General features: G+C 48.7%; 58 protein-coding genes, 1 tRNA gene, 1 rRNA gene and 1 pseudogene (1 of these 61 running past the window's edge). 18 read left to right on the top strand and 43 right to left on the bottom strand.

The window, feature by feature from the left end; genetic code table 11:
* A protein-coding gene (locus ACFQ2I_RS20875; protein ID WP_377567717.1) for a S1C family serine protease crosses the window boundary here: on the bottom strand, positions 1-950 show its 5' portion. 412 nt of this gene lie to the left of the window's left edge; the window shows 950 of its 1,362 coding nt (coding positions 1-950); it begins with the start codon at positions 948-950; the stop codon falls past the left edge of the window.
* 304 nt (positions 951-1,254) lie between these two features.
* Here ACFQ2I_RS20875 and ACFQ2I_RS20870 point away from each other — a divergent pair, with 304 nt between their 5' ends.
* Positions 1,255-1,566 (top strand): hypothetical protein, encoded by a 312-nt coding sequence (locus ACFQ2I_RS20870; protein WP_377567715.1) that lies wholly within the window; start codon positions 1,255-1,257, stop codon positions 1,564-1,566.
* Here ACFQ2I_RS20870 and ACFQ2I_RS20865 read toward each other — a convergent pair.
* The 14 genes from ACFQ2I_RS20865 to ACFQ2I_RS20800 form a co-directional block, all read right to left on the bottom strand.
* The gene (locus ACFQ2I_RS20865; protein ID WP_377567713.1) at positions 1,535-2,341 is read right to left on the bottom strand and encodes an MBL fold metallo-hydrolase; all 807 of its coding nucleotides are present in this window, start codon (positions 2,339-2,341) and stop codon (positions 1,535-1,537) included. The genes ACFQ2I_RS20870 and ACFQ2I_RS20865 overlap by 32 nt on opposite strands.
* A gap of 33 nt (positions 2,342-2,374) precedes the next feature.
* Positions 2,375-3,163, bottom strand: a complete 789-nt coding sequence (yycI, locus tag ACFQ2I_RS20860; RefSeq protein WP_377567711.1) for a two-component system regulatory protein YycI — start codon at positions 3,161-3,163, stop codon at positions 2,375-2,377.
* A gap of 14 nt (positions 3,164-3,177) precedes the next feature.
* The gene (yycH, locus tag ACFQ2I_RS20855; protein WP_377567709.1) at positions 3,178-4,653 is read right to left on the bottom strand and encodes a two-component system activity regulator YycH; all 1,476 of its coding nucleotides are present in this window, start codon (positions 4,651-4,653) and stop codon (positions 3,178-3,180) included.
* Positions 4,650-6,497: a cell wall metabolism sensor histidine kinase WalK gene (gene walK, locus ACFQ2I_RS20850; RefSeq protein ID WP_377567707.1), complete on the bottom strand. Its 1,848-nt coding sequence runs from the start codon at positions 6,495-6,497 to the stop codon at positions 4,650-4,652. Before walK ends, yycH begins: the two co-directional genes overlap by 4 nt.
* Positions 6,494-7,240 (bottom strand): response regulator YycF, encoded by a 747-nt coding sequence (yycF, locus tag ACFQ2I_RS20845; RefSeq protein WP_377567705.1) that lies wholly within the window; start codon positions 7,238-7,240, stop codon positions 6,494-6,496. Before yycF ends, walK begins: the two co-directional genes overlap by 4 nt.
* Positions 7,241-7,360: 120 nt before the next feature.
* A complete protein-coding gene (locus ACFQ2I_RS20840) occupies positions 7,361-8,941 on the bottom strand; it encodes a peptidoglycan DD-metalloendopeptidase family protein (protein WP_377567703.1) in 1,581 nt (526 codons plus the stop codon).
* A 140-nt stretch (positions 8,942-9,081) separates the two neighbouring features.
* On the bottom strand, positions 9,082-9,744 hold the full coding sequence (locus tag ACFQ2I_RS20835) for a hypothetical protein (protein ID WP_377567701.1): 663 nt from the start codon (positions 9,742-9,744) through the stop codon (positions 9,082-9,084).
* 215 nt (positions 9,745-9,959) lie between these two features.
* The gene (locus ACFQ2I_RS20830) at positions 9,960-11,246 is read right to left on the bottom strand and encodes an adenylosuccinate synthase (RefSeq protein WP_377567699.1); all 1,287 of its coding nucleotides are present in this window, start codon (positions 11,244-11,246) and stop codon (positions 9,960-9,962) included.
* Between the two features lie 141 nt (positions 11,247-11,387).
* Positions 11,388-12,749, bottom strand: coding sequence for a replicative DNA helicase (dnaB, locus tag ACFQ2I_RS20825; RefSeq protein ID WP_377567697.1), 1,362 nt, complete (start codon positions 12,747-12,749; stop codon positions 11,388-11,390).
* A gap of 49 nt (positions 12,750-12,798) precedes the next feature.
* Complete coding sequence (gene rplI / locus ACFQ2I_RS20820; RefSeq protein WP_377567695.1) at positions 12,799-13,242, bottom strand: 50S ribosomal protein L9; 444 nt, start codon at positions 13,240-13,242, stop codon at positions 12,799-12,801.
* Positions 13,239-15,200, bottom strand: coding sequence for a DHH family phosphoesterase (locus ACFQ2I_RS20815; protein WP_377567693.1), 1,962 nt, complete (start codon positions 15,198-15,200; stop codon positions 13,239-13,241). The genes rplI and ACFQ2I_RS20815 overlap by 4 nt, the downstream gene beginning before the upstream one ends.
* A 19-nt stretch (positions 15,201-15,219) precedes the next feature.
* Positions 15,220-16,134: a DUF2232 domain-containing protein gene (locus ACFQ2I_RS20810; RefSeq protein ID WP_377567691.1), complete on the bottom strand. Its 915-nt coding sequence runs from the start codon at positions 16,132-16,134 to the stop codon at positions 15,220-15,222.
* A 123-nt stretch (positions 16,135-16,257) separates the two neighbouring features.
* A complete protein-coding gene (locus tag ACFQ2I_RS20805; RefSeq protein WP_377567689.1) occupies positions 16,258-16,668 on the bottom strand; it encodes a CBS domain-containing protein in 411 nt (136 codons plus the stop codon).
* 19 nt (positions 16,669-16,687) lie between these two features.
* A complete protein-coding gene (locus ACFQ2I_RS20800; RefSeq protein WP_377567687.1) occupies positions 16,688-17,716 on the bottom strand; it encodes an LCP family protein in 1,029 nt (342 codons plus the stop codon).
* Between the two features lie 194 nt (positions 17,717-17,910).
* Here ACFQ2I_RS20800 and ACFQ2I_RS20795 point away from each other — a divergent pair, with 194 nt between their 5' ends.
* A complete protein-coding gene (locus ACFQ2I_RS20795) occupies positions 17,911-18,267 on the top strand; it encodes a DUF4870 domain-containing protein (protein ID WP_377567685.1) in 357 nt (118 codons plus the stop codon).
* A gap of 120 nt (positions 18,268-18,387) precedes the next feature.
* On the opposite strand, the gene mnhG is transcribed toward ACFQ2I_RS20795, so the two are convergent.
* The 6 genes and pseudogenes from mnhG to ACFQ2I_RS20765 form a co-directional block, all read right to left on the bottom strand.
* Positions 18,388-18,768, bottom strand: coding sequence for a monovalent cation/H(+) antiporter subunit G (gene mnhG, locus ACFQ2I_RS20790; protein WP_377567683.1), 381 nt, complete (start codon positions 18,766-18,768; stop codon positions 18,388-18,390).
* Positions 18,752-19,033: a Na(+)/H(+) antiporter subunit F1 gene (locus tag ACFQ2I_RS20785; protein WP_377567681.1), complete on the bottom strand. Its 282-nt coding sequence runs from the start codon at positions 19,031-19,033 to the stop codon at positions 18,752-18,754. The genes mnhG and ACFQ2I_RS20785 overlap by 17 nt, the downstream gene beginning before the upstream one ends.
* A pseudogene (locus tag ACFQ2I_RS20780) lies at positions 19,030-19,362 on the bottom strand (Na+/H+ antiporter subunit E); the annotation flags it as partial. The pseudogene ACFQ2I_RS20780 and the gene ACFQ2I_RS20785, both read right to left, overlap by 4 nt.
* A gap of 2 nt (positions 19,363-19,364) precedes the next feature.
* Positions 19,365-20,852 carry a Na+/H+ antiporter subunit D gene (locus tag ACFQ2I_RS20775; RefSeq protein WP_377567679.1) on the bottom strand — a complete coding sequence of 496 codons (1,488 nt, stop codon included), beginning with the start codon at positions 20,850-20,852 and terminating at the stop codon, positions 19,365-19,367.
* Positions 20,845-21,183 carry a Na(+)/H(+) antiporter subunit C gene (locus ACFQ2I_RS20770; protein WP_262678777.1) on the bottom strand — a complete coding sequence of 113 codons (339 nt, stop codon included), beginning with the start codon at positions 21,181-21,183 and terminating at the stop codon, positions 20,845-20,847. The genes ACFQ2I_RS20775 and ACFQ2I_RS20770 overlap by 8 nt, the downstream gene beginning before the upstream one ends.
* Positions 21,184-21,185: 2 nt before the next feature.
* Positions 21,186-24,062: a Na+/H+ antiporter subunit A gene (locus tag ACFQ2I_RS20765; RefSeq protein ID WP_377567677.1), complete on the bottom strand. Its 2,877-nt coding sequence runs from the start codon at positions 24,060-24,062 to the stop codon at positions 21,186-21,188.
* A 289-nt stretch (positions 24,063-24,351) separates the two neighbouring features.
* Here ACFQ2I_RS20765 and ACFQ2I_RS20760 point away from each other — a divergent pair, with 289 nt between their 5' ends.
* The 4 genes from ACFQ2I_RS20760 to ACFQ2I_RS20745 all read left to right on the top strand — a co-directional run bounded on the left by ACFQ2I_RS20760 (position 24,352) and on the right by ACFQ2I_RS20745 (position 27,110).
* Positions 24,352-24,585, top strand: coding sequence for a hypothetical protein (locus ACFQ2I_RS20760; protein WP_377567675.1), 234 nt, complete (start codon positions 24,352-24,354; stop codon positions 24,583-24,585).
* A 118-nt stretch (positions 24,586-24,703) separates the two neighbouring features.
* Positions 24,704-25,369 carry a potassium channel family protein gene (locus ACFQ2I_RS20755; RefSeq protein ID WP_377567673.1) on the top strand — a complete coding sequence of 222 codons (666 nt, stop codon included), beginning with the start codon at positions 24,704-24,706 and terminating at the stop codon, positions 25,367-25,369.
* Between the two features lie 58 nt (positions 25,370-25,427).
* Positions 25,428-26,744, top strand: coding sequence for a TrkH family potassium uptake protein (locus ACFQ2I_RS20750; RefSeq protein ID WP_377567720.1), 1,317 nt, complete (start codon positions 25,428-25,430; stop codon positions 26,742-26,744).
* Positions 26,745-26,930: 186 nt separating this feature from the next.
* A complete protein-coding gene (locus tag ACFQ2I_RS20745) occupies positions 26,931-27,110 on the top strand; it encodes a hypothetical protein (protein WP_377567671.1) in 180 nt (59 codons plus the stop codon).
* Between the two features lie 49 nt (positions 27,111-27,159).
* Here ACFQ2I_RS20745 and ACFQ2I_RS20740 read toward each other — a convergent pair whose 3' ends face one another.
* From ACFQ2I_RS20740 to rpsF, 5 genes are all read right to left on the bottom strand, one after another.
* Complete coding sequence (locus ACFQ2I_RS20740) at positions 27,160-27,588, bottom strand: universal stress protein (protein WP_377567669.1); 429 nt, start codon at positions 27,586-27,588, stop codon at positions 27,160-27,162.
* A gap of 22 nt (positions 27,589-27,610) precedes the next feature.
* Positions 27,611-29,062, bottom strand: a complete 1,452-nt coding sequence (locus ACFQ2I_RS20735) for a SulP family inorganic anion transporter (RefSeq protein WP_377567667.1) — start codon at positions 29,060-29,062, stop codon at positions 27,611-27,613.
* Between the two features lie 228 nt (positions 29,063-29,290).
* Positions 29,291-29,590 (bottom strand): 30S ribosomal protein S18, encoded by a 300-nt coding sequence (gene rpsR, locus ACFQ2I_RS20730; RefSeq protein ID WP_262678769.1) that lies wholly within the window; start codon positions 29,588-29,590, stop codon positions 29,291-29,293.
* Between the two features lie 24 nt (positions 29,591-29,614).
* On the bottom strand, positions 29,615-30,154 hold the full coding sequence (ssb, locus tag ACFQ2I_RS20725) for a single-stranded DNA-binding protein (RefSeq protein WP_377567665.1): 540 nt from the start codon (positions 30,152-30,154) through the stop codon (positions 29,615-29,617).
* A gap of 39 nt (positions 30,155-30,193) precedes the next feature.
* Entirely contained in the window at positions 30,194-30,478 is a 285-nt protein-coding gene (gene rpsF / locus ACFQ2I_RS20720) for a 30S ribosomal protein S6 (protein ID WP_377567663.1), read from the bottom strand.
* 261 nt (positions 30,479-30,739) lie between these two features.
* Here rpsF and ACFQ2I_RS20715 point away from each other — a divergent pair, with 261 nt between their 5' ends.
* Positions 30,740-30,928 (top strand): YjzC family protein, encoded by a 189-nt coding sequence (locus tag ACFQ2I_RS20715; RefSeq protein ID WP_377567661.1) that lies wholly within the window; start codon positions 30,740-30,742, stop codon positions 30,926-30,928.
* A 606-nt stretch (positions 30,929-31,534) separates the two neighbouring features.
* Positions 31,535-32,011, top strand: coding sequence for a small multi-drug export protein (locus tag ACFQ2I_RS20710; RefSeq protein ID WP_377567659.1), 477 nt, complete (start codon positions 31,535-31,537; stop codon positions 32,009-32,011).
* A gap of 254 nt (positions 32,012-32,265) precedes the next feature.
* Here ACFQ2I_RS20710 and ACFQ2I_RS20705 read toward each other — a convergent pair.
* From ACFQ2I_RS20705 to ACFQ2I_RS20690, 4 genes are all read right to left on the bottom strand, one after another.
* Positions 32,266-32,354, bottom strand: a tRNA-Ser gene (locus ACFQ2I_RS20705).
* A 201-nt stretch (positions 32,355-32,555) separates the two neighbouring features.
* Positions 32,556-32,765 carry a DUF951 domain-containing protein gene (locus ACFQ2I_RS20700; protein ID WP_377567657.1) on the bottom strand — a complete coding sequence of 70 codons (210 nt, stop codon included), beginning with the start codon at positions 32,763-32,765 and terminating at the stop codon, positions 32,556-32,558.
* Positions 32,766-32,768: 3 nt separating this feature from the next.
* A complete protein-coding gene (locus tag ACFQ2I_RS20695) occupies positions 32,769-33,623 on the bottom strand; it encodes a mechanosensitive ion channel family protein (RefSeq protein WP_377567655.1) in 855 nt (284 codons plus the stop codon).
* 18 nt (positions 33,624-33,641) lie between these two features.
* Positions 33,642-33,875 carry a DUF3343 domain-containing protein gene (locus ACFQ2I_RS20690; protein WP_377567653.1) on the bottom strand — a complete coding sequence of 78 codons (234 nt, stop codon included), beginning with the start codon at positions 33,873-33,875 and terminating at the stop codon, positions 33,642-33,644.
* A gap of 110 nt (positions 33,876-33,985) precedes the next feature.
* Between ACFQ2I_RS20690 and yyaC the strand changes: the two genes are divergently transcribed.
* The gene (gene yyaC / locus ACFQ2I_RS20685) at positions 33,986-34,594 is read left to right on the top strand and encodes a spore protease YyaC (RefSeq protein ID WP_377567651.1); all 609 of its coding nucleotides are present in this window, start codon (positions 33,986-33,988) and stop codon (positions 34,592-34,594) included.
* Positions 34,595-34,613: 19 nt separating this feature from the next.
* Here the strand turns inward: yyaC and ACFQ2I_RS20680 are convergent, their stop codons facing one another.
* From ACFQ2I_RS20680 to rpmH, 12 genes are all read right to left on the bottom strand, one after another.
* Positions 34,614-35,096 (bottom strand): DUF4446 family protein, encoded by a 483-nt coding sequence (locus tag ACFQ2I_RS20680; protein ID WP_377567650.1) that lies wholly within the window; start codon positions 35,094-35,096, stop codon positions 34,614-34,616.
* A gap of 18 nt (positions 35,097-35,114) precedes the next feature.
* The gene (locus tag ACFQ2I_RS20675) at positions 35,115-36,281 is read right to left on the bottom strand and encodes an aminotransferase class V-fold PLP-dependent enzyme (protein WP_377567648.1); all 1,167 of its coding nucleotides are present in this window, start codon (positions 36,279-36,281) and stop codon (positions 35,115-35,117) included.
* Between the two features lie 91 nt (positions 36,282-36,372).
* Positions 36,373-37,224 carry a ParB/RepB/Spo0J family partition protein gene (locus ACFQ2I_RS20670; protein ID WP_377567646.1) on the bottom strand — a complete coding sequence of 284 codons (852 nt, stop codon included), beginning with the start codon at positions 37,222-37,224 and terminating at the stop codon, positions 36,373-36,375.
* Complete coding sequence (locus ACFQ2I_RS20665) at positions 37,205-37,978, bottom strand: ParA family protein (RefSeq protein WP_377567644.1); 774 nt, start codon at positions 37,976-37,978, stop codon at positions 37,205-37,207. The genes ACFQ2I_RS20670 and ACFQ2I_RS20665 overlap by 20 nt, the downstream gene beginning before the upstream one ends.
* A 344-nt stretch (positions 37,979-38,322) precedes the next feature.
* On the bottom strand, positions 38,323-39,141 hold the full coding sequence (gene noc, locus ACFQ2I_RS20660; protein ID WP_377567642.1) for a nucleoid occlusion protein: 819 nt from the start codon (positions 39,139-39,141) through the stop codon (positions 38,323-38,325).
* A 253-nt stretch (positions 39,142-39,394) separates the two neighbouring features.
* Entirely contained in the window at positions 39,395-40,117 is a 723-nt protein-coding gene (gene rsmG / locus ACFQ2I_RS20655) for a 16S rRNA (guanine(527)-N(7))-methyltransferase RsmG (protein WP_377567640.1), read from the bottom strand.
* Positions 40,117-42,006 carry a tRNA uridine-5-carboxymethylaminomethyl(34) synthesis enzyme MnmG gene (mnmG, locus tag ACFQ2I_RS20650; protein WP_377567638.1) on the bottom strand — a complete coding sequence of 630 codons (1,890 nt, stop codon included), beginning with the start codon at positions 42,004-42,006 and terminating at the stop codon, positions 40,117-40,119. The genes rsmG and mnmG overlap by 1 nt, the downstream gene beginning before the upstream one ends.
* 13 nt (positions 42,007-42,019) lie before the next feature.
* Entirely contained in the window at positions 42,020-43,399 is a 1,380-nt protein-coding gene (mnmE, locus tag ACFQ2I_RS20645) for a tRNA uridine-5-carboxymethylaminomethyl(34) synthesis GTPase MnmE (RefSeq protein ID WP_377567636.1), read from the bottom strand.
* A gap of 78 nt (positions 43,400-43,477) precedes the next feature.
* A complete protein-coding gene (jag, locus tag ACFQ2I_RS20640; protein WP_377567634.1) occupies positions 43,478-44,101 on the bottom strand; it encodes an RNA-binding cell elongation regulator Jag/EloR in 624 nt (207 codons plus the stop codon).
* A complete protein-coding gene (locus ACFQ2I_RS20635) occupies positions 44,098-44,877 on the bottom strand; it encodes a YidC/Oxa1 family membrane protein insertase (RefSeq protein ID WP_377567632.1) in 780 nt (259 codons plus the stop codon). The genes jag and ACFQ2I_RS20635 overlap by 4 nt, the downstream gene beginning before the upstream one ends.
* A gap of 87 nt (positions 44,878-44,964) precedes the next feature.
* Positions 44,965-45,342 (bottom strand): ribonuclease P protein component, encoded by a 378-nt coding sequence (rnpA, locus tag ACFQ2I_RS20630; RefSeq protein WP_377567630.1) that lies wholly within the window; start codon positions 45,340-45,342, stop codon positions 44,965-44,967.
* Positions 45,343-45,552: 210 nt separating this feature from the next.
* Entirely contained in the window at positions 45,553-45,687 is a 135-nt protein-coding gene (gene rpmH / locus ACFQ2I_RS20625) for a 50S ribosomal protein L34 (protein ID WP_168123258.1), read from the bottom strand.
* 590 nt (positions 45,688-46,277) lie between these two features.
* Here rpmH and dnaA point away from each other — a divergent pair.
* The 6 genes from dnaA (at position 46,278) to gyrB (ending at position 52,565) form a co-directional block, all read left to right on the top strand.
* Complete coding sequence (gene dnaA / locus ACFQ2I_RS20620; RefSeq protein ID WP_377567628.1) at positions 46,278-47,633, top strand: chromosomal replication initiator protein DnaA; 1,356 nt, start codon at positions 46,278-46,280, stop codon at positions 47,631-47,633.
* Between the two features lie 170 nt (positions 47,634-47,803).
* Positions 47,804-48,946 carry a DNA polymerase III subunit beta gene (gene dnaN / locus ACFQ2I_RS20615; RefSeq protein WP_377567626.1) on the top strand — a complete coding sequence of 381 codons (1,143 nt, stop codon included), beginning with the start codon at positions 47,804-47,806 and terminating at the stop codon, positions 48,944-48,946.
* Between the two features lie 40 nt (positions 48,947-48,986).
* Positions 48,987-49,202 carry a S4 domain-containing protein YaaA gene (yaaA, locus tag ACFQ2I_RS20610; RefSeq protein WP_377567624.1) on the top strand — a complete coding sequence of 72 codons (216 nt, stop codon included), beginning with the start codon at positions 48,987-48,989 and terminating at the stop codon, positions 49,200-49,202.
* Positions 49,203-49,230: 28 nt separating this feature from the next.
* Positions 49,231-50,349: a DNA replication/repair protein RecF gene (recF, locus tag ACFQ2I_RS20605; RefSeq protein ID WP_377567622.1), complete on the top strand. Its 1,119-nt coding sequence runs from the start codon at positions 49,231-49,233 to the stop codon at positions 50,347-50,349.
* A gap of 16 nt (positions 50,350-50,365) precedes the next feature.
* Positions 50,366-50,617, top strand: a complete 252-nt coding sequence (gene remB / locus ACFQ2I_RS20600; protein WP_377567620.1) for an extracellular matrix regulator RemB — start codon at positions 50,366-50,368, stop codon at positions 50,615-50,617.
* Positions 50,618-50,654: 37 nt separating this feature from the next.
* Complete coding sequence (gene gyrB / locus ACFQ2I_RS20595) at positions 50,655-52,565, top strand: DNA topoisomerase (ATP-hydrolyzing) subunit B (protein WP_377567618.1); 1,911 nt, start codon at positions 50,655-50,657, stop codon at positions 52,563-52,565.
* 58 nt (positions 52,566-52,623) lie between these two features.
* Here gyrB and ACFQ2I_RS20590 read toward each other — a convergent pair whose 3' ends face one another.
* A complete protein-coding gene (locus ACFQ2I_RS20590) occupies positions 52,624-53,385 on the bottom strand; it encodes a YheC/YheD family protein (protein WP_377567616.1) in 762 nt (253 codons plus the stop codon).
* Positions 53,386-53,657: 272 nt separating this feature from the next.
* On the opposite strand from ACFQ2I_RS20590, the gene gyrA reads away from it, so the two are divergent.
* From gyrA to ACFQ2I_RS20575, 3 genes are all read left to right on the top strand, one after another.
* The gene (gene gyrA / locus ACFQ2I_RS20585; protein WP_377567614.1) at positions 53,658-56,144 is read left to right on the top strand and encodes a DNA gyrase subunit A; all 2,487 of its coding nucleotides are present in this window, start codon (positions 53,658-53,660) and stop codon (positions 56,142-56,144) included.
* Positions 56,145-56,196: 52 nt separating this feature from the next.
* Positions 56,197-57,255 carry an HD-GYP domain-containing protein gene (locus ACFQ2I_RS20580; protein WP_377567612.1) on the top strand — a complete coding sequence of 353 codons (1,059 nt, stop codon included), beginning with the start codon at positions 56,197-56,199 and terminating at the stop codon, positions 57,253-57,255.
* Positions 57,256-57,609: 354 nt separating this feature from the next.
* A 16S ribosomal RNA gene (locus ACFQ2I_RS20575) occupies positions 57,610-57,671 on the top strand; the annotation flags it as partial.

Genomic DNA, 57,671 nt, shown 5'->3' with positions numbered 1-57,671 from the left:
AGATAAGGGCGCGGCACATAGCCTTGATCGATCAGACTGTTAATAATAGGAATCGCATTGTTAATCGGGATCGCATACCCGATGCTCTCTACGCCGAAGTCGGCGATCTTCATACTGTTAATGCCGACGACCCGGCCGTCCAGATCGATCAGCGGTCCGCCGCTATTCCCTTCATTAATCGCCGCATCGACGCGTATCACTTCCTGCTCCCAGTCCATCATGCCGTTACCGTTCAACGATACCGGCACGACCTCCTTCGTAACGCTCACGACACCCAGTGTGGTCGACTTGCCCATGCCCAGCGGGTTGCCGATCGCAATGACGAATTCCGCCTCGCGCAGCTTGGAAGAATCGCCAATCTCCGCCACGGTGTCGACGCCCTTGCTGTCGATCTCCAGTACGGCAAGATCGGTAATGGGGTCTTCGCCGACGATATCCGCTTCACGAACCTCGCCGTTCATAATGACCGCCTTCACCTTCTCAGCGCCTGCCACAACATGATAATTGGTGACAATATACGCCTTGCCGTCCCTCTTCTCGATGATGACACCAGATCCTACTCCCGCTTCCCTCAGTACGCCTTCTTCCATATCGCCTTCGATCTTCTTGCTCCCGAGGCCAAGCGAGAATTTCTGCTCATTGATAATGCTGACGACAGCCGGCCTCACCTTCGCCGTTGCATGAATCGTCCATTCCGAAGGATCAGAGCCGATTGAAGCGCTCCCTGCGGGCACACTCGCCCGGTCTGCACCGCCGCCGAAGCCGAATATGAACCCGAACAACAGGCATGCGCCGACCGCGCTTACGAAGGAGGAGACGAGAGCGATCCGAATAGTGGACCACTCGCCAATCTGCCCCCACTTCGGCACGGCCTCTTCTTTCTTCTTGTACTTGCGAACCGTTCGTCTGGACACTCTGGTGGAGAAAAAATCATCATCGAACAGACTCATCTATTACCCGCTCCTCTCAATGCCATAGACATTAAGAATGTATTCGCTCATATAGGAATGTTTTCGGTATATATGACTACAATATGAATAGAGACCACGCCTATAAACAGAGTTTATGCAATCAATCATAATGCATTCCACACCCGCCCGCCAGTGTTATTTCACAATCTACCCAACCCAATTGTTGCATGGCGAATAGGAAGCGTCTAGAACTGCTCTAGACCACTCTACCAGGAAGGAACGAAAGCGGCAGCATGTGGAACGAAGACACGCCCTACCAAAAATTGAGAAGGAGTGACAAATGATGAACTTCATTCGCTTAGAAGGTTCCAATCATTCTAGCAATCCCGCTGACGCTTGTAGCACCGATAACCAGCAAGACTTCCCCAGAGCAACGAATATGGGCTCATCCCCCGCCTGGGAGCAGGTGCGCCTCGCCGCCAAGCTGGCCGATCTGAAGGAGGAACATTACCGCACCGTCTTGACCCTCAGCGCCATGCTGGAGCTGTTCGTCGACAAGGGACTGCTGACCCAAGAGGAGCTGGACCAGAAGTCCGCCACGCTCGACCGGCAGCTGGAAGAGCTTATTTCCGCATCACTTCATCCCATGGGGTAGCGCGGTCCGCATAAGTCTTCCGCAGCGGGAACTCCTCCTTCTTATAAAATATCCCGTTATTCTCCAAGATGGAATTGACCGTCAGCATCGCCAGATCCATCTGGTTATGATCAAGACTGAGATGGGCCAGATAGACACGCTTCGTCCGGTCCGTCATCAGCTCGATCAGCGCTTCGCCCGCTGCCACATTAGATAAATGGCCGACATCGCTCAGGATGCGGCGCTTAATATTCCACGGATAGCGTCCCATCCGCAGCATCTCCGTATCATGATTGGATTCCAGCACAAGCACATCGGAATCGATAATCTGTTGCTTCACCTTATCGCTTACATAGCCCAGATCTGTCGCCAGGCTCAGCTTCTCGCCATTCTCCTGGAAGCAGTAGCCGACAGGCTCCGCCGCATCATGCGAGATTGGGTAAGACTGCACTCGCAGCGCCCCGAACGCCAGCTCCTCCCCGCTCTCCATATACACCCGCTTCTCCTTCTCAATCTTGCCGACATGCCGCTCCATCGCTCCCCACGTCGCCTCATTGGCGTAGATGGGCAGTTCATACTTGCGAGCGAATGCTCCCAACCCCTTAATGTGATCGGAATGCTCGTGCGTCACAAGCAGCGCGTCGATATCATGACCGGATATGCCTTGCTCCTTCATCAGCTCGTCCAGCTTCTTGGCGCTTAGTCCCGCATCGATCAGCACCGTTCGCTCGCTGCCCTGTACAATGGTCGCATTCCCTGTAGATCCGCTTGCCAGAATGGTAAATCGAAGTCCCATAACCGCTTTGCCCTATCCTTTCTCCCCTAACATTTACTGATTCCCTTGCTTCAGCATCAATCCAGCGCCGCTATCCGTATCGTCGCCATCTTCCCCTTCTTGCTTGTCAGTCGCCACTTCACCGCTAATCGCATGGACATAATACACTTTGCCGTCTTCCAGCATAACCCGCCACGATGGCGCGGCCACCTGCTTCTCAGAATCGAAGATCTGGCCGTGATAGCCAAGCTGTATATCGGATATGACCGCTCCCGCTTCCAGATAGGTCTCGATCAGGCTGGCCACCACCTTGGCAGCCGGCAGCACCTTATTCTGCTCCCCGATACTGATCAACTCCACACGCTGCTGACGGTAGCCCGTAATCTTCAGATTGCTGTTGTACAGCTCCAGCCTCACATTGAACATCGGACGTCCCTCATATACCCGGTACATGACGAATACGCCATCCCGATTGCTATGTAGATCATAGCCGTACTCTTCGAGTTCGGGCACCTGATCGCCAAGCGACTTCATCAATTCCGACTTGGTGAATATATCGGCGCTGTCCACCGGTTCAAGCAGCTCTATCGGCTCTTCCCCCTGTGCATCGTCTTCATGAAGCAGATAGGTCAGATCCCCGAGCTTCGGGGTTTCGGACGGCAGATTGGCCGTTAGCGATATTCGCTTCTGCTGCATGAGCTGCAGCTTATCCTGCGGCAGCTCCGCTGTGTTCATATTGGCGTCCAGCTGCGTTCGAATGTCTAGCCAGAGCTGGTAGCCGAGCAGTATATTCAGCATCAGGAACGAAATAATAAGCACACTTTTCGCTCTGCTCCAATCCATCCATCTTCACCCCCTTACTCTGCAACTTCAAGCCGCTCTTCATCCTGATCTTCTTCAAGACCGCGGCCTTGCCTCTGATCTACACTCTGATCATTGTCCGACTCGGAACGATTCGCAGCTGCGCCTTCCTGACTTGCTCCTTCCGAAGACGCCTCGATGTCCCGTGCAGCAGCACCTTCTTGCGGCGGCTTGAATCCCGCCGGCAGCGCTTCGGACAATACCGTCTCCGTTCCGTCCCTATGTCTTGCCACCCATACCGGTGTCAAGCTCATACGCTGATCTTCCAGCGGCCTGGCTTTCAACGCGGGATAGACAGAAGCAACCTCATTGACGCGCTCATACCGCTTCAAGCGATCCTCCAGCTGATCTCCGCCTTGCAGCCATCTCTCCTTCCTGGACTCCGAACGCGAGGACAACGTAATGAGCGAACGCTCATATTCCGTCACGACGCCCTTCTGCAAAACAAGCCGCATATAGCCATATTGGAAGTAAGGATCGCCCACGACGGGATATTGCTCGATATATTGGCGGAATTGCACATACTTCTGCTCCTGGGCAGGCTGCAGGCCCATCAGGCGATGAGAGCCGTCCCAGCCGCCATGCTGATTAATGAAGTCGATGGATGCGTAGACATTCTCGCTTAACTCCACATCGCTGCTCTTCGTCGCCGCCGGATTCGTATAACTGATCCATGTCCCATTCTGCTTCACCTGCAAGCCGCGCTTGCCGTCGGTAATAATCTGCGAGCCGCCGCGATCCTCCCAGGCAATGGTCGTGCCGGGATCGAAGAGACTGCGCTGGATCTGCTGCGGGGAATACGTCTCGTACGGCATAATCACTTCCGTAGCCTGCAGGAATGTCTCGGGAATATAGAGACCATCCTTCGTTATCCGGTAAGCCGGCATGTATTCGCCGAAGCCGACATAATCCTGCACATCCCGAATCGTCAGATCCGCTCTTATCGATTCATAGACGGTCAAGCCGTCATTGCTGAAGAAGAATGTGCGCACCTCTTCGGTCGCTGTCGTCTTGAATATCCAGATGCGATCGATCCGCTCGTTCAGGAACAGGGGGTCGCCTTCCACCTTCAACAGCTTCTGCAGCAGCTCGATGGAGATGCCGCCGTCGAACCGCAGCTCAACGCCAATCTCTTTCTCCCGAATATATTCCCAATCCATCAGACTGGCAGGGCTGCGCTGGAAGCCCTTGAATTCTCGCCCCGCAATGCGCTGCTTCAGAATCATATCGTAGAACTGCATGCCGGGATAGATGACCGTATGCTTGTTGTCCCCTCTATGCAGAATCAATTCATTGGGGAATATCATCTCTTCCACACTGGCCGGCTTGCCCAGCGGTTCGGCATGAACGTAGTCCTGATCGCTTCTCACCGTTGCTCCGAGCCCCGGCATCCGATAAGCCAGGAAGTAACTTTGCAGCAGACTCAAGGCAACCAGTACGACAAGCAGCGCCGTCTTCATTCTCTCCATCATGCCGACTCCCCCCCTTCTTGTAGCAGCGGAAGTGTGAACGTAACGGTCGTTCCCTCGTTAAGTTCCGATTGGAGAGAGATCGTGCCGCCGTGCGCCTTGACGATTTCCCGGGCAATGGACAAGCCAAGCCCGGTACCGCCCATATTGCGCGATCTTGCCTTATCCACTCGATAGAAGCGGTCGAATATACGGGCCAGATCCTTCTTCGGAATGCCGATCCCGGTATCCTTCACACTAATCTCCAGTTCCGTTCCGTCCGTCGACTTACTCGCTGTCAGCTTGATCGTACCGCCATCCAGCGTATACTTGATCGCATTGGACAGCAGATTGTCCAGCACCTGATCAATCTGATCGCGATCCACCCATGCCGTCTTCAAGCCCGGCTCCACACGCACCGACGCTTTAATGGACTTCTGTCGCAGCTGGAAGGAGAACCGATCAGCCACTTCGTCCAGCATATCGTGTATGGGCGCGGACCTCCGCCTGAGCGGAGCGCCGTTGGAATCGAATCTCGACAGATGCAGCAGATCGGTCACGAGCCTGATCATACGCTCCGTCTCATTACTAATGACGCCGACGAAGCGTTCAGACAGCTCGCGCTCCTCCAGCGCTCCGTCATTCAATGCCTCCGCATAGCTCTTGATCGTCGTCAGCGGCGTACGGAGCTCATGGGATACATTGGCGACGAATTGACGGCGCGACTGCTCCAGCTTCTCTTGCTCGGTGACATCCTGCAGCACGACGATCGTGCCCGTAATCCCACGGTCTCTACGATGAATCGGCGTGAATGTCACCTTCAACAGACTTTCGCTCACTTCGCCGGCATCTTGCTCCTGCAGTTCCTTGGTGAACAGTGTCGTCTGAACGCGGCCTTGCTCCAATTGCTCCAGCTTCTCGGCCGGAAGGCTCAGCACATCGTACAGCTCCTTGCCCTGTAGCCGCTCCGCATCCAGCAGCTCCAGCGCCCGCCGGTTCCAGATCATAATGACACCGTGTTCATCGGCGGCGATGACGCCATCGCTCATATTGGACAGTACCGACACCAGCTTCTCGTTCTCCTCCTCATTGGCGGAGAGCGCCTCCTTCAGCCGAATCGTCATGACGTTGAACGCCATGCTGAGCCGTCCGATCTCATCCTCTCCCAGTACCGGCGCCTTCAGATCGAATCTTCCGTCGGCGACTGCCTCTGCTTGTCTGGTCAGTCCTTGAATCGGCACGGTAATGGTATGGGCAAGCAGAATACCCAGCACGCCCGTCAAGCCAAGCGCAATCAAGGTGCCGGAGAAGAAGATCTGGTTTACCCGGTTGACCGTTTCATACAGCTCTGTCATCGACGCCACGACATAGACCGCTCCCACGATCTTCTCATTGTGGGTAACGGGAAGCGCGATCGACTTCTTACGCGTATTGTCCTCGTCGATGAATTCTTCCTCATTGTCCGGGATATTCTGCAGAGCGCGGCTGACAGCCAGTGACTTGTTCTTCTGTCCGATACGCGACTGATGCACCTGCAGCGATGTCGCGACAAGCCTGCCGTTCGCATCCAGCACCTGCACTTCAGCACCGCTAATACTGAACAGATTGCGCACGACCAGATTGAGATCCTCTGTCGTATTGTCCGGGGAATCGCCGTCTGTCTCCATATTGGGCGAGAGGCTGGGAGCTGCGAATTTGGACAAGATGTCCGCTTGCTCCTTCAAGTTCGTCGTGAAGCTGGTAATGAGCGAGTTCTTCACTGTGCTGATGAAATAGACGCCGATTAACTGCATCGCGACGAGTATGAGCAGAAGGTAGATAATGACGAGCTTCACCTGAATTGTGCGGAAGAAGCTGCGCCGCCTCATCCGTAGCCGAAGCCTCCCGACTTGGGATTGCGCATCAAGTAGCCCAGCCCGCGTCTTGTCATAATATACTCCGGCCTGCTGGGATCATCCTCAATCTTCTCGCGCAGCCTTCGAATCGTCACATCCACCGTCCGCACATCGCCGAAGTATTCGAAGCCCCACACGGCCTGCAGCAGATGCTCTCGTGTCATGACCTTGCCGCTATTACGGGCCATATAATGCACCAGTTCGAATTCGCGATGGGTCAGATCCAGCGGCTCTCCATTCTTGTAGACGACATACATATCCGTATCAATGAACAGATTGAACAGCTTAAGCCCTTGCTGCTCCTCTTCCGGCTCCTGTTGAACGCCTGTCGCCTCCGCCGCCTGCTCCGCTTTCTTCTGGCGGCGGAGATGAGCCTTCACCCGGGCGAGCAATTCTCTGGTGCTGAATGGCTTCGTCACATAATCGTCCGCTCCCAGCTCTAGGCCGAGCACCTTATCAATTTCCGTATCTTTGGCCGTCAACATAATAATGGGCATATTGAGCTTCGTCCGCACTTCACGGCATACATCCATGCCGTCTTTCACGGGAAGCATCAGATCCAGCAGCATGAGATCAGGCTCTTCTTCCATTGCGAGACGCACCGCTTCTCCACCGTCGAAGGCGCATATGACCTGGTATCCTTCCTTCTCCAGATTGAACTTCAATATATCCGCTATCGGCTGTTCGTCGTCGACCACAAGTATTTTTCCGTGCATCGTTACACACCGCCTGTCGCTTGTCCTATTTACTGTACCTATTTTAACATACGTCCGCCTCGGCTTCACATTGAAAAAAGCACCGCTGAGGTATGAGCCTCAAACGATGCTTGTCCATCCTTATAAATACTTCAATGGATTTTGAATAACGCCGTTTTTATGAATTTCAAAATGTAAATGAGTACCTGTTGAATTGCCTGTATTGCCCATAATGCCGATAGAGTCGCCTTTTTCCACTTTGTCGCCCTTACTCACCTTTAATGAACTCAAATGACCGTATACGGTTTTGAAGCCATTCTTATGGTTGATAATAATGGCAATGCCCAGCCCTTGCTTCCTGCCTGCAAATTCAACTACGCCGGAATCGGCGGCCATAATCGTCTTGTTGCCAATCATGTCTATGCCGTTATGCATACGGCCCCAACGCTTGCCGAACTTGCTCGTAATTCGGTAGCCGGATACCGGCATCGCGAAGCGTCCTGTGCCTTCGCCCAGCACGACCATCGTGCCCTTCTCTACGACCGCTGCGACAGGCTCCTGAAGAACAACCTTATCGACCAGCTCCTCCGATACAACATAACCGTTCTGCTTCTCGATCAGATAAGTGAGGCTCTGCTTGCCGTCGACGCCTTCCTTAATCGTCTTGCTCTCTCCTACGCGCATTTTGTCGTTCTTGACAATCTCTACCGGCGCAGTGATCGCCTCGTGCTCGATCACTCTCTCCACCGTTCTGACCGTCACCTCCGGCTGGATGACTGTAAGATCCAGCTCGTCGCCGACCGTAATGCGGTCGCCTTCGATCCATGGATTGTTCTCATAGATCACTTGCGGGGAGATATCGAACTTCTGAGCGATGCAGCCGACGCAATCGCCGGATTGCACAACGTACTTCGTCGGCTTGGTGCTGCCATTCACAATCAGCTTATAGATATCATCCGCACTGGAAATCTTGGCGGGATCAATATCCACCTCGTCGATCGCCACATCTTCAACGAAGCCCACTTCGGTCACTTGCACACCTGGCGCCTCTTCCTTCGCAGCCGCATCCTCTGCCACATTACTGGAAGACTGGAGAGATAATGTCTTGACCGTTTTAAGCTCCTTCTGCTCATTGACCAGACCCGGCGCATACTTGCTCTGTACCCGCGCCAGAATATTGTCGGCCGTCTCCTGATCATTCACAATGCCGATTACTTTACCGTCCACCTTCACTTCAACGCCTACAGCATGGGATGTGAAGCGCTGCTCAAGTGCGGTCAGCGTGGAAGCCGTCTCCGGCACTCCCTTGAACACTCGCTCATCCTCATATGTAATTGCTCCGGTATCCAGCACCATCCGCTTGCCCGGATGAGCCTGCGTCAGCTCTTCCGTCTCCAGCGCGACCAGCTTCTCTACCTCTTCCGGATTCCCTACCGTTCCTACCTTCTCGCCGTTCATATACACATGATAAATATCGACAGTATTGCGTTCTACGTATGCGTTATATTGCTGTGTGCCGACAAGGCCGGCAGTCGTGAGCAAGATAAGCGCCCCGCCTATGGCAAGGGTCTTCTTTCTCCGCCATACGGGAAGCATCGCAGCCTCCTCGGAAGGATCTTGCTCGGTCTTACCATTAGAGTCTTGCTCGCGCATAGGACGAAAGTACCGAACCGTCTGGTCCCATATTTTCTTCATATGACGCATGGCCTTGAAACTGGTCATGGTAGTCTCCTTTTCACGATTCTATTAATTAGTGTAGTATTCATAACATAAAAAAAGACGAATACCCCTCTCGGATCATCCGTCTCTTACTTTAACACATGCTTTACAATAGGAGCAACTCATTCACGCCATTAGCAAAATTAATATTTTTTCAGAATCCCCATCATTTCATCGTATTCCTCCTGATCGAGATGCTGAGCCATCAGCTGCTGAATGGATAAAAGCTCTTCCTCCGATAAGCCTTCTTCGACATATTTCGATATCTTTTGCCATGTTTCTTGCGGTAATTTGGTTGATAATATGTCCAGTAGTCGAACTTTATCTTCTTCGCTCATAGTGTTTTTTACACGATCTAGTTCTTCCGTCGTAAGCGCTGCTTCAATTCCTTCTAGGTCTGAATGCCCGCTATCATCGAGTTCCCCGCTCTCTGCCACGCTTCCCTGATGAACCTCTTCCAACCCCTCTTCCGCATGGCTTCCGGAACCTCCGCCTATATCCGTAAGAGGCGCCTTCGCCCATTCATCCAGTTGTTCGTCAAACGCGCTCGCAGCATCGTCTGTTCGTTCCTCTGTCCCCTTCTCCGACTCGTCAACCGCCTGTGCCGTCAGCAGAGGCTCCGATCCCCATAGGTCCCCCCACACTCCGGACATCGCCATAGGCGGCATATCCAACGGTATGTTGTATTGCTTCAGCGCCGTCTCTACGTAACTAGTGACGATATAACCCGTCGTCCAGATCGACAGGAAGCTGATCAGTAGCCCTGCAGCCACAATCTTGCCAAGCCAAGCCACACCTCTCAACATACTCTTCCTCCTTCTTCTCGCATAAAGCGGCTTAGAATTCTCCTTCCTATCATTATGGTCAACGAAGCAGACTTGCATTCATACGGGGTGGATAAGAGACTTGCGACTCCTTCTGGCTATCGGTTGATAGATCATGATGTCATGCAAAGTGCAAAATCGATGGCAACAAAAAAGCAGCGTCGGAGCGATGCTCTCCTGCGCTGCTTGCCTAGATCTTATTGATAAATCGCACGGACCTGATTCGTCTGCTCGCGGTTGCGTCCTACGGAGAAGATCGAGATCGGAATGCCGGTCAGCTCCGATACGCGGTTCACATAGTTGAGCGCGCTCTGCGGCAGATCCTCCAGCTTCTTCACGTTGGACAGATCCTCGGACCAGCCCGGCCACTCCTCGTACACCGCTTCGCATTCCGAGACGGCCTTCAGGCTCGCAGGATAGTGATAGATCACTTCTCCGCGGTATTTGTACCCTGTGCAGATCTTGACTGTCTCCAGACCGGACAAGACGTCCAGCGAATTCAGGGACAGGCCGGTAATGCCGCTGACGCGGCGTGCATGGCGCACGACGACTGTGTCGAACCAACCGACGCGACGCGGACGACCTGTTACAGTGCCATATTCGTGTCCCTTATCACGGATAAGCTGTCCAATCGCATTGTCTTGCTCCGTCGGGAACGGCCCGTCGCCTACGCGTGTCGTATATGCCTTCGCTACGCCGATAACCTCTTGAATGCGGGAAGGACCGACGCCGGAACCGATGCAGACGCCGCCTGCTGACGGATTGGAAGAAGTCACGTACGGATAAGTGCCTTGATCAATGTCAAGCATGACGCCTTGCGCGCCTTCGAACAGCACTTTCTTGCCTTCGTCGATAGCATCGTTCAGTACGACGGACGTATCCGTCACATAAGAACGAAGCGTCTCCGCGAATTCCAGGTAGCTGCTGATGATCTGGTCCGCATTCAGCGGTTCGCCGCCGTATACTTGCTGAATCAGCTGGTTTTTCTCCGCGATAATCGCCCGTGCGCGCGACTCGAATTCCGCAGCGTCCATCAGGTCAGCGATGCGTATACCATTGCGCGACGCTTTGTCCATATAGCACGGGCCGATGCCTTTGCGGGTTGTGCCGATCTTGTTGTCGCCCTTGCGGTCTTCTTCCAGCGCGTCCAGCACCAGATGATACGGCATAATGACATGCGCGCGGTCGCTGATGACCAGATTGTCAGTAGAGAAGCCATTCTCATGGATGTAATTGATCTCGTTAATGAGCGCCTCCGGATTAATGACCATGCCATTGCCGATGACGCATACTTTATTATCGTTGAATATTCCTGAAGGAATCATCGTAAGCTTATATTTCTTGTTATCAATGAGGATGGTGTGTCCCGCGTTGTTACCCCCTTGGTAACGGGCAATGACATCGGCTCCCTCCGCCAGGAAGTCCGTAATTTTCCCTTTGCCTTCGTCTCCCCATTGCGTACCGACAACAACTACCGTAGACATGTGTACATACCCCCGTGCGATGTAGAAGCACACCGTAAATTACTGCCTCTTCGACAGCACTTTTAGTGTAGCAGTCCATGATTTATAAGTCAAACGAAAAACGAACAATTGCGGATACTTCTTAGCAATTGTTCGGATATATCAAGATGCCTGTGATGGATCCCCATGCGAACGGTCCAAACTGACGAATTTATTGAAGTTTTTCAAAAACACAAGCTCTACAGTTCCGACTGGACCATTCCGCTGCTTCGCAATAATAATCTCGATGATGTTCTTCTTCTCCGACTCCTTATCGTAGTAGTCGTCGCGATAGAGGAAGGAGACGATATCGGCGTCCTGCTCGATAGAGCCGGATTCCCGAAGATCGGACATCATCGGTCGCTTGTCCTGACGTTGCTCGACGCCGCGGCTCAGCTGGGACAGGGCAATGACCGGCACTTCCAGTTCACGGGCAATCTGCTTCAGCGTACGGGAGATCTCCGATACTTCCTGCTGACGGTTCTCGCCTGCTTTGCCCCGGCCTTGAATCAATTGCAGGTAATCGATTAGAATCATGCCGAGGCCGCGTTCCTTCTTCAGACGGCGGCACTTGGCGCGGATGTCCGCTACCGTAATACCCGGGGTATCGTCAATATAGATCTGTGCTTCTGACAACGCGCCGATCGCCATCGTCAGCTTCTCCCAATCGTCGCCTTCCAGCTGGCCCGTTCTCATCCGAGTGGCATCCACGTTCGATTCCGCGCAGATCATCCGCTGAACGAGCTGCGCGGCGGACATCTCCAGACTGAAGATCGCCACTGTCTCCCCTGCCCGGACCCCGACATTCTGTGCGATATTGAGCGCGAATGCCGTCTTCCCGACGGAAGGACGGGCGGCGACGATAATCAAGTCGCTGCGCTGGAAGCCTGCCGTCATCTTATCCAGATCGACGAAGCCGGAAGGTATCCCTGTCGTGCCTCCCCGATTGGTGTAGAGGAACTCGACCTTCTCGAACACTTCCATCAGCACGTCTCGAATCGAGATAAATCCGCTGCTGCTTCGCCTGTTGGCGATCTCCAATATTCGCTTCTCCGCATCGCCGAGCAGCACGCTGACGTCCTCGGAGTTAGCATACCCATCCGACACGATATTAGTAGCGGTGCGAATCAATCTCCGCAGCATGGACTTCTCTTCTACAATCTGCGCATAGTAATCCACGTTAGCAGCTGTAGGCACGGCATTAGCCAGCTTCGCCATGTAGCTGACACCGCCAATCTCCTCCAGCAGCCCCTGATCCTGCAAGTGAGCTGTAAGAGTAACCAGATCAATCGGTTGATTATCCTCTCCAAGCTCAATCATGGCCTCGAAGATACGCTGGTGAGCGCTGCTATAGAAGTCCTCGCTTTTCACCCGTTCCATAGCTGTAATTAGTGCTTCCGGCTGCAATAGCACAGCGCCGATGACCGCTTGCTCGGCTTCTATATTTTGAGGCGGAACCCGATCGAACGTCAGCTCCGTATCCATCTGTCAGCATCTCCTTCCGTTATCTTCAAGCCACTATTATTGAGGTCGTCTACTCTTCTGCCGTTTGTACGCTTAGAGTCGCTTTTACATCTGTATGCAGCTTCACTTGTACTTTCGTTACGCCCAATGTGCGGATTGGCTCTTCGAGCTCGATTTTTCTCTTATCAATCTTAATGCCTTGCGCAGCCAGCGCCTCGGCGATCTGCTTGCTTGTAATCGCTCCGAACAAGCGGCCGCCTTCTCCGGACTTCGCTTTCACGACGACCGTCATCTCTTCCATACGCTTGCCCAGCGCCTCGGCATCCTCTTTCTCCTTGACTTTGCGCTTCTCTTCCGATTTATTCTGCGCATCCAGCGTCTTCAGATTGCCATCCGATGCCAGCTTCACCAGACCCTTCGGCAGCAAGAAATTGCGCACATAGCCCTCGGACAAATCTTTAATTTGCCCTTTCTTCCCTTGACCCTTCACGTCCTGCAAAAAAATGACCTTCATTCGAATAACCCCTCTTCCGATTCAATTTGCGCCAATATCGCCTTCAACTTCTCAGCTGTATCTTCTACTGTGCCTTCCAATTGCACGGCTGCATTCGTCAGATGTCCGCCGCCGCCCATGCGTTCCATGACCACCTGTACATTCATATGGCCAAGCGATCGTGCGCTGACGGCAATAAGGCCGTCCTGTCTCTCCCCGATGACGAATGATGCCAGAATCCCCTGCATATTCAGCAGCGCGTCTGCCGATTGAGCGATTAGCAGCTGTGAGTTGCGGCGACCCGGCTCTACGACCGCGATCGCTATATGATCGTAATACAACTCCGCATGCTTGATAATCTCCGCTTTGCTCACATAGCCAGCCAGGTTCTCCTGCAGCATGCGCTGGATCAGCATCGTATCCGCCCCATTCCGTCGCAAGAACGAGGCAGCTTCGAACGTACGCGCACCGGTGCGCAAGGAGAAGCTCTTCGTATCCACCGTAATGCCTGCGAGCAAGCATGTCGCTTCCCTGACATCCAGCGATATCCGGTCATGAATATACTGCAGCAGCTCCGTCACGAGCTCGCAAGTGGATGAAGCATAAGGCTCCATGTAGATCAGCATCGCTTGATTGATGAATTCCTCGCCGCGTCGATGATGATCGATGACGACGATGCGCTCCGTCCCGGTGATGAGCTTCGGCTCCTTCAGCAAGGAGGCCTTGTGCGTATCGACGACGACAGCGAGCGTCTGCGGCACGGTGAGCGCCAGCGCCTGCTCCGGTGTAATGAACCGCTGCGACAGCTTCTCATCCTCTCGGATCATCTCCATCATCTTCTCGATGGATGGATTGACGCCTTCTATCATAATGTAAGCTTCCTTGCCGAACAGCTGCGCCGCCTTCAGCACCCCGATTGCCGCTCCGACGGCATCCATATCGGGAATCTTATGTCCCATAATGATGACATTATGGCTCTCGCGAATAAGATCGCGCAGCGCATGCGCGACGACGCGCGCCCGCACACGGGTCCGCTTCTCTACCGCATTGCTCTTGCCGCCGTAGAAGGTCTGCCGCTTGCCTACCTTGACCGCTGCCTGATCGCCTCCGCGTCCCAGCGCAATATCGAGGCTGCGGTGCGCCCAGCTGCCCAGTTCGATAATATGATCCGCTCCGGCGGCGAAGCCGATGCTGAGCGTGACGGCAATCCTGCCATCAGCCGTCAGTTCCCTTACTTCGTCGAGAATGACGAATCTGGATTGCTCCAGCACTCTTAGCGTCTTCTGGTCGGTAATAAGCATGAAGCGGTCGGACGTCAATCGTTTCAGATAGATCTCGTACTTGCCCGCCCATTCCGTAATAGCCGCCGTCACCTTGGATAGCAAGGAGCTGCGCTGCTGGTCGTCCAGACCTTGTGTTACTTCCTCCAGATTATCGATCATGACCACGCCGAGAGATAGCTTCTCGTCCTCGTACTTATGTCCCAGCTGCCATAGTTCGGTAATATTCCGTACATACAGAATACGCTCTTTCGGCTTGAAAATCAGCTGGTACATATGGGAACCAATCGCGGCCTCCATCGTCCCTTCCTGCTCCTTCACTTGCTGCATCGTCGGGAACAGCTCCGCCAGCTGCATACCGACGAGAGATTCCCGCTCCATAATGTCAGCAATATAAGGATTGTGCCATTCGATCGCATGTTCCTCGTTATAAAGAATGATGCCGAAGGGCAATTCATGGATGATGCTGCCGCCACTCTTCTTGACACGGTAGGACAAGTTCCCCAGATGTTGATATAGCTCCTTGCGGAAGGACCGCTCCGCTATGAAGGTATAGACGGCTACCGCGATCGTCAAGAGGAACCCCGCCAGCGCAAGCAGCCACTCGTAAGGAATGAACGCTATCGACAATAGCAACAGGCCGGCAATTGCCGCTAGCTGATGCTTACCGTGCCATCTCTTAATCAGAAACTTTGGCATAATACAATTCGCTCCCGTGCTATTGTTTAGTGAACGATTTCCTTATCATCGGAAAAGCCGTATCCAATACGCCAATCAAGCTTAACGGCGGGATCAGCAGCACAGGGATCGCAATGACAATCGGAACCGCCTTGCTCCAGCCTCGCTGATGCGCGATGAAGAAAAAGAAGCCGATCGCCTGAATGGCGAATACATAGCTCAGCAGCGGCACCAGATTCATCAATGCGATAGCCAGGAAGGAGTCGCCGCCTCGCGGCATAACCAGCTCCACCATATAAGCAATCAGATAATACACGACCAGCAGACGCGGAAGCTTCCATTCCTTCGCCTCCGGGAATGCCGGCACTTCAAGCCCGCTGCCGATCACTGCTCTGCGAGCAATGTAATGTGTAATGACAGCGTACAGGAACGACATGACGATGAACGTGAGCGGAATCATGTTGATAATTGTCGCAACGAGCAATTCCGACATCTCCTCATCCCATCCCGTAATGCCGCTCTGCGCCATCACATCGTTGAAGGTAGCAGCAATCGTCTCCTTCATCGCAGTCAGCAAGGAGAAGTCCAATACCATCTCCAATAAGAGAAGCTCCATCATCAGGAGGCTAAGTATGACAATGGTCACAATACGCAGCACTTTGGCGGCGGGCACGGCTTGTCGATACATATGTCCCATGAAGATGCCTGGCACCATGAAGAACAGTCCCAGCAGCAGTACGAAAGACGGCCCCAGCAGCAATGCGGCAATGAGCCATATGGGAAGTATGTGCACAACGAATGACGCCTTGGGCAGCGTCGCATATAGAACAGCGTAAGGCACCATCATCAGCAGCATGGCAGGCAAGTTCAAGCCCGGCACAGCCAACAGCAACAGCAGTCCCAACGCCGCACCGCTCCATAGCACTGGTTTCAAGCCCGATTTCAATCCATTCATCTCTTGCATCCTCCAATATTTCTTCACCACGCGACTACAAGACATTCACCCTTCATTATAACATAAAGTTCTCAGCGTGCTCCATGCCGCTAGTTGAAAAAAAGAAGACTGCCCCTGGGATCGTTAAATCTTCTGGGACAGTCCTTTCTCACAATAATCGATAATTTCGCTTCGGCGCACGATACCGATAAAATGATTGCGGTCATCCACTACGGGAACAAAATTCTGAACCTTCGCCAGCGAGATCAAATCATCCATATTGGCATCAATATTGACGGTGCGGTTATTCAAGCGCAGCGGTACATCCCCTATTCTGACCTTGTTCGTTCCTTCGAAGGTCAGGTCAGGCCGGCTCTTCATAAACCATAACAGGTCGCCTTCCGTAATGGTGCCCACATATTCGCCTTCATGATTGATAATCGGCACGGCCGTATAGCGATGATATTCCATGCGTTCCAGTGCTTGCCTGAGTGTCGCGTCATGTGGCAGGCATACCACTTCCCCCTTGGGCAGGAGGAAAAATGCGATGTTCATATTTGCCAATCACTCCGTTCTAATTACCTTGCGGCTGGGCGATCATACCTCTGTCCAACTCCTCGTCGCTCGCATATTTCGGCGGAAGGATCAATTGGGAAGACGGCACGTTCGGGTTCAGCCAATTCTGTATCATAGCTTGCACGTCGCCCAGATCTTCTTCGTCAGCGAAGTAATACCATGCTCCGCCGTTCTTCAAGCGGGATCCCTTGCCTTTCAGAGTATGGCTGTACATCTGAAGCTGCTCGGAGGACAGCATCTGCTGCGCTAGATCAACCAGCTTGCCTGGCGGTATGTCCGTGCTGAAGTTATCGCCCATGATATCGATCAGTGACGGAATCTTGCTCCACTGCTTCAACTTCATAGCCTTCTCTATAATAGCATGGAGGAACTGCTGATGTCGCTCCGTTCTGTTCATATCGCTATCCTCGCGGTAACGAACATAGTTCAAGGCGTCGACGCCATTGTACAGATCTTGCCCTCCTTTAATGACGAAGTATTCATGACCGGGATCGTCGTTCACAATGTCTTCGTCAATGGGCAACGCAATTCCTCCAATGGCTTCAATTACATCGCGGAAGCCCTCGAAATTAATAGAGGCGTAATAATCGATCGGCGCATCGAACAACTTCTCCGCCGTGTCGATCGTCATACCTGCTCCTCCGAATGCGTAAGCATGATTAATTTTATCCTTCCTCTCTTTCCCGACAATATCTACATACAGATCTCGGGGAATTGACAAGAGCAGCATATGGCCGTCCTGAGGTCTGACCACGGTATACAGCAAGGAGTCCGACCTGCCGATCTCGTTGCCGCGCTGGTCGATGCCAAGCAGCAGGATAGAGAACGGATCTTGCTTCTTCTTGCTTACAACTGTCGGCTCCCGGCCTTCAAGCGGCTTATAGGTTTCCTGCAGCTTGCCCTCCACATGACCTTGCAGGAACCAATCGAACCCCATCATCACTAGCGCGCCTCGGTTCATATAAGCTGTCGTTCCTAGTATGAACACGAGCGCTATTATTATATAGAAGCGTTTCTTTCTCCACATTCGCAAGACCTTCCTTCTATTCGTCTACAACTTGTCCAGTATGCCCCAGCTTCTATCATAGACGAAAGCAAGCAGCATCAGGTTACAGAGCGGTGACAAATAATGTTGACATTTGTGGAAATAAAAGAGGTATACCTGTCTACTCTATGGAATAATAATGAAGTAGCCAGTACGACATAGAAAGGAAGAGATATATGATGGAACCGACTCCGGTCAATCCAGAACCTTCATCAACGGGACTAGACCCCAAAGTAGCAGGTTTGCTCTGTTATTTACTCGGCTTTATTACAGGCATTATTTTTCTGGTCGTAGAGAAGCAGAGCCGATTCGTGAAATTCCATGCTCTGCAATCGATTGCCGTCTCCGTCATCCTGATTGCGCTTAATCTGGTTCTAAGCTTTATTCCCTTTATCGGCGCATTATTCGCCCTCATTCTCACGCCAATCGGCTTCATTCTGTGGATCGCGCTTATGCTGCTTGCGTTGCAAGGCAAGCAGTTCAAGCTGCCGGTCATCGGCAATTGGGTCGAAGAACAAGCGCGTAAGTTTTAATCAGCGACTGGAATAGAGGAAGCCCCTAGCCTAAGCGGACAGCTTAGATTTAGGGGCTTTCTCGTTTATTGCATTTCGATAAGTTCGGCGATTTGCGGGAAGACGCGGTTCGTTAACTGTTCATGCTTTGCTGCTTCTCTTCCGCTCTTCCTTGAGCGCTTCCTTGTAATCATCCCTTACACTCCCCTTCCAGAGCGAAGTGCCGGAGCGATATGCGGCGCGGCCGTTCAGATGGCCTGCCACCGGCGACGTAATAAAGACGAACACAATGCCGAGCAGCAGCTTTACGCTGACATGATCCTTGACTATCCAGAAGTATAGGAATGCTCCCGCCAGAATAAGAAGCACGCCCATCGTCGCACTCTTCGTCGCGGCATGTGAGCGAAGATAAACGTCAGGCAATCGAATCAGCCCGAAGGCGCTCAGTGCGCATATAAGAGCACCTAGCAGGACAAGCAAGCCTATGATGATCTCAAGTACGCTGTTACTCGTCTCCGGCATCGATGACGACTCCCCTCTCCATATATCTTGCGAATGCTGTCGTTCCGATAAAGGTCAGTACGCCTATGACCAGTATGATGTCGAAATAAGCTTCCGTACCGAGCAGTATACTGATAACGGCGATGATGGACAGCAGCAGGATCCCGATCGTATCCAGCGCCGCAATACGGTCCGGAATGGAAGGACCGAGCAATAATCGGATCAAGCAGCCCAGCACCGCAAGCGAAAGTATGACCAGACTGGCGACAATCAACGTGGACATCATGCTCGTGTCACCTCCATAATGGCACGCTCGAACGAGCCTTTTATTTGAGCTATAAGCTCGTCTGCATCATCAATATCGATCGCATGGATATAGAGCGTGTTCCCGTCACGCGACACATCCAGCGTCAAGGTGCCGGGCGTGAGACAGATGAGACAGGACAGCAGCGTAATCTCCCAGTTCGACCTCAGCTCTGTCTCCATAGCGAAGATGCCAGGCGAGATGTTCAGCTTGGGTCGAACGATCTTTAGCATAACGTCGAAGCTGGACAAGAACAGCTCCTTCAGGAACAGCAGCAGCAGCTTGATCGAAGCCCATATCATTCGTATATATCTCATCTCATCCCCTCCTTAAGCACAGCGTCAATATATAGGGATGGATTAATCAGCGTGTCACCAGCCACCGAGACGAAATCATAGAGCCATTCCGCGCACAGCCCTATCGTAATGACGATGACGAGCAGGCCAGCAGCCGGAATAAGCATGGCGCGCTGCTGCTTCCCGCTCATCACCGGCACCTGCCGCTCCTCTCCCCAAAACGCCGACATGAAGACGCGCATTAGGGAATACAGGACGATGAAACTGGATGCAAGCGATAATGCGGCCAGCCAGAACTGCTCATTCTGCAACCCTCCGCGCAATATCATCATCTTGCCGGGGAAGCCGCTCAGCGGCGGAATGCCCGCGATCGCCAGAGCAGTAACGAAGAACATCCATCCCAGATAAGGATATGTCTTGATCAAGCCGCCCATCCCGTTCAGCTTAGTCGTCCTTGCGGCTGCAATGACGATGCCGCCCAGGATGAAGAGCAGCGCCTTGGCGAGCATGTCGTGTACGAGGTACAGCACGGCTCCGTCCAGGGAGTCCTTGTTGGCTGCGGTCAGGCCGAAGGCGATGAAGCCGATGCTGATCACCACATTGTAGTTCAGAATGCGCGGAATATCCTTGTAGGCAAGTGCGCCGAAGGCGCCAAGCGCCATCGTCGCACCGGCCATCCATCCCATCCATTCATGCGTAATGGAAGGCTCGTGATAGAAGATGAGCGTGAAGGTCCGCAGCAGCGCATACAGTCCCACCTTGGTCAGCAGTGCGCCGAACAGCGCCGTAATCGCCGCAGGTGGCGCACTGTAGGAACCCGGTAGCCAGAAGAACAGGAACAGACCCGCCTTCAAGGAGAAGACGATCATGAACAGAATGGCGATGACGTTCAGCACGCCGTCTTGTCCCGCTTCCGCTACGCGCTGGGATAGGTCCGCCATATTCAAGGTGCCGACCACACCGTATAGATACGCGATCGCCGCTACGAACAGCGCGGACGACAGAATATTAATCAAAATATATTTCAATGACTCCCTAAGCTGAATCTTCGTTCCTCCAAGTACAATGAGCGCATAGGAGGAGATCAGCATCACTTCGAAGCAGACGAACAGATTGAATATATCGCCTGTCAGGAACGATCCGCTAACTCCGACCAGTAGGAACTGGAGGAGCGGATAGAAGTAGTGGCGCTCCCGCTCTTCGCCAATGCTGCTGAAAGAATAGAACAGACAGAAGGAACCGATAATCGCCGTCACCAATACAAGCAAAGCAGCGAGCATGTCAGCGACGAAGGTAATGCCATAAGGGGGTACCCATCCACTCATATACAGCGTCTGTATGCCGTCGGTCTTCACCTGATACAGAATATACCCGGCCGCCGCGACGTTAGCCGCGCTGCCGATCGCGCTGATCCAGCGCTGCAGCGGAATGGATCGCTGCAGAAAGATGAGCAGCACCGCTGTACATAGCGGGATGAGCAGCGGAAATATAAGTAAGTTATTCATCGTCCTTCCCCCTTAGCTGCTCCATATCGTCGGTTCCAAGCTTCTGATAAGCCTTGTAGGCAAGGACGAAGAAGAATGAGGTCACCCCGAAGCTGATAACAATAGAAGTTAAGATGAGCGCTTGCGGCAGCGGATCGACATACGACTCCGCCTTCTCACCGAGAAGCGGCGCAGAACCCGTCTTGAGCCGCGACATCGTCAGCAGCAGCAGATGAACGCCGTGCGTCAGGAACGAAGTGCCCAGAATAATGCGCAAGATGCTCTTAGACAAAATGAGGTAGACACCTACCGTGAATAATACGCCGATCGCCAAGGACATATACAGTTCCATCGCTACGTATCCCTCCCGATCGTGAAGATAATCGTCATGGTGACGCCAATAACGGTCAAATAGACGCCAAGATCAAACAATAACGCGGTCGCCAGCTCCAATTCGCCCAATAGCGGAATTTGGAAGTAATCGAACGTATGGCTAAGGAACGGCACATCGAACAGGAACGATCCCATCCCTGTAAGCAACGCTATCAGGATGCCGAGGGCAGTCAGCTTACGGAAGTCCATCGGGATAATACGATGAACCGACTTCATGCCGTAAGACATCGCCATAAGGATGAATGCGGCTGACGCCATAAGCGCTCCGATAAATCCGCCGCCGGGATGATGGTGGCCATTATAGAACAAGTACAGCGAGAATAAGAGAATAATGACGATCGCCAGCTTCGAGACCTTCCTCAGAATGACGTCATTGCTCTTCAAACCGTAAATATCGTACTTGAATTCGCTCTCCCTGGCAGGCAGCTTGCTGATTTCCTCGTCGCCCTTCAGTTTCAGCTTGATCATCGCATAGATGCCGTAAGAAGCGATACCAAGAACGACGATTTCCAGCAAGGTATCGAAGCCGCGGAAGTCGACCAATATGACGTTTACGACATTTTTACCTCCAGCCAGCTTATAACTATTTTCCAGGAAATAATGCGAGATCGATTCGAACGACCGACTGCTGCTCGCGCTTAAGGCGATCAGCGTCATGATAACGCCGACGCTCACTGCAATAATAAAATTCCACAGACGGAAGCGAAGCTTCACTATCTCCTTCTTCAGCTTCGGAAGATGGTAGAAGCACAGCAGGAACAGTGCCACGGATACCGTCTCTACAATCATCTGAGTTAAAGCCAGATCCGGTGCGCGGAAGATGACAAAGAACAAGGTAACCATATAACCCGCTACGCCTGTCAGAATAATCGCCATCAGCCGCGTCGTGGCGAACGGAACAGCAAGCGTGGACAAGATAAGCGCAATAATGATCATCGCTTCATAGAACGAAGTGTCCGCGAAGCTTGACGTGTCGACCTGGAAGCTGCCCGTCGCATACATTGTGACGCTCAGCGAGACCACCATGAACAAGAAGATATAGATCAGGTAATGACGAATTGCTCCGGTCATATACAGATTGGTAAGCATGCTGGAGCCTCTGTCCAACATGCCTATTCCTTTGTCGTAAGTGCGATTCAACGATACTCTATTGAATAGCGGGGCATGCAAGACCGATGCCCTGCGGTGCATCAGGAACAATGTCGTGCCAAGGGCAACCACGCCTATCGTCATGAACAGCTCCATCGTCCAGCCATGCCACATCTCGATCTTCACCTTGAACTGTTGTCCCGGCTCTAATAGAGCGGGGTGGACAGCGGCCATAGCCGGCTCGATCAAGGAGTAGGACAAGATGCCCGGGAACAGGCCGAATACAACAGCCAGCGCTACCAAGACGACCGGAGACAGCAGCATGCCGAGCGGTGCTTCATGCGGCTTCTTCTCCAGCTTCTCGAATTGGGGCTTGCCTGTGAACGTACGGAATACAAGCACCATACTGTATACGAAAGTAAAGATGCTTGCCGTCCATGCGATAACCGGGAACAATATGCCCCATGTATCCATCGAGAGCAGATTCATCTCTGTGATGTTCAAGACGGCAGTAAAGAACATCTCCTTGCTCAGGAAGCCGTTGAACGGCGGCAGTCCCGCCATGGAGAAGGAACCGATCACCGCAATCGTGAACGTAATCGGCATGACGGCCATCAGTCCGCCCAGCTTGCGGATATCGCGCGTGCCTGTCTCATGGTCGACAATGCCGACCACCATGAACAAGGCTCCTTTGAATACTGCATGGTTGATCAAGTGGAATACGGCCGCCATCGTCGCCTTGGTGTAGAAGATGGCGTCTGCCGAGCCCGTATAGAAGGCTGCAGCCGAGCCTAGACCGAACAGGCTCATAATCATACCTAGTTGGCTAATTGTAGAGAAGGCCAACAGCGCCTTCAAGTCAATCTGCTTCATCGCCCGGAACGATCCGTAGATAAGCGTCGCGATGCCGAAGCCGGATACCAGCCACAGCCATAGCGCTTCACCGGCGAATATCGGGCTCATGCGAGCCACGAGATAGATGCCCGCCTTCACCATCGTCGCGGAATGCAAGTAAGCGCTGACCGGCGTCGGAGCTTCCATCGCATCCGGCAGCCAGATATGGAACGGGAATTGCGCCGACTTCGTGAACGCACCCGCCAGAACGAGCACCATAGCGGGAACGAACAGGTTATGATCCGACCACGTATGAATGCCTTCAATTAACTCCCGAATACTGAACGTTCCGGCCATCACATATAACAGGATGAAGCCAGCGAGCATCGCCAGACCGCCGGATACCGTAATGACCATCGACTTCAGAGCGCCATAGCGTGACTTCTCACGCTGGTGCCAGAAGGCGATCAACAGGAAGGAAGAGATGCTCGTAAGCTCCCAGAAGCCGTACAGCACCATTAGATTATCAGACAGGACGAGACCGAGCATCGCTCCCTTGAACAGCATCAAGTAGACATAGAAGTGCGGCAGCTTCTCCTTGTTCTTGTCCAGATAGAAGATGGAATACAACACGACGAGCGATCCGATCCCCGTAATTAGCAAGGCGAATAGCAAGCCAAGTCCATCCAAATAAACGTTAAACTCAACGCCTAACGAAGGCATCCACGGGAGCGATTCGAATATCTTCTCCCTGGATTGAATGGTGGGAATACGGCTGAGCATATACGAGAACAGTAGAACGGGAACCGGCAGCATGAACCAGCCTCCATGTACTCGCGGCATAAGCTTCTGCATAATCGGGCCTAATAGTGCGAAGAGAAAGGGCAGAATAATGACAACATGAAGATAAGACAATGTTCATCCTCCTAAATCATACTCAATAAGTTCCCCAACAGTATTTCCCAAATGGAAGGAAATAAAGCGTCATAGCCGCCAAAGCCGCTGCCTGACTTGCCACGGTATGACAAAAAAATGCAAAAAGGAGCCCTTGTTGGCAGGCTCCTCCGGTACTTCAAAATATATAGAAGACATGAAAACAAAACTATTATAGCTTTCTCCAGAGCGATTGTCAAAATGAAATTGATTGACCTGGAATGAAAAGAGGCACTATCGGGGATTACTCTTAATGAAGGAGTGATGACCTATGCTTCGCCAAAAAATAGCCCTATGCGCAGCTCTGTTTCTTCTTATCATTGTTGTCGGTGCGTTGCTTAATGATAAAATTCATCGACTGAATTATCATTTCTTTATGACGCCTCCCGTTCCCGAAGATCATTTCCGCATATATTCCTCGTTCGACCCTGAGCTGTCAGATAAAGAATATAGGCAATATATGCCGCGGGAATATGTGAAAATTATCGATACGGAACGTCCCTGATCGAAGTGCCGTATTAACCTTTGACAAATACGTATCTGTCTCCTATTATGTAACACGAGCATATGAATTCAAAGCTAGCTGCATGTTGGCATTTCATTCATGTATAGGAAGTGATACTGTGAAGAAACAGTTTATGGTCATTGGTCTTGGACGGTTCGGCTCTAGCTTGACGCGCACGCTTGTCGAGAACGGTCACGAGGTGCTCGCTATCGATAAGAATGAGCATCCCGTACAGGAGATGGCTTCCATCGCAACCCATGCGATTCAAGCCGATTGTACCGATGAAAGCGTGTTGCGCGAGCTTGGCGCGTCCAACTTCTCGCACGGCATTGTCTCCATCGGCGACGACTTGCAGGCTAGCATACTGACGACGCTATTATTGAAGGAAATGAATATTCCAAAGGTAACCGCCAAAGCTAGAAACGAAATGCACGGCAACGTGCTGAAAAAAATAGGAGCGGATCAAGTCATATATCCGGAACGGGATATGGGCGTACGGCTTGGCAATCAGCTGAGCTCCGACAATTTGATTGATTATATCGAGTTATCTCCCGACTACAATCTGGCCGAGATACTGGCTCCGCCGGCAATGAACGGTCGCTCGCTCATGCAGCTCAATATTCGGGCGAAATACGGCTGCACCATTATGGCCATCAAGAAGGGCGATGCGATCAATATCTCGCCGCTTGCTGACGATGTCATACATACAGGCGATATCTTGCTCATTATAGGCAGCAATGAGGACATTCGTCACCTGGAGAATGATTATGAGCGTACTAAGTAAGTACTTGTCCAAAGAAGCATCCCTGGCTGAGAGACTCTTATACTATTTCAAGCACCGTATGAGCCCGCCTCAGCTCATTATGCTCGTCTTCTTCATCCTTAGCTGGATCGGTGCAATACTGCTCAGCATGCCCTTCTCCTCCAGCGATGGCCAATCGATAGGACTTATTAACGCATTATTCACCTCTGTATCGGCCGTATGCGTGAATGGACTCGTCGTTGTGGATACCGGTGCAGCATTCTCGATGACGGGTCAGATTATCATTATGATCCTTATTCAGATCGGCGGTATCGGCTTCATGACGCTCGGTGTCATGGTTGCTATCGTGCTCGGCAAGAAGATCGGATTGAAGCAACGACTCATCATTCAACAAACGACCCAATCCACATCGGCGCAAGGCTTGGTTAAGCTCTCCTTGTACATGGTGCTGATTGTGTTCGCTTTTGAATCTGTCGCTACGATTATTCTCACTTGGCGATGGTCCGACGATATGGGTTTTGGACAAGCTGTGTACTATGGGCTGTTTCATTCCGTATCGGCTTTCAACAATGCGGGCTTCGCCCTCTGGTCTGACAGTCTCAGCAGCCATGTCGGAGATCCCATTGTGAACTTGACGGTCATTACTTTGTTTGTAGTGGGCGGACTGGGTTATATCGTCGTAGTCGATATATTCCGCAAGCGCTCCTGGAGGAAGCTCTCGCTTCATTCCAAGGTCGTCTTATTGGCATCGGCCATTCTGACCGTTATCGGCTTTCTGCTCATCTTCTTGCTGGAGAGCTGGAATTCAGCGACCTTCGGCGATCTGACGGTTGGGGAGCGAATCTATGCCTCCATCTTCCAGAGCCTGACGCCGCGCAGCGCCGGCTTCAACACGATCGATATCGGCAGCATGCTTACCGCCTCGCAATTTTTGATCATTATTCTCATGTTTATTGGCGCTGCGTCAGGCGGTACTGGTGGGGGGATTAAAACCAATACAGTCGTCGTGCTTGTTCTAGCTACGATCAATACCTTCAAGGGAGGCGGACAGATTCATGCCTTCGAACGTAAGATCGCCCAAGAAACGGTTATGCGCGCGTTAGCCGTCATCGTCACTTCTCTGACGGCCGTGCTTTGTGTTGCCTTGCTGCTGACCGTCACGGAAGATCTGTTGGAGGATCACTTCCTGGAGGTGCTGTTCGAAGCCACTTCCGCCTTCAGTACAACCGGGCTGTCAATGGGCTTGACCGGCGAGCTTTCTTCCATAGGCAAAGTAATCGTCACCGTTACGATGTTCCTTGGCAGATTAGGCCCGCTAACGCTTGCCTTCGCCCTTTCTCAACGCAAGCAAACGTCCAAAATCGGTTATCCCGAGGACAACATTCTGATCGGATAGAACAACTGCCATTGCTATGTTAGCCAAGCTTGCTATAGCCTTCGAAGAACCCTCTCTAGCTTCAGAGAGGGTTCTAAGGGGTTCTTCGAAAGCTTTCTCACACAATTGAATATTGTCAGAATATTTTGTATAATCAACCTATCCGAAATCGTTTGCATAACCATCAAACGACAGGAGGAATCCACCATGATCTTAGAATCGGACTACAGAAGAAGGGCTATGGCACAGTGGCAGCATACGAAGCAACACGAACTGGAGCAATTACGCACGGATATGGAAGATACGGCAAGACGTTGGTCATCCTTGCTGGAACGTATCAGAAAGACCGCCTATTATATCCTGCGTTTTGGTGACAGAAGCATCTAATACGGCAGAAGGCTCGTTAGTCCGAGAACTAGCGAGCCTTCCTTATTACCTATTTTTTCACAATCAACACAGGACAGTTCGCCTGATGAAGCACCTTGCGGCTCACACTGCCCATGATGACTTCGCTTACCGCATTCAGCCCTCTGCTTCCTATAATAATCATATCGGTATGATTGTTCTGGCTCCACTCTACGATCACATCTGCCGGATTGCCGAATGCAACCTTCAATTCATAAGGCACCCTTGCTTGCTGAAATAGCTTCTCCGTCTCTGCTATCGCCTTATGAGCATCAGCCTCCAGAATTGCCTTCATATTCAGACCGGCTTGCATAAGCTCCGAGCGGGAAGGCGCCTTGTCACTCACATGAATAATAGTCATCTCTGCCTCAGGCAGCTCCTTCATTAATCCGATAGCAGCCTCAGCTGCCCGTCCGGCATGTGCCGAACCGTCTGTTGCCAGCATTAAGCGCTTATACATCGAACCTCTCCTTATGAATGACTTAATGACCGGATGATGCCGATAGGCCGACACGATCAACGATCTTTTGGCTTTCTGCATTTAATCCCATCAGCACGACACGTTTATCCACTTGTTGATATTTCGATACAACCTTCGAGATCGCGGTTACCGCGGAGTGATCCCACACATGTGATGAAGAGAAATCGATGATTACCTCATTAGGATCATGCGCCGGATCGAATAAATCCGCGAAGTGGCTCATCGTTCCGAAGAACATTGGACCTTGAATGGCATATCGCTTCGCTCCGCTGTCAGTCATTGTAGCTACCGCTTTAATCTGAGCCATCTTCCAGCCGAAGATCAATGCGCTCATAATCACGCCGACCAATACGCCAAGCGCCAAGTTATGCGTGTAAATTACGATAGCAACTGTCGTGACCATTACAATAGTATCGGTAACCGGTATGCGTTTTACATCCATAATGGAGCGCCAGTCGAACGTCCCGACAGACACCATGATCATGACTCCAACTAATGCAGCCATCGGAATTTTCGTTACTACATCACCGAGCACCATAATCAAGAACAACAGAAATACCCCTGCAACCAGTGTGGACAACCGTCCGCGTCCGCCTGATTTCACATTAATAACGGATTGACCGATCATCGCACAGCCCGCCATTCCGCCGAAGAAGCCGGTAATGGTATTGGCAATTCCCTGCCCTCTTGCTTCCTTATTCTTATCACTCTTGGTGCCTGTCGCCTCATCCACAATGGTCGCCGTAAGCAGCGATTCCAGCAAACCGACGACAGCAAGCGCCAACGATGTTGGCAGTATAATCATCAGCGTGTCCCATGTGAATGGCACATTGGCAATATGGAATAGCGGAAGCTGTCGCGATATTTCCCCCATATCGCCTACAGTGTTCACCTGCAGTCCTCCGAATACGGTAACGCATGTGATCACAATAATGGCAACCAGTGCAGACGGCACCGCCTTCGTAATCCTGGGCAAGCCGTAAATAATGACAAGTGTTGCAGCGACGAGCGCATACATGAGCCACCCTTGCCCCTCGAACTGCACAAGCTGCGTCATGAATATAATGATAGCTAACGCATTGACGAAGCCAATGATAACGGAATGCGGTACGAACGTAATGAAGCGGCCCAGCTTCAACACGCCGATTATAATCTGAATAATGCCCGTTAATACCGTTGCGGCGAACAAATATTCAATGCCGTGATCTTTCACCAACGTCACCATGAGCACGGCCATTGCCCCTGTAGCCGCTGAGATCATACCAGGACGGCCTCCAACAATGGAGATGATGACAGCAATGCAGAATGAAGCGTATAGACCAACCATCGGGTCTACGCCTGCAATGATGGAGAAGGCAATCGCTTCAGGAATAAGCGCCAGAGCAACAGTTATTCCTGCCAGTATGTCCCCTCTTACATTAAACAACCAGTTGCTTTTCAATTTTTGCAGCAATAGATGAATTCCTCACTTTCGGTATTGAGTTGGTGACCTTTCACTCTCAGAAAGGTCGGGGCCGATGTGCAACAGGTTCTATTATACACAACTCTACTTTTTTTTCTATAGATTACAGACAATTTATTAAAGTAAAATGTTTGTATCGCATCCAATAAAAAATAGCTGGCGCACATAAAAAGAGAGCCATCCCAAAGGGATGACTCTCTTTGCACCTGCTCCTCGCGACTATTCAGTCGTGTAAGGAAGCAAAGCAACTTGACGGGAGCGCTTAATCGCAATTGTCAGCAGACGCTGATATTTTGCACTTGTGCCCGTTACACGGCGTGGCAAAATTTTACCGCGCTCGCTGATGAACTTCTTCAGCAAATCCGTGTCTTTATAGTCAATGTGAGTAATTTTGTTTACAGTGAAGAAACAAACTTTACGACGCTTGTTGCGTCCGCCTTTGCGAGTGAACTTGCGTTCTGGACGCTCAGGACGCTCAGAGCGCTCTGGACGAGCAGTTGTTTGTTGTTGTTCGCTCATGTGAACCCTTCCTTTCGTTAGAAATTAAAATGGCAAATCGTCTTCGGAAATGTCAATTGGGCGTCCATCATCCTTGAATGGATCATTGTTGTCGTTCCGCTGATTGTTGGAAGACCGGTTCCCGCTACCTCCGCCATAGCCGCTGCCGCTGTTATTGCTCATGCCACCACCGCTATTGCTGCCATATCCTCCGCCGCTATTGCCGCCATAGCTTCCACTCTCATCACGCGAAGATCCGCCCTCACGATTGGATTCCAAGAACCGGACATTGTCTGCTATAACTTCCGTTACATAGACACGCTTGCCTTCGTTGTTCTCGTAATTCCGCACTTGTATACGTCCTTCTACAGCCGTTAGACGGCCTTTACGCAAGTAGTTCGCACAGGTTTCAGCCAGCTGACGCCAAGTGACGACTGGAATAAAGTCAGCTTCACGTTCGCCCTGATTCGTCGTAAACGGACGGTCTACAGCGATCGTGAATTGGGTTACTGCAACTCCGGCAGGTGTATAGCGAAGCTCAGGATCTCTAGTCAGTCTGCCAATCAATATAACACGGTTCAACATTTGTTCGACCTCCCCATTGAACAATCCGAAATTTCAGGCTTAGGCTACGTCTCTGATAATCAACGAACGAATGACTTCGTCAGAAATCTTCATGATACGGTCAAGCTCATTCACAACTTCATTCGTTGCATTGAAATGAACCAGCACGTAATGACCTTCACGAAGCTTGTTGATCTCATACGCAAGGCGACGTTTGCCGATCACGTCAGTCTTTGTGACCTCTCCGCCATTAGAGATGATGCCATTGAATTTCTCAACGAGAGCTTGCAGGTTCTCTTGTTCAACATCCGGACGGATGATGTACATCACTTCATATTTGCGCATTTATTTCACCTCCTTTTGGACTAGCGGCCCCATTTGGAGCAAGGAGCGAGTTTTTACCCGCATCTGCTAATTATATCAATTCCGCTATTCAAAAACAAGTACCTATTTCTTTGCTCCATCTTTTCACTTCCGTTCATCTTCTTGTTAAAGGCGCTTGCACAATCTTCTATTCATGGTCTCTTACAGGCCTGTACATCCTATAAGAAGCGTGGTCAGGAACAGTTTGTTCCGATCAGGCGAATTTTGCTGCTGGAGGTGAAGATGATGGGCGAATTCACTACTTTTTCTCCCGGCGACCGTGCTCCCAACAATGGCACATATATCGAGACCGGAGTGAATGATTATCACATGGGCATTGAGAACCCCAGAAAAGTACGGCTAAACAGAGGAGAAAAATTCCCGGGCACGAGCAACCATGAACGAAAGTGGAAAAAGATGCCCAAAGATTAAATTGCGATTGTGTATAAGAACTTGAACAAAAGGCCATATTAAACTCGACGGTGCAAGAGAGGTGTGGTTCCGTTGGACCAAAAGGTGCATGGATCATTTGAGTAATACAAACACTGAAGTAATGAACGGAGGGACGTGCTAAAGACTACGTCTGAAACACACTCATTCTACCTGTCGTACAGCGTTAACCGTACATTCGGACTACGCAAGCGACAACCCGTATAGACGAATCCAGAGGCAGAGGCGCTTTCGCGCTCCTACAGATTCGTATATAATGAATGAAACTTCTTCTGATTCGCTAAAACTGAAGTGTCATGTCAATGACTCAGTTATACCATCAAACACCGTCAAGAAGAGGACTCTCTGGAGTTCTCTTCTTTTGCGTGAGCATATAATGGACGAGTTCCCCTTCGATACCTTGTTTTCCTTCCCCCCCTACCATGTCAATGGCAAATTTATTTCACTTCTTATTGACAGCTATTCACGCCGTGTATATACTGTGTATATAGATATAAACAGTATATACACATACACACCACTGTACTGTCGGGGCTTTGTACACCATTCTTATCACCAATAAATCAATGAGAAGGAGAAATGAATGATATGGATTTTTTACAAGATGTGAATGAAGGTTGGCAATATGTGCTTGTTTTTCTGTTAGGATCAATTCCTTGGGTTGAGATTGCCGCTATTATCCCCATCGCGATTATCGTAGCAGGTATGAATGCTGTATTGGTCGGTCTGCTTGCTTTACTTGGCAATTTGGCTACAGTATATCTCGTTATTCTTTACTTCGAGAAGTTCAGGCAATGGAGAGAACGTAAGAAAGGAACGGGAAATGACAAGTCAAAGCGAAGAGAACGTGCTGAAGCCGCTTGGAATAAATATGGTATGCCTGGTCTGGCTTTGCTAGGTCCCCTACTAATAGGGTCGCATATCGCTGCATTTGTCGGTATCCTGTTCGGCGCCAAGAAGAAAACTGCCGTCATTTGGATGACATTAAGCTTAATCGTCTGGACAACCGTAATAACGATCGCTTCTCACTATGGCATTAACGTGATCGACTTCATTCGTGGATAATAGAAAAGATGACCCTATAAGTTTTGCTCACCTCTTCTTCAATACGTATGACTGCTGATAAGTTCCATAACATCCGTCCATCACAACCAGGAATAGCTATGTTGGACGGATGCTGCTACATCTTCTCCTAGGTTTCATGAATTTGTTTCTTGAACTATAACAAAAAAACTCCTACGCTTTAATGACGTAGAAGAATCAATTTATTAGGTATATGGCAACCAATGGTACGATATATGATCAGGTTTATCGGGATACGGAGAAGGTGGGATTCGAACCCACGCACGCTTTGACACGCCTAACTGATTTCGAGTCAGTCCCCTTATGACCTCTTGGGTACTTCTCCGCATGTAAACAATAATATATCATATAGATGATCTACATGCAAGAGTTTTATGTGAAGCTAATTGCAATCTCCTCTTTTAATGCCATGACAAGCGATAATGACAACAATCCCCTATTGAAGTTGATCTGTTTATGATTTACGCTCACAGGACAAGTGATTTTCCTGGAATGTTTTCCATGTACATTACTTATGTTGCTTCATCTAATTACTATCCCCTTCTACTTTGGAATGAAGCACCTTCTTCATGTTTTTTTCGAATTTCGCCCTAGGAATAAGAACGCTATGCTGGCATCCGACGCATTTAATTCGAATGTCCATTCCCATGCGTATAATTTCCATCTCATTGAAGCCGCAGGGGTGCTGTTTCTTCATTTGCACGATATCGCCTAATTGAAATTGCTTTTTCTCCATCGTTTACGCCCCCTCGTATTTTCGCTGGTAAGTAATCATCTTCGGATATGGTATTTCAATACCGTGCTTATCTAATGCTTCCTTCACCGCTTTATTCATCGTTCTAGCCACAATGGCATGCGTATTCGGCATACATTCGCCCACAATGCGTATAGAGACAGATGATGCATTAAGCATTTGTATTCCCAACACCTCAGGACTCTTCACCAGATTTTCGTGTGTCAGTTCATCCATCGTCTCATTGACAACCGCTATTGCCTTTTCAATGTCAGCTTCATAAGCAATGGACACATCAACGACTGCAATTGAATTTTTCAATGAAAAGTTCGTAACTTCATTAATCATACCGTTGGGAATAATATGTACTTCCCCTGTCCAGCTCTGAAGCTTGGTTGTACGAAGCCCAATAACTTCAACAGTGCCTTTGAATTGTCCCGTCTGTATCACGTCACCTACAGCGAACTGGTCCTCTAGTATAATAAAGAAGCCTGTCAGGATGTCTTTCACGAGACTTTGCGCGCCAAATCCAATTGCAATGCCAACTACTCCCGCCCCCGCAAGCAATGGTCCAAGATCCAACCCAAGTTCTGAGAGCACCAGCATTCCGGCAATAAAGTAGATCACATACGAAATACCGTTGTTAAGCAGCCTTCCAACCGTTGTCATTCTACGCGTTTCGCCAGGTTTTTTCTTTTTTGTCTGCTCATCCACGATACGATTTATCGTCTTATGCATTAGCCAGATTGATATTCGCGCAATTACGAATATGAGGGCAATGCGAATGATCGGTTGTCCCAGCATATCCCACAAATTTATGTCCTGAAGCAAATCCATTGCTTTTTCATACCACGCTTTCATTGACACCCTCCTTTCTTTCTAAACATTACTATAGCTGCTTCCATCCCATTGAAATATCCCTCTGATTTCAACATTTTGCTCTAATATGATTTTCTTAACGAGGGTTAATTCTTCATCGGAGAATTGTATCGATAACGCACAACCAGCCGTTATTTCCTTCGGCGTAGGGCAAATATCGATCTCCACATCCGCATATTCCAGCAGCATCTCCGCCCGAAGAGCTTGCTGAGTTGAATCGAATGCAATGAGCATGGTCCTTATCCCCTTCTTATCCTTTATTCCTTGCAGGGAAGTATAAAATAGCTCTCCCATCCATATACTAGTAGCATATGAGCATTTCCAAAGCTATCGGAGGGGATTCTATGAAACTGCCATTTATGAAAGATTCACCTTTTAAAATGCCATACACATCACCCAACATTGGGAGTCAGCTCGTGAAACGGATTGTTTCCCTGCTTGAGAGCGTGTCTTCCCAGCGTCCGATCGTAATCGTTTGCATCGGCACGGACCGTTCCACTGGTGATTGTTTGGGTCCGCTCATTGGCACTTCTCTGAAGAAGCATAGAAGCCCTCATTTTCATGTATTCGGCACGTTAGCTGAACCTGTACACGCTATGAACCTTGATGACACCTTACAGCAGATCAACACGAAGTTCGATAAACCATTCCTGATTGGCATCGATGCTTGTCTAGGACAAGTAGCCAGTGTTGGTTGTATCCAAGCAGGTAATGGACCAGTACGTCCAGGCGCGGGAGTGAACAAGGATTTACCGCCTGTAGGCGATATTCACATCACAGGAATTGTGAACGTTGGCGGCTTCATGGAGTACTTCGTTCTTCAAAATACAAGGTTGCATTTGGTAATGTCTATGTCGGATATTATCTCCTTAAGCCTATTCACAGCAATCAACAATTTCCATCTATCACGCACTTCACGAGTAGAAACTGCTGCTTCGGACTTCACATCTTAGTATAGCTAATTTCCTCCCCTTACTTTGCTTCTTCGATGGCTTTATGCTCTTCTGGTGTAAGAGGATAAGAGGACTCGCCTTTGTTTACTGGCTTGGCATACACATAAGTATTCTCTCTGTTATGCAATCCAGAAAATACAACTCCATCCTTCTCCTCGTTGACAATCGCGATCGAGAAGCTAAGATCGCTGCCACCTTCTCCGAACGCATTATAACGATGTATACCGGTTTTACTTTTAAGCTGAGGCAGTGTACCCCTTATTTCATCTAGTTGTTTGGTTATTTCACTTACTCTTTCCCGCTCTCCATCCAGCTTACTCTTCAACTCCATAATAACACTCTCGAAGTTGGTTATCCCCGTATTCCCCATTACAGTTAAGTACTGTCGCCTTAATTTTTTCAGTCTTCGGCCTAACACAATCAATCCAATAGAAACTAAGATCATCATGCCTGCCAGCACGATTACAACGATATGCAGCGGTTCAATCCTATCACTGTTCATAACTTTCTCCTCATCCCTCTACACATCATGTTGCTCTACAAGTTCGTTTACGGCTGCAATTAATGCATCTATATCATCTTCCGTAGAGTTTACGCCTACACTTGCTCGAACAGCTCCTGTACTTTCTGTCCCTGCACACTGATGAGCTAGCGGCGTACAGTGATATCCGGAGCGCACCGCAATACCATAATTCCGATCCAGAATGAACGCCAGCTCCGAGGGATCCCTATTAGAAACTGTAAATGATGCAATTCCTGTACGCGGTCGATTCAACTGGGGTCCTAATAACCTAACCCCTTTTATATTGCCCAGCCCCTCCAGTAGTCGTTGTATAAGCGCCCACTCTTTAGTATGGATTTTTTCCACTGTCTCATTCAGAATATACTGCACACCTGCGCCAAGACCAGCCAATCCAGGCGTATTTTGCGTCCCAGCTTCATATCTGTCAGGCCTCACGAGAGGCTGCTGGAGAGCTTCTGACTGACTCCCGGTCCCACCGTGCAGAAGCGGTTCCAATTCCAGCTCAGACGCGATATACAAGCCCCCTGTGCCCTGTGGGCCCAGGAGACCTTTGTGTCCGGGAAACGCCAGCATATGAATACCCATAGCTTCTACATCGATTGGCAATATTCCGGCACTTTGCGCTGCGTCAACAAGCAATTTCACACCATGCTTTCTCGCTACATCTCCAATATCTGAGATAGGGAGTATCGTTCCAAGCAGATTGGAGCTGTGATTTACAACGATCAGCGTAGTATTAGGCTGAATGGCAGCCACTATTTCTTTTACATCTATATTCCCTTCTACATCGCCTTCTATATAAGTGACTTGAACCCCCCTACTTCGTTCCAGCTCATACAGAGGTCTTCTGACTGAATTATGTTCGACAGATGTCGCAATAACATGATCGCCTTGTTTCACCCATCCCTTTATTGCCATATTCAAAGCCATCGTCGTATTGCTTGTAAATGCAATATCATTTGGATTTTTCACATGAAATAACTTCGACAGCTTTTCTCTTGTATGAAATAACACTCTGCTCGCCCTTACCGCCATTTGATGACTTCCACGTCCCGGATTAGCTGCATCTTCTTGCATAACTTTCACTACAGCATTTATAACTTCTGGAGGTTTAGGCCATGACGTAGCTGCATGATCTAGATATATGGTGTTGTGATAATGCAAGGACATCCCTCCCCCTTCTTTAAACAAACAATGGCATATCTTAGTTTAATCCTTCATTAGAAAGATTACAACTATGACATGCCATCTACTTCTATGCTAGCTCCTGCAGCAATTCAAGTAGCCGCTCCAGGTCTTGTTTGTTATAATATTGAATTTCAATTTTCCCTTTATCTTTTTGCTGTTTAATTTTCACTGTCGTTTTAAATCTTTCTCTTAGCGCTTCTTCAATATGATCAATGTATGGGTCATTTTTTCTCTGTTTTGACTTCTTTGCACTTGGTTTTTCTTGTACATCAAGCTTCTTAACTGCTTCCTCCAGCTCTCTGACACTCCATTCTGCACTCACAGCCATGCCAGCCATCTCTTTTTGAATTTTCACATCCTTAATACCTGCCAAAGCTCTTGCATGCCCCATCGATAATGTTCCACGTGAAACATTATCCTTTATTTCCACTGGAAGAGTAAGTAATCTTACGAAATTAGCGATGTGTGATCTTGATTTCCCAACCTTGAGAGATAACTCTTCTTGTGTCAGTTGGAACTTATCCATCAGTGATTGATAAGCAACCGCTATTTCAATGGCATTTAAATCTTCGCGTTGTAAATTTTCAATAAGCGCAATTTCCATGACTTGTTGGTCACTAAAATTTCTGACTACAGCAGGAATTGTTTTGTTGCCACAATATTGGGATGCCCTGAAACGTCTCTCACCTGCTATTATTTCGTAACCACGTAGAACGGAACGCACAATAATTGGTTGAATAATACCATGCTGCTTAATCGATTCAGCCAATTCCTTAATTGAATTTTCATCGAATGATTTCCGAGGCTGATATGGGTTAGGTCTAAGCTCAGACAAGGATACATCTATTACCTTGTCATCATCGCTAACAGATAACGATGGTATAAGCGCATCCAGGCCTCTACCTAGCCGCTTGCTCATACATGATCACTTCCTTCGCAAGTTCAAGATATACTTCTGCCCCTTTAGATCTTGAATCATAAGTAATAATGGCCTGACCATGAGAAGGTGCTTCGCTTAATCTCACGTTACGCGGAATAATCGTCTGATATACTTTCTGTTGAAAGTATTTCTTTACTTCTTCAATGACTTGTATTCCGAGGTTTGTCCTTGCATCCAGCATTGTTAGCAGTACACCTTCAATTTGTAGAGATGTATTAAGATGCTTTTGGACAAGTCTTACCGTATTTAATAATTGACTGAGACCTTCAAGTGCATAGTACTCGCATTGAATAGGTATAATGACAGAATCAGCAGCTGTCAATGAATTAATGGTTAGAATTCCCAAGGAAGGCGGACAATCTATAAGAACATAATCAAAATCATCCTTCACTTGCTGTAACGATTTTTTAAGACGTAATTCCCTAGATATCGTAGGTACAAGTTCGATTTCAGCGCCTGCTAACTGAATTGTCGCCGGTATTACCGTTAATCCAGGTACGCTGGTTTCGAACATTGCTTCTCGTGGAGATACATCGTTTATTAATACATCATAAATACAATTGTTAACATCTGCTTTGTTTATGCCAAGCCCACTGGTTGTATTCCCCTGTGGATCAATATCAATTAATAGCACTTTCTTGCCTAGAGAGGCAAGACATGCTGCCAGATTGACAGACGTTGTCGTTTTCCCGACACCGCCTTTCTGATTGGCAATTGCAATAATTTTGGACAATTCTAACTCACCTCATGTGCGAAACTTTTAAAGAAACGGCTTTGCCGCCTTCGACATAAAGGCGGCAACCGTAGTGTTATCATCTATTATAGCAACATTATAATCTTAAATACGCGGTTATCATCATGAAAGTTTATTCATAAATTTACGTTTACAACATAGCAGTTTAGTCATATGCTCGCGTGGGAGTCAATTGGAATAGATTCGTTTTCCGCACTAAGAGGAGTGCTAGGCATTCCATACGTACGTACTTATTCTACTTTAGGTAGGTGTTTTATTTTTATCACACCAAGCCTGATGAGTGACCATTTTATGTTCAACATTCCCGACTGTTATACATGTGATTATCTTTTTGGAATTTGAATTATGATTTCATAATGGTCTTCATGGTCTTTCTCATTTGTTTTGATCGGCAACCCTGAACCTGATACCATATCAATCGATTGTCTGATTGTATTCAGAGCCAATCGAACATCTTTCGTGAAAGAGATTCGCTTGGCGCGTTTCATCTTGGTGGATTCCTTCAAAAATGCAATACGAGCTTCCGTTTGCTTGACATTTAGATCTTTTGTCACAATTTCTTCAAGCACTTTCAACTGCATTTCCTCTGAATCAAGCGACAGCAAAGCCCTAGCATGCCTCTCCGTAATTTTCCTTTCCATTAATGTTAGTTTAATGTCTTCCGGCAGCATTAGCAAGCGAAGTTTATTCGCAATCGTAGATTGACTTTTCCCAAGTCGTTGCGCCAGACTTTCCTGTGTCAACTGATGCAATTCGATAAGTTTTTGATAAGCTACAGCTTCTTCGATTGCAGTAAGTCCTTCACGTTGCAAGTTTTCAATTAATGCGATCGATGCGGTCTGTGCATCATTGAACTCGCGGACGATAGCCGGAATCGTGTCGTACCCCAGCTTTGTGACCGCACGCCATCGTCTTTCACCTGCTATTATTTCATACCTATCATTTCGCAGGCGTACAACAATAGGCTGAATAACGCCATGCGTTTTAATTGTCTGACATAGTTCCTCAATACGTTCGTCATCGAATACAGTACGAGGTTGGAATGGACTAGTGTCAATTTGGGAAACATCTATTTGACGAACTTCTTCATTCGTATTGCGCTGCTCGGTAAAGCCGAATAAACGTGAAATTTGTTCTTTCATAGTGTTCATAACCACCCGATCATATGATGAAAACTTTAGCAATTGACAATACAACGACATGCATACGATTGACACAAAGCATATGATCCTGCTTGATCTCGCACGCAACTATGTTCCGTTCCGTATCATCATGAACTAGTTTGGTTCATACAACTATGCTTGTACCGCTCTCTTTCTTTCAAATCAACATATTCGACTTTTATAAGTGAAAATCCTGCTTGACAAGATGAGATGTTTCACGTGGAACAAACAACTACATTAAAGGCAGTTTTAAGGGTGTTCCTGCTTTTCTAGGATACTTTTTAGGAGTGTTCGCTGTCTTCTGTATGACGGCAATATGTCGTTCTGATTCCTCGTTTGGAAGTTGCAATGCATGATGTCGTACGAGAGTCCCTTTCAACTCTTGTAAACTGTAGGCCGCTTCTCGGATTTCTTCATCCGAGTGTGCTCCCTTCATCGCTGCGAACAAACCACCAGGCTTAACAAATGGAAGACAAAATTCATTTAGTATGTTTAATCTAGCTACAGCTCTAGCTGTTACCAGATCGTATTGATCGCGATGCTCGGTTCGTCTGGCGATATCTTCCGCTCTACCGTGGATGCACTGAACATCACTCAATTGCAACTTACTAACAAGCTCTGTCAGAAATTTAATTCTCTTATTGAGCGAGTCTACAATAACAACTTCTAAATGCGGATAACAAATTTTCAATGGAATACTTGGGAATCCCGCTCCTGAACCGATATCGGCAATTCTTTCGACCTTGTGTAAATCTATAAAAAAGGATAAAGAAATGGAATCGTAGAAGTGCTTCTCGAAAACAGCATCTCTCTCCGTAATCCCGGTTAAGTTCATCACCGAATTCCATTCAACTAACGTTTCATAATAAATGACCAATTGACTCCATTGTTGAGGAGAGAGTTTTACTCCTCTCTCCCCCAGCTTTGCCTCAAACCACTGTTTTGTTTTGTCCATTACGATCCTCTTGCTGCGGTTACGCGATTATAGTGTTCCAAATAAACAAGCAGAATGGAAATGTCCGCAGGCGTGACGCCACCGATTCGTGATGCCTGACCGATAGATAGCGGTCGTATTTTCCCAAGCTTCTGTTTTGCTTCTGTGGCTAACCCCTTTACCTCATCATAAATTATATCGTCCGGAATTAGCTTCCTCTCCATCTTATTCAGCCGTTCAACTTGCAGTAGCTGCTTCTCGATATAACCGGCATATTTGACGCTGATCTCCACTTGTTCTTTCATTTCATCATTTAATCCATCTGGTATGTCAGCAATCGGCTCCAACATGGCATATGTGATCTCGGGTCTGCGTAACAGTGATAACACATCTGTTGTTTGTGTGATAACAGCAGAGCCGGCAGCCTCCAATATTGGGTTCACTTCTTCCGGCTTCACTTTTAAAGTGCGCAGACGTTCTCTTTCAGACTCCACCAAATCCTTTTTCTTAACAAACTTGGCGTAACGTGATTCAGAGATAAGGCCTATCTCATAACCGAGAGGAGTTAGTCTCAAATCCGCATTGTCATGTCGCAACAGCAAACGATATTCCGCACGTGAAGTGAGCAGACGATAGGGATCATTTGTTCCCTTTGTCACCAGATCATCGATCATAACGCCAATATAACCTTGTGAACGACCGATAATGATGGGTGCTTTCCCTTGTACTTTACGAGCTGCATTAATACCGGCAATAATCCCTTGGCCTCCGGCCTCCTCGTATCCGGATGTACCGTTGATTTGACCCGCTGTGAACAACCCATCAATCGCTTTTGTTTCCAGGGATGGCCAAAGCTGTGTGGGAATAACGGCATCATACTCGATCGCATAACCGTTCCGCATTATCTCTGCTTTTTCCAATCCAGGAATAGAACGCAATATGTTGAGCTGTACATCTTCTGGCATACTCGTCGATAGTCCTTGTACATAGTATTCAGATGTATGTTTGCCTTCCGGTTCCAGGAATATTTGATGCTTTGGCTTGTCAGCGAACCTTACAATCTTATCCTCAATGGAAGGACAATAACTTGGCCCTGTTCCTTCAATTACCCCAGAGAACATTGGCGCACGGTGAAGGTTGTCATTAATAATTTTGTGGGTCGTTTCAGAAGTATAGGTCAGCCAACAAGGCAGCTGCTCATTATCGGAGTATTCCGTTTCATAAGAGAAAAATTTGGGATTTTCATCTCCGGGCTGTATTTCCGTTTTGGAGAAATCTATCGTATCCCTATGCACACGTGGCGGCGTACCTGTCTTGAAGCGTACCAGCTCCAATCCGTTATCCTTCAGACTCTGTGCCAATTTCACCGAAGGTTGTTGATTATTTGGACCGCTCTCATAGATTAACTCGCCCATAATAATTTTGCCGCGCAGGTAAGTTCCTGTTGTCACAACAATCGCTTTAGCACGGTACTCAGCCCCGGTCTTCGATACAATGCCTACACATCGTCCATCTTCGACGATTAACTCTTCCGCCATCCCTTGACGAAGCGTCAAATGCTCTGTTTCCTCAATCGTCTTCTTCATATAGTGTTGGTACAGGAATTTATCCGCCTGTGCACGCAGCGCATGAACGGCAGGCCCTTTTCCCGTATTCAACATCCTCATTTGAATGAACGTTTTATCAATATTCCGTCCCATCTCACCGCCAAGCGCATCAATCTCACGGACGACATGGCCTTTCGCCGGCCCTCCAATAGAAGGATTGCATGGCATGAACGCCACCATATCCAGATTAATCGTAAGCAGCAGCGTTTCACAGCCCATTCGCGCAGCAGCCAACGCCGATTCACAACCGGCATGCCCCGCTCCGATGACGATAACATCAAATTCACCAGCTAAATATCCCATTATCCCTACCTCCTTACTTACCTAAACAAAACTGAGAAAAAATTTGATCGATCAATGAGTCTCCTGCTTCATCACCCAATATCTCGCCAAGAGATTCCCAAGCAAGTCTGGCATCAATCTGAATAACATCAATTGGGATGCCAGCATAGGTGGCTTGGATCGCGTCAAGCAGCGACTGCTTCGCACGCTTAAGCAGAGCGATATGCCTCGCATTGCTCACATAAGTCAAGTCTCCGCCCTCCAGCCCGCCGCTGAAGAACAGATCGGTAATCGTACGCTCAAGCTCTGTAAGCCCCTTCTGCTCAAGCATAGACATCTTAACGATCGCCTCTTCGGATACGTATCGTTTCACCTCATCCAGATCCAAAGCCGCAGGCAGATCCGTTTTGTTAATAATCATAATAACCGCCCGGTCGCAAATCTGCTCAAGTAGTTGTCGATCATCATCTTGCAGCGACTCATTATTATTGAGCACGTACAGAATTAAATCTGCTCCTTGCAATGCATCGCGCGAGCGTTCGACTCCAATCTTCTCCACAATATCACTTGTTTCACGAATCCCTGCCGTATCCATCAATCTGAGAGGTATGCCGTTCAGTGTAATAAACTCTTCGATGACATCTCTGGTTGTACCGGGAATATCGGTTACGATCGCTTTATTCTCTTGCGCAAGTATATTCATGAGCGAAGACTTGCCGACATTAGGCCGTCCAACGATTGCTGTAACAAGCCCCTCACGCAATATTCTTCCTTCATTAGCCGTTTTTAACAATCTTTCGATTTCTTCAATCGCAGACTGGCACTGATCGCGAATATAGGCGCTCGTCATCTCCTCCACATCGTGCTCCGGATAGTCTATATTAACCTCGATATGGGCAAGCAGTTCAATTACTGTCTGACGCAATGCTTTAATCTGGTTCGACAGTGTTCCTTCCGCCTGCTTACGTGCCACAGTGAATGCTCGATCTGACTTGGAACGAATCAAGTCGATAACCGCTTCCGCCTGCATCAGGTCGATGCGACCGTTCAAGAATGCCCGCTTCGTGAATTCGCCAGGTTCAGCGGCTCTTACATCGTTCAACTGAAGCACCTGATCAAGCACCTTCTTCACAGCGATGACACCACCGTGGGCATTAATCTCCACAACATCCTCAGCTGTGAATGAACGGGGACCCCTCATAAGAGTGACGATAACCTCTTCCACTGTCTCATTTGTTGCCAGATCTACAATATGACCATAATGAACCGTATGGGAATCAGCCTCAATCAAGCGCTTCCTCGCGCGGAAGATGCTGTCCACACCACTGATGGCATGCGGCCCGCTTACTCGGATAATCGCGATGCCACCCTCCCCGATTGCTGTAGCTATCGCTGCAATTGTATCGTGTTCCAATTCCTTCAACACCTCTCGAATGGAAAAACAGCAATGACCGCGAAAGAGCCATTGCTGTGTATACTCTAATTCTTTAGATTATGATCGAAGCGAGATAACGATCCTTCTGTTCGGCTCATCACCTTTGCTCATCGTTTTCACTTTGGGGTGATTCTGGAGCTGTGAATGAATAACCTTGCGTTCATGCGACGACATCGGCTCCAGCACAACTTCTTTCCTTGTCCGGATGACGCGCCCAGCGAGTCGTTCTGACAGCTCCTCGAGCGTCTTACGCCTGCGCTGGCGAAAATCCTCTGCATCAATAACGATTCGAATATGACTGTCAGAATAACGGTTTGCCACAATGTTGACCAGGTATTGCAAAGCGTCCAGCGTCTGTCCGCGGCGGCCGATAATCATGCCGAGGTCTCCACCACCCGAGACGGACAAATACAAGCCTTCTTTCGTTTCTTTGCGATTTACGCTCACCCGAAGACCCATTGCGCTAGCCACTTCCATAAGGAAATTCTCCGCTTCTTCGCACGGATCGGGGATAAGCTCCAGTTCTACCTTCGCTTCCTTCACGCCGATCAGGCCGAATAAGCCTCGAGACGGCTGCTCCAGTATGACGACGTGAACTCGATCCCTCGGTACTTGCCATTGTGTAATCCCACTATATACAGCTTCTTCTATCGTTTTGCCTGATGCGACGATTTTCTTCATTTTGCAAGGACCTCCTTCTTACCCTTGTCAGATGAACGTACATACAGGAAATAGTTTTGAACAATTGTGTAAATGTTGCTGAACACCCAGTACAAAGGCAGGGCCGCAGGGAACGACATCGACATGACGAAGATCAACACAGGGAAAATCGTCAAAATAATAGACATCCCAGGCATGGCCTGAGTTTGTGATTTTTGCATCATTTTGGACTGTATGAAGGTCGTGGCGGCCGCCAGCACAGGCAGGAAGTACCACGGACTCGGCTCTCCGAGCACAAATCCAAATATGTCATCGGTACGAATATCTTTATTCCAATAGATCGCATTATACAGCGCGATGAAAACCGGCATCTGAACGAGCAATGGCAGACATCCCGCCATGGGATTGACTTGATGCTTCTGGTAAAGCTTCATCATTTCCTCTTGCATCTTTTGAGGATTATCCTTATGCTTCTTGCGGATCTCCGTAATCTCTGGCTGCAGCTTTTGCATCGCCTTCGAGCTGCGGTATTGCTTCAAGGTAAGCGGCAGGATCAAAGTTCGGACAATAATCGTCAAGAACAATATCGCAAGCACATAAGAGCCGTTAAACCAGCCAGCAAATGAATCCAGCGTGATGGCGAAGTAATAAACGACATTTTTCTCCCAGAAATTTCCCTGTAGCAGGTCGCTAGTTTCCATCGTATGGTCAGTCGGTACGCAACCGGCCAATAGCCCCATCATCATGATTAGTCCGATCACTAGGAGCCATTTTTTCTTTGAATTACGAGACAACATGAAATCTCCTCTCTAAAGAGCTAATCGCATTCTATTCCAAGAAAGACTATACCATATTTTATATCACAAATAAACAAGCCCCGTAGCTCATTCGTTCCCTTTTGCGGTACGTCCCGTTTGCTTGTCCATCTTCATAAGGCCCGCTTTCCTCAATACATGAAGAATGCTCTTCTCCATCTGGCTGGCATTCATCTCCACGGCAGGATTCCTTACGATTAATATGAAGTCTGTCCCTGGGACAATCTTATCTTCCTGATGCCGCACAATTTCCTTGACCATTCTTCGCATACGGTTGCGGACGACAGCATTCCCGATCTTCTTACTGGCAGATACTCCGAGCCGAAAAGGATCTGCTCCCTGATGCCGAGACCAGTACACTACGAATTGACTGTTGGCGAACGACTTGCCCCGCCGGTATATACGGCTAAAATCCTCGCGATTGCGAAGGCGCAATGATCTACGCACGTCAGCTACTCACCATTCCTTTATGATCTCATAAGTATTCCCAATTGATTGGCACATAAATCCTACAAAAAATGAGAAAAAACCTCTATTGAGGTCATTTCAGTATCAACGACCGTGTTATGAGGTGGTTCTATCCCTTTATGAGTCGAACATTCGTATTAAAACATCTTTTATACGATAAAAAAAAGACCACAAACGTGGTCTTGATCGTTATGCGCTCAGTACTTTTCTGCCCTTTTGACGACGAGCTGCCAAAACTTTGCGACCGTTCTTGGAACTCATACGCTTGCGGAAACCATGTACTTTCGCACGCTTTCTTACATTAGGTTTAAATGTAGGTCTCATTATAACTGCACCTCCTATTTCAAAAAACGTAAACTGTCGTAAACCGGCACAGCGGCCGATGACTGCACATTCCAGCTCAAAAAAAATCGCTTTTTCAATTAAATCACGTTTACTACCAAAAGTCAATGATGAATCCTGCCGAGAACCTAACCGATCGAATCAGGTCAACTCATAACGATGTGGATAACTCATGAACTATCCGAAGTGAGGAATAAATTAATAACATGTGGACAAAATGACGGGATTAAAAACGAACTTTGTCGAAAGTCCAACAGATTATAAACAATATCTTGTGTTGTAGATAACTTCTATGCACAACCTATTGACAATGTGGATAAAATCCGGGAATTCATTGAAATATAAGGGATCGTTTGCTATGATTATTATGTTTTTATTGTGGATTATGCCGTTATGCTCACAATTTTATCAACAGCCTGTGGATAACTTTGTGAACAACATTAACGGCTATTTATAACTCGGATGTGCATAATTCCATCATCATGTGGATGATATCACACAATTTCCATACATTTCGACATTTTTCTTCGTATCAGCGCCATTATGGCGATGAAGATAAGGAGTGACAGTCTGTGGATAGCCATACTTATGATTTATGGCAGCAAGTATTGTCAATCATCCAGACGAAATTAAGCAAACCGAGCTTTGACACTTGGTTCAAAGCGACAAAGGCTTCTTTCATAGATGATGATTCCGTACTTGAAATTACGGCGCCGACAGCATTTGCAGCGGAATGGCTGGAAGGACGCTATACCAAATTAATTCGATCGACGCTATATGAATTTTTAGGCCGACAAGTGGATGTCCGATTCTCCATCGAGGAAGTCAAGACAGCCGACCAAAGCGTTGTTCTTCCGCCCAAGCCGGTACAGCAGCCTGTCGTGAACGACGAACCGCATACCCATATGCTGAACCCCAAGTATACGTTCGATACGTTTGTCATAGGAGCGAACAATCGGTTTGCCCATGCCGCTTCGCTGGCCGTTGCAGAAGCGCCGGCGAAGGCCTATAATCCATTGTTCCTTTACGGAGGCGTAGGACTGGGCAAGACGCATCTAATGCATGCGATCGGGCACTATATTATGGATCATAATCCCAATACAAGAGTGCTCTACATCTCGTCGGAGAAGTTTACTAACGAGTTCATTAACGCCATACGTGACAGCCAAGGGGAAAGCTTCCGTACCAAATATCGGAACATTGATGTTCTTCTGATCGATGATATTCAATTTCTCGCTGGAAAAGAACAAACACAAGAAGAGTTTTTCCATACCTTCAACGCGCTGCATGAAGAACGCAAGCAAATTGTCATCTCCAGCGACCGACCGCCTAAAGAAATTCCGACTCTGGAAGACAGGCTTCGTTCGCGCTTCGAATGGGGATTGATTACAGACATTCAACCTCCCGATCTAGAGACGCGCATCGCTATATTACGCAAGAAAGCGAAAGCGGAAAATCTGGACATTCCGAATGAAGCAATGAATTATATTGCTAATCAAATCGATACTAATATTCGAGAGCTGGAAGGTGCGCTCATCCGCGTCGTCGCCTACTCCTCGCTCATCAATGCCGATATCACCTCGCACCTGGCTGCAGAGGCGCTCAAAGACATTATTCCATCTAGCCGGCCCAGAATGATTACCATTGGTGACATTCAGAGCAAGGTCGGGGAATTTTACGGACTGCGCATGGAGGAGTTCAAAGCGAGAAAGCGGACAAAAGCTATCGCATTCCCAAGACAGATTGCGATGTACTTGTCCAGGGAATTAACCGACTTCTCATTGCCGAAGATTGGCGAGGCTTTCGGAGGACGTGACCATACGACAGTCATTCATGCGCACGAGAAGATTACACGGCAGCTAAAAGCGGATCAGGAGCTGTACAAAGTGATACAGAACCTAACGGAAAAAATAAAAAATCATATGTGAACAACAAAGCAAGCCTATGCACAGGATATGCACATGTGGATAGGCTTGCTTTATCCCTGTTCTTGATGGTTATCCACATATTCAGGGCCCCTACTACTACGTCTACTATATTTTTAAATAAATATCATTATAAAAGCAGGCTCCAAAAATACGTCGAAACGGGTGAAACGATGAAACTAACGATAAACAAAAACGAACTGAACGAAGCGATTCAACAAGTTGCGAAAGCCGTATCCTCTCGACCGGCCATACCCATACTTGGTGGAATTAAAATAGATGTAAATCACCAACATGTTACGTTAACGGCAAGTGATACAGATATATCTATTCAAAGCTTTATCGAAGTAGAACAAAAAGATATGATTATTGCACATGTGGATAAGCCGGGAAGCGTTGTGCTTCCTGCAAAATTCTTTGTGGAGATCGTAAAGAAGCTTCCGTCTGAGCAAGTCATGATCGAAGTATCCGACAGTTATCAGACGATCATTCGTTCCGGCCCCTCGGAAATCCAAATGGTCGGTCTGGATCCGGAAGAATTCCCTGTACTTCCTCCAATCGAACAAAACAATGTGTTGCAATTGCCAGGCGACCTGATCAGATCCATGATCAGACAAACGATATTGGCTGCTTCAACAAGCGAGCAAACGCCAATACTAACAGGTGTGCTGTGCAATCTTCACGATGGCGTATTAACTTTCGTCGCGACAGACCGTCATCGCATGGCCAGTCGCAAAACGAAAACAGATACGGATGAAACGATGTCCTTTCACAATGTCGTTATAGCCGCCAAGACCCTCAATGAATTATCAAGACTTATTCCCGACCAGAACACGATGGTGGATATCGTAGTTGCCGATAACCAAGTCCTTTTCAAAATTGACAACATTCTGTTCTATACTCGAATTCTGGATGGCATGTTCCCAGATACATCCAAGGTTGTTCCTCAGTCTTATGTTACGGAGATTACACTGAACACGAAGGAATTCATGGATGCCATAGATCGCGCTTACCTGATGTCGCGCGAGGAGAAGACGAACGTGGTAAGATTGTCCACTTTGGATGAAGACATGATTCAGGTATCTTCCAGCTCTACTGAGCTGGGGAGAGTAACAGAGCAACTGGAAGCGAAGGGATTAAGCGGTGAGCCGCTTCGCATTGCTTTTAACTCCAAATATATGCTGGATGTGCTAAAGGTCATCGACAGCGAACAATTGGTCATGGGATTTACCGGACCAATGCGTCCCATTATCATTCGACCGACCGACCATGATTACAGCACCTATGTTATATTGCCTTACCGTACAACGGACTAGTAGTTTAAGTAATGGACTGAGGGAAGGATGGGACGGAATAATGAAAGAAATAGCGATCAACACGGAATATATTGCGCTTGGCCAATTTTTGAAGCTGGCGGATTGCATTTCAACAGGAGGTCAAGCGAAGTTTTTTCTACAGGACAATGAAATCGTCATTAATGGTGAGCTTGATAACAGACGGGGGAGAAAGCTGTATGCAGGCGATCAGGTGAAAGTGGAAGGATGCGGCGAGTTTATCGTCATCAGCTCGTGAGACAGGCCAGGAACCGGAGGTTGCATAAGTGTTTTTGAAAAACATCTCATTGCATAATTATCGGAACTACCGCGAACTTGAACTGGCTACCCCGCATATGGTGAACGTGTTCCTAGGCCCCAACGCTCAAGGGAAGACGAACCTGTTGGAAGCCATATTCGTGCTAGCTCTCTCCAAATCGCACCGCACTTCCAAAGACAAGGAGTTAATCGGATGGGAATCGGATTCAGCTCGCATAGCAGGTGAGGCGGAGAAGCGGTACGGAACAATGAAACTGGAGCTGATGTTCTCATCCCAGGGTAAACGTGCTAAGCTTAACGGTCTTGAACAGCGAAAACTCAGTGATTTCATTGGTTCAGTCAATGTAGTTATGTTCGCCCCCGAGGATCTGGAGATTGTGAAAGGCACACCAGGTGTAAGAAGAAGATTTCTGGACATGGAGATCGGTCAAGTACAGCCCAGCTATTTGCATACGCTCCAACAATATGGAAAAGTACTTCAGCAGCGAAATAACTTTCTGAAAGCGTCTGGCCATGGCGGCGTCGATGCCAATATGTTGGACGTATGGAATATGCAGCTTGCAGACCTTGGTGTTAAAATTATGAAAAAAAGGAAACACTTTATACATAAACTCCAAGGATATGCATATCAAATTCATCAAGGCATTACAAATGGCTCGGAGCTGCTCAGCATACAATATCACCCATCCTTCGATACTGACCTGGAGCAAGATGAAGCTGTCTTATTTGAGCAATTTATGATAAAGTTATCACAGGTGAGGGATCAGGAACTGCGACGTGGCATGACGCTCGCAGGACCCCATCGCGACGACTTGGCATTCTTTATTAACGGGAAGGAAGCGCAAATATACGGATCTCAGGGACAGCAGCGCACAACGGCATTGTCACTGAAGCTGGCAGAGATTGAATTAATTCACAAGGAGATCGGTGAATATCCGTTGTTGCTGCTGGATGATGTGTTGTCAGAGCTGGACCAGAACCGGCAGACGCAACTAATAGAGACTTTTCAGAGCAAAGTACAGACCTTTATAACCACGACCGGCCTGGAGAGCGTCAATATGAGCAAGCTCCATGATGCCGGTATCTATCATGTGAAGGAAGGCCGCGTCACGACCCAAAGCAATTAAAAGAGGTGAGTGAAGGATGTATATTCATCTAGGCGGGGAGAAAGTTATTCGATCTGCTGAATTGATCGCGATATTCGACATTTCCATTGAGCAATCATCCAAGCTTTCCAAGCAGTTCGTTGCCGGCGCGCGCGAACGCAAGGATGTTGAGACGATAGGAGAAGAGGAACCAAAGTCGATTGTCGTTACGAAGCAGAAGGTGTATTATTCGCCTATATCATCCTCGACGTTGAAGAAGAGAGCTCATCTATTTATAGATAACGGTTAAATGCGCTAAGAGTAGTTGAGAGGAGCAGTGAACTTGTATGTCGTTGGAACAACATACGTATGATGAGAGCCAGATACAGGTTCTGGAAGGGTTGGAAGCAGTACGCAAGCGTCCCGGCATGTACATCGGCTCTACGAGCGTGAAAGGCCTGCACCACCTCGTATGGGAAGTCGTTGACAATAGTATCGACGAAGCGTTGGCAGGCTATTGTACAAAAATCGAAGTGATTGTTCATGAAGATAACAGCATTACCGTTATTGACAACGGACGAGGTATTCCCGTAGGCATGAACACCAAGCTTCAGAAGTCGACGCTGGAGGTCGTTATGACGGTTCTCCATGCCGGAGGCAAGTTCGGCGGCGAAGGCTATAAAGTATCAGGCGGTCTGCACGGCGTCGGCGTCTCTGTCGTGAATGCCTTGTCGGAGCATGTTGTGGTACAGGTGGAGCGAGAGGGTAAGATCTATCAACAGGAATATCGTAAAGGTGTCCCGCAGTATGATATAAAAGTTGTCGGCGATTCGGACAAGACAGGCACGAAAGTAACCTTCACGCCTGATCGAACCATCTTCACTGAAACAACGATGTACGATTATGATACGCTGCAATCCAGAATAAGAGAGCTTGCCTTCCTGAATAAAGGCATTGAGCTCGTGCTAACGGACGAGAGGACTGACGTATCCAACTCCTTTAAGTATGATGGCGGCATAATCGAGTTCGTCAACTTTCTGAGCCGCAATCGTGAAGTGCTGCATGCGGATCCGATTTATGTAGAAGGCTCCAAAGACCATATTCAGGTGGAAGTTGCGCTGCAGTACAATGATAGCTACGCGGAGAATATTTACTCCTTCGCCAACAACATTAATACGCATGAGGGCGGAACGCACGAATCGGGCTTCAAGAGCGCGCTAACCCGAATTATTAACGAGTACGGGCGCAAGAAGAATCTGATCAAGGATAACGATTCCAACTTCTCCGGCGATGATGTGCGCGAAGGCTTGACAGCGATCATCTCTGTGAAAATTCCGGAGCCGCAGTTTGAGGGCCAGACAAAGACCAAGCTTGGCAACAGCGAAGTGCGCGGCATTGTAGAATCCTTGTTCGCGGAGAAGCTTCAGGAATTCCTGGAGGAGAATCCCTCCGTATCGAGAAAAATAATAGAGAAGAGCCTTCAGGCGGCGCGCGCACGCGAAGCGGCGCGGAAAGCGCGTGAGATGACACGCCGCAAGAGCGCACTGGATGTCGGCTCATTGCCTGGCAAGCTGGCTGATTGCTCATCGAAGGATGCCTCGATCAGCGAATTGTACATTGTCGAAGGCGACTCTGCCGGTGGATCGGCCAAGCAAGGCCGCGATCGCCACTTCCAAGCGATTCTTCCGCTGCGCGGGAAAATTCTGAACGTTGAGAAGGCACGGCTGGATCGCATTCTGAGCAACGCCGAGATTAGAGCCATCATTACCGCTCTGGGAACAGGTATCAGCGATGATTTCGACATCTCCAAAGCGCGTTATCACAAAATAATTATAATGACGGATGCCGACGTCGACGGAGCGCATATCCGTACATTGCTGCTCACCTTCTTCTACCGGTATATGCGTCAAATCGTGGATGCCGGCTTCATCTACATTGCTCAGCCGCCTCTGTTCAAAGTGGAGCGCAACAAGGTTGTTCGTTATGCGCTTACGGAGAGAGAGCGGGACAACATTATCGCCGAATTCGGCGAAGGGGCGAAAGTTAACATACAGCGTTACAAAGGTCTTGGAGAGATGGATGCGAACCAGCTATGGGAGACGACGATGGATCCTGAGAGTCGTACCATGCTTCAGGTTACGATTGAGAACGCCATGGAAGCCGACAAGATGTTTGATACACTGATGGGCGACCATGTGGAGCCACGACGCGACTTTATACAAGAGCATGCCAGATACGTCAAAAATCTGGACATTTAACAGGCAAAAAGCCATTCCTCTTTGAGAAGGAATGGCTTTTTGCGTGCCGGGATCATGTTTACTTTTTTTTCATTCCTCCGTAGGCGAGAGAATAGCGACGCACCCGATCATATACCCGTTTATCGGACATCCAGCTGAAAACGTAGGGATGCGGCTTCGTATTCACCTCCAGTACCCATGGATGCAGCTTCGTATCAATCGCCACATCCACGCCTAGCTCTTTTAAACCGGGATAATCCGTTGCCAGTTGCTTGCCAATCGATACGCCTAGGTTCTCCAATCGGCGCTTGTAAGCGGCAATTTCCGCTGAGTTGCAATGCTTGGCCATGAGCTTCTCGAACGTTTTGATCGTTCCGCCGCTGTGGTAATTCGTGACGATCCGCTCCGGATGCGCTAATCGGCCAATGATCCCGGTCGTTTCCCACTGGTTTTTCAAATTGCGCTGCACCATTACGCGAATATCGAACCGCCTTCCAGTGTGCTTGAGCAAATACACGCCTCGTTGAATCAAGTAGCCTTTAGTTGACGTATAGCTCTGCAAAGCCCGGTATACCTCATCGAGTGAGGCCACATGACGATTCACCTTCTTTATCTGATAGCGGTAACCGGACTCTGGCTCAGCCGCTTTCTCAAGGCGGATGACCCCCTTTCCATACGTTCCACTGTCCGGTTTAATGTACACCATATCGAACTGTTCCATCATGGAACGAAGAGATTCGCGGTTGTATCTTTTCGTCAGAGGGATGTAGGCTCGAAGGTCATAGGCCTTCATAAGCGTCTTCGTCTTTGACCACTTGCTCCTTACACGCTGAATTGCCAATCGATGCTCTCCTTTCCTTTTCGATCATATGAAAATATCCGTCTGTAAACGCTCAGGTACAAGACATACTTTGGAATGAATGATATAATAAATGTTGGGTCTGTTTAATTTATGTCTCTTATTGTGATATGGGGATTGGATAGAGGGCCTATTTTTTAGTGGATGGAGCTTTCAGAGGTTAAACAGGTTTAATAAGGCTCTGAATGTGAAAGTAATATAATGGAATTGGTTACGAAGGCGTTCATTCTAAGAGGACGTCAGGGAGGTTAAGCATGGCAGAAGAACAACGTATGTCGATTAAGGATCGTGATATAGGCACGGAGATGCGCGATTCATTCATGGATTATGCAATGAGTATCATTGTAAGCCGTGCTTTGCCAGATGTAAGGGACGGGCTTAAGCCTGTACATCGCCGTATTCTGTATGCGATGTCTGAGCTTGGGATGTCCCCGGACAAGCCTTACAAGAAGTCCGCAAGAATTGTAGGAGAAGTGATCGGCAAGTATCATCCGCACGGCGATTCCGCCGTATACGAATCCATGGTGCGGATGGCACAGGATTTCTCTATGCGATATATGCTGGTGGATGGCCATGGCAACTTCGGTTCCATTGACGGTGATATGGCTGCAGCCATGCGTTATACGGAAGCGCGTCTTTCGAAGATTGCTATGGAATTGCTGCGGGACATCAACAAGGAAACGATCGACTTCGCCCCCAACTATGACGGCGAAGAGCACGAGCCGGTTGTGCTTCCTGCGCGCTTTCCCAACTTGCTGGTCAACGGCGTAACGGGAATAGCAGTAGGTATGGCCACGAACATTCCACCTCACAATCTGAACGAAGTCATCGATGGCGCATTGGCGCTTATTCGCAATCCGGAGCTTACGCCAATCGAATTGATGGAGTATGTGAAGGGTCCTGACTTCCCAACGGCCGCATATGTCATGGGGCTGTCGGGTATACGCCAAGCGTACTTGACAGGGCGCGGCTCCGTCACGATGAGAGCGAAGGCCATGATTGAGGAAGACGGCGGGAAGGCAAGAATCATTGTACATGAGCTGCCTTATCAAGTCATTAAGGCCAGACTCGTGGAGAAGATCGCGGAACTGGTGCGTGAGAAGAAGATAGATGGTATTACGGATCTCCGTGATGAGTCCGACCGCAACGGTATGCGCGTTGTTATTGAACTACGCAGAGATGTCAATCCTAGCGTTGTGCTTAACAATCTATATAAGCAGACACAACTGCAGACCAACTTCGGCATTAATATGCTGGCACTGGTCAACGGTGAGCCGAAGACACTGAACTTGCGCGATATGCTGTATCATTACTTGCAGCATCAGATTGAGGTGATCAGACGTCGCACCGAATTCGAGCTTAAGAAGGCCGAAGCACGAGCTCATATTCTGGAAGGCTTGCGGATTGCTCTTGATCATTTGGATGAAGTCATTGCACTTATCCGTTCCTCCCGGACCACCGACGAGGCGCGCGAAGGCTTGATTACCCGATTCTCGCTTAGCATGGAGCAAGCACAAGCGATTCTGGATATGCGCTTGCAGCGTCTGACTGGACTTGAGCGAGACAAGATTGAAGCCGAATATGCAGAGCTCTTGAAGAAGATTGCTGAATATAAGGCGATTCTGGCCGATGAAGCTCTGGTGCTGGAGATTATTAGTGAAGAGCTTACAGACATTAAAGAACGGTTCGGAGACGAGCGGCGTACAGAAATTACAGCAAGCGATGAGGAAATTCTCGATGAGGACTTGATTCCAAGAGAAGATGTTATCATATCGATTACGCATTCCGGCTATATTAAGCGTCTGCCTGTTACTACTTACCGCAGTCAGAAGCGCGGCGGCCGTGGTGTAGTGGGGATGGATACGAAGGAGAATGACTTCGTTGAGCACTTGTTCGTGACCAACTCCCATCACTTCTTGCTGTTCTTCACGAACAAGGGCAAGGTGTATAAGCTCAAGGCTTACGAGATACCGGATCTTAGCCGAACTGCTCGAGGTACGCCGATTATCAATCTGATACAGATCGAGCAAGGCGAGATGATTAATGCGGTAATACCGGTTGAAGGCTTCGGGTCTGACCAGTACCTCTTCTTCGCTACACAGCATGGGATTGTGAAGAAGACGCCGCTTGACGACTATGCCAATATTCGTAAGGTGGGATTGATCGCGATCTCGCTTCGTGAAGATGATGATCTGATTGGTGTCCGACTTACTGACGGCAATCAAGAGATCATTATGGGGACAGCACTGGGGATGTCGATCCGCTTCTCGGAAGACGATGTCAGGTCGATGGGGCGTTCAGCTACTGGCGTGAAGGGAATCGGACTTGATAAAGGCGACTCGGTCATTGATATGGATATCGTGGAGTCCGGGAAAGACGTGCTTATTGTTACGGCCAACGGCTATGGCAAACGGACGCCAGAGCATGAATATCGTATACAAAATCGCGGAGGAAAAGGGATCAAAACGTTAAATGTGACAGATAAGAACGGTCCTATTGTCGCTCTGAAAGTTGTAGAACAAGACGAAGATCTCATGATTATGACTGCCCTGGGCACGCTCATTCGCACGAGTATGGAGGGCATCTCTTCCATGGGAAGAAATACGCAGGGCGTAAGACTTATTCATACCAGAGATGACGATACAGTCGCCACCGTTACTCGTGTAGCGAGAAGTGAAGAAGTGGAAGTCGAATCTGATGAGGTTGAGGATGAAGAAACGGACGTGTCTACAGATAATTAATAAAGGCTATACAACTCGACATTGACATTCAAGCATAAGGGAGAGGACGCCTGTGAGTACGGTCATGGTTGCGCAATTAAAGCTGGGTGACAAGATTGGGGAGGATGTCCTCACTCCTCTTGGCGGCGTTCTATTTCGCAAAGGTAAGGTTATAACAGCCAGAGATCTAGATATCTTGCAAGCCTTCCTTGTGACTTCCGTGACAGTAGAAAGCAGCTTCAGCGAGATGCAGGCAGAAGAAGCGGCCGAAGGAGCCGTCAATATGGCGGCTCCTTCACCGCTCCATCAAGAGTATATGGCAATGGTAGAAGTGCTGCGAAAGGTGTTCAATACATATGTGACGGGACAAGGCCTTCCTGTCATGGACATTCGGTCACAAATGGACAAATTGCTGCAGCATATCAAGTCGTATAATGTATTGACATTCAACCCAGGCACATTTCAGGAACGGGACTATCTGCTGCACAATAGCGTCGCTTCGTCATTAACTTCCTATCTGATTGCCCAATGGGTCGGCTTGCCACAGAAGGATTGGATGCAAGTCGCTCTGGCAGGACTGATGAAAGATATTGGCAACGTGCGAATTGACCGTTCCATCCTCAACAAGCCAAGCAACTTGACGGAAGTGGAATTGGAAGAGATGAAGCGGCATACGGTTCATGGCTATCAATTGCTTAAGAACGTAGCTGCTCTGAATGAGGGCGTAAAGCTTGCTGCTCTTCAGCATCACGAGAAGATTGATGGTTCAGGATACCCATTAGGTATTGACGCATCGAAAATACATACCTATGCTAAAATTGTAAGCATAGCAGACATTTTCCATGCCATGACGTTGAATCGGGCTTATCGCAGGGCTGAATCGCCATATCTTGTACTGGAACAGGTGCAACGAGAAGCATTCGGGAAGCTCGATCCTTACTATGTCAGGACATTCATTGAACGAATCACACAATTTCATAATGGGACGGTTGTTCGGCTCAGCGATGATCGTATTGGGGAGATTGTCTTCTCGGATATCAATCATCCCACAAGACCTTGGGTATCCATAAACGGACAAATTGTCAATCTAATTACGGAACGACAACTCCATATTAAAGAAGTGATGAGATAGTGTAGACGCCTTAGTGAATCTACTTGAAACGTTCAAGTAGAATGACTTGGGCGTTTTTGTTGTTATAATGGAGAAAAATGTTTGAATTGCAGTTTATATCGTTACAGTTAAAATGATAAATAATAAGAAAGAAGCATAAAACCCAATTAAGTAACGTGGTATTAAATAATTTCAAAAAAAGACTTGCAATGTTCTAGGTACCTGTGATATATTATAAAAGTCGCCGCTGAGACATTGGCGATACGCAAGAGGAAAGAGATTGTTCCTTGAAAACTGAACAACGAGCGAAACTGCCCTGTTAATCCAAACGGATTAATGGAAAAGCAATATAAGTAATGAGCAAGTCAAACTTCTTTTATGGAGAGTTTGATCCTGGCTCAGGACGAACGCTGGCGGCGTGCCTAATACATGCAAGT

The organism is Paenibacillus chungangensis (assembly GCF_042675905.1).
Lineage (GTDB): Bacteria > Bacillota > Bacilli > Paenibacillales > Paenibacillaceae > Pristimantibacillus > Pristimantibacillus chungangensis.
The sequence above is the reverse complement of the archived record's forward strand: the minus strand, read 5'-3'. Positions and strand labels throughout refer to the sequence as shown.

Excerpts from the sequence above, each read along its gene's own strand:
- ACFQ2I_RS20870 (WP_377567715.1), top strand. The coding sequence starts at position 1,255 with ATGAACTTCATTCGCTTAGAAGGTTCCAATCATTCTAGCAATCCCGCT.
- ACFQ2I_RS20865 (WP_377567713.1), bottom strand. The coding sequence starts at position 2,341 with ATGGGACTTCGATTTACCATTCTGGCAAGCGGATCTACAGGGAATGCG.
- yycI (WP_377567711.1), bottom strand. The coding sequence starts at position 3,163 with ATGGATTGGAGCAGAGCGAAAAGTGTGCTTATTATTTCGTTCCTGATG.
- yycH (WP_377567709.1), bottom strand. The coding sequence starts at position 4,653 with ATGATGGAGAGAATGAAGACGGCGCTGCTTGTCGTACTGGTTGCCTTG.
- walK (WP_377567707.1), bottom strand. The coding sequence starts at position 6,497 with ATGAGGCGGCGCAGCTTCTTCCGCACAATTCAGGTGAAGCTCGTCATT.
- yycF (WP_377567705.1), bottom strand. The coding sequence starts at position 7,240 with ATGCACGGAAAAATACTTGTGGTCGACGACGAACAGCCGATAGCGGAT.
- ACFQ2I_RS20840 (WP_377567703.1), bottom strand. The coding sequence starts at position 8,941 with ATGACCAGTTTCAAGGCCATGCGTCATATGAAGAAAATATGGGACCAG.
- ACFQ2I_RS20835 (WP_377567701.1), bottom strand. The coding sequence starts at position 9,744 with ATGTTGAGAGGTGTGGCTTGGCTTGGCAAGATTGTGGCTGCAGGGCTA.
- ACFQ2I_RS20830 (WP_377567699.1), bottom strand. The coding sequence starts at position 11,246 with ATGTCTACGGTAGTTGTTGTCGGTACGCAATGGGGAGACGAAGGCAAA.
- dnaB (WP_377567697.1), bottom strand. The coding sequence starts at position 12,749 with ATGGATACGGAGCTGACGTTCGATCGGGTTCCGCCTCAAAATATAGAA.
- rplI (WP_377567695.1), bottom strand. The coding sequence starts at position 13,242 with ATGAAGGTCATTTTTTTGCAGGACGTGAAGGGTCAAGGGAAGAAAGGG.
- ACFQ2I_RS20815 (WP_377567693.1), bottom strand. The coding sequence starts at position 15,200 with ATGCCAAAGTTTCTGATTAAGAGATGGCACGGTAAGCATCAGCTAGCG.
- ACFQ2I_RS20810 (WP_377567691.1), bottom strand. The coding sequence starts at position 16,134 with ATGAATGGATTGAAATCGGGCTTGAAACCAGTGCTATGGAGCGGTGCG.
- ACFQ2I_RS20805 (WP_377567689.1), bottom strand. The coding sequence starts at position 16,668 with ATGAACATCGCATTTTTCCTCCTGCCCAAGGGGGAAGTGGTATGCCTG.
- ACFQ2I_RS20800 (WP_377567687.1), bottom strand. The coding sequence starts at position 17,716 with ATGTGGAGAAAGAAACGCTTCTATATAATAATAGCGCTCGTGTTCATA.
- ACFQ2I_RS20795 (WP_377567685.1), top strand. The coding sequence starts at position 17,911 with ATGATGGAACCGACTCCGGTCAATCCAGAACCTTCATCAACGGGACTA.
- mnhG (WP_377567683.1), bottom strand. The coding sequence starts at position 18,768 with ATGCCGGAGACGAGTAACAGCGTACTTGAGATCATCATAGGCTTGCTT.
- ACFQ2I_RS20785 (WP_377567681.1), bottom strand. The coding sequence starts at position 19,033 with ATGATGTCCACGTTGATTGTCGCCAGTCTGGTCATACTTTCGCTTGCG.
- ACFQ2I_RS20775 (WP_377567679.1), bottom strand. The coding sequence starts at position 20,852 with ATGAATAACTTACTTATATTTCCGCTGCTCATCCCGCTATGTACAGCG.
- ACFQ2I_RS20770 (WP_262678777.1), bottom strand. The coding sequence starts at position 21,183 with ATGGAACTGTATATGTCCTTGGCGATCGGCGTATTATTCACGGTAGGT.
- ACFQ2I_RS20760 (WP_377567675.1), top strand. The coding sequence starts at position 24,352 with ATGCTTCGCCAAAAAATAGCCCTATGCGCAGCTCTGTTTCTTCTTATC.
- ACFQ2I_RS20750 (WP_377567720.1), top strand. The coding sequence starts at position 25,428 with ATGAGCCCGCCTCAGCTCATTATGCTCGTCTTCTTCATCCTTAGCTGG.
- ACFQ2I_RS20745 (WP_377567671.1), top strand. The coding sequence starts at position 26,931 with ATGATCTTAGAATCGGACTACAGAAGAAGGGCTATGGCACAGTGGCAG.
- ACFQ2I_RS20740 (WP_377567669.1), bottom strand. The coding sequence starts at position 27,588 with ATGTATAAGCGCTTAATGCTGGCAACAGACGGTTCGGCACATGCCGGA.
- rpsR (WP_262678769.1), bottom strand. The coding sequence starts at position 29,590 with ATGAGCGAACAACAACAAACAACTGCTCGTCCAGAGCGCTCTGAGCGT.
- ssb (WP_377567665.1), bottom strand. The coding sequence starts at position 30,154 with ATGTTGAACCGTGTTATATTGATTGGCAGACTGACTAGAGATCCTGAG.
- rpsF (WP_377567663.1), bottom strand. The coding sequence starts at position 30,478 with ATGCGCAAATATGAAGTGATGTACATCATCCGTCCGGATGTTGAACAA.
- ACFQ2I_RS20715 (WP_377567661.1), top strand. The coding sequence starts at position 30,740 with ATGATGGGCGAATTCACTACTTTTTCTCCCGGCGACCGTGCTCCCAAC.
- ACFQ2I_RS20710 (WP_377567659.1), top strand. The coding sequence starts at position 31,535 with ATGGATTTTTTACAAGATGTGAATGAAGGTTGGCAATATGTGCTTGTT.
- ACFQ2I_RS20700 (WP_377567657.1), bottom strand. The coding sequence starts at position 32,765 with ATGGAGAAAAAGCAATTTCAATTAGGCGATATCGTGCAAATGAAGAAA.
- ACFQ2I_RS20695 (WP_377567655.1), bottom strand. The coding sequence starts at position 33,623 with ATGAAAGCGTGGTATGAAAAAGCAATGGATTTGCTTCAGGACATAAAT.
- ACFQ2I_RS20690 (WP_377567653.1), bottom strand. The coding sequence starts at position 33,875 with ATGCTCATTGCATTCGATTCAACTCAGCAAGCTCTTCGGGCGGAGATG.
- yyaC (WP_377567651.1), top strand. The coding sequence starts at position 33,986 with ATGAAACTGCCATTTATGAAAGATTCACCTTTTAAAATGCCATACACA.
- ACFQ2I_RS20680 (WP_377567650.1), bottom strand. The coding sequence starts at position 35,096 with ATGAACAGTGATAGGATTGAACCGCTGCATATCGTTGTAATCGTGCTG.
- ACFQ2I_RS20670 (WP_377567646.1), bottom strand. The coding sequence starts at position 37,224 with ATGAGCAAGCGGCTAGGTAGAGGCCTGGATGCGCTTATACCATCGTTA.
- noc (WP_377567642.1), bottom strand. The coding sequence starts at position 39,141 with ATGAAAGAACAAATTTCACGTTTATTCGGCTTTACCGAGCAGCGCAAT.
- rsmG (WP_377567640.1), bottom strand. The coding sequence starts at position 40,117 with ATGGACAAAACAAAACAGTGGTTTGAGGCAAAGCTGGGGGAGAGAGGA.
- mnmG (WP_377567638.1), bottom strand. The coding sequence starts at position 42,006 with ATGGGATATTTAGCTGGTGAATTTGATGTTATCGTCATCGGAGCGGGG.
- jag (WP_377567634.1), bottom strand. The coding sequence starts at position 44,101 with ATGAAGAAAATCGTCGCATCAGGCAAAACGATAGAAGAAGCTGTATAT.
- ACFQ2I_RS20635 (WP_377567632.1), bottom strand. The coding sequence starts at position 44,877 with ATGTTGTCTCGTAATTCAAAGAAAAAATGGCTCCTAGTGATCGGACTA.
- rpmH (WP_168123258.1), bottom strand. The coding sequence starts at position 45,687 with ATGAGACCTACATTTAAACCTAATGTAAGAAAGCGTGCGAAAGTACAT.
- dnaN (WP_377567626.1), top strand. The coding sequence starts at position 47,804 with ATGAAACTAACGATAAACAAAAACGAACTGAACGAAGCGATTCAACAA.
- yaaA (WP_377567624.1), top strand. The coding sequence starts at position 48,987 with ATGAAAGAAATAGCGATCAACACGGAATATATTGCGCTTGGCCAATTT.
- remB (WP_377567620.1), top strand. The coding sequence starts at position 50,366 with ATGTATATTCATCTAGGCGGGGAGAAAGTTATTCGATCTGCTGAATTG.
- gyrB (WP_377567618.1), top strand. The coding sequence starts at position 50,655 with ATGTCGTTGGAACAACATACGTATGATGAGAGCCAGATACAGGTTCTG.
- gyrA (WP_377567614.1), top strand. The coding sequence starts at position 53,658 with ATGGCAGAAGAACAACGTATGTCGATTAAGGATCGTGATATAGGCACG.